At 61.6% G+C, this 56,974-nt stretch carries 55 protein-coding genes (2 of these 55 only partly in view); 43 read left to right on the top strand and 12 right to left on the bottom strand.

Features of this window, described 5'->3' with window-relative positions; genetic code table 11:
* Positions 1-1,015, bottom strand: the 5' portion of a protein-coding gene (locus tag LBW87_RS03775; protein ID WP_225200085.1) for an FAD-binding oxidoreductase. Its footprint begins 404 nt before the window's first position; only the first 1,015 of its 1,419 coding nucleotides appear in the window; it begins with the start codon at positions 1,013-1,015; its stop codon lies off the left edge, out of view.
* Position 1,016: 1 nt separating this feature from the next.
* A complete protein-coding gene (locus LBW87_RS03770) occupies positions 1,017-1,709 on the bottom strand; it encodes an aspartate/glutamate racemase family protein (RefSeq protein ID WP_225200084.1) in 693 nt (230 codons plus the stop codon).
* Between the two features lie 113 nt (positions 1,710-1,822).
* On the opposite strand from LBW87_RS03770, the gene LBW87_RS03765 reads away from it, so the two are divergent.
* From LBW87_RS03765 to LBW87_RS03725, 9 genes are all read left to right on the top strand, one after another.
* Positions 1,823-2,755, top strand: a complete 933-nt coding sequence (locus tag LBW87_RS03765) for a LysR family transcriptional regulator (protein ID WP_225200083.1) — start codon at positions 1,823-1,825, stop codon at positions 2,753-2,755.
* 117 nt (positions 2,756-2,872) lie between these two features.
* Positions 2,873-3,805, top strand: coding sequence for a dihydrodipicolinate synthase family protein (locus LBW87_RS03760; protein WP_225200082.1), 933 nt, complete (start codon positions 2,873-2,875; stop codon positions 3,803-3,805).
* 9 nt (positions 3,806-3,814) lie between these two features.
* Entirely contained in the window at positions 3,815-4,594 is a 780-nt protein-coding gene (locus LBW87_RS03755) for an SDR family oxidoreductase (protein WP_225200081.1), read from the top strand.
* 9 nt (positions 4,595-4,603) lie between these two features.
* Positions 4,604-6,076 carry a dihydropyrimidinase gene (gene hydA, locus LBW87_RS03750; protein ID WP_225200080.1) on the top strand — a complete coding sequence of 491 codons (1,473 nt, stop codon included), beginning with the start codon at positions 4,604-4,606 and terminating at the stop codon, positions 6,074-6,076.
* Between the two features lie 2 nt (positions 6,077-6,078).
* The gene (locus LBW87_RS03745) at positions 6,079-7,044 is read left to right on the top strand and encodes an N-carbamoyl-D-amino-acid hydrolase (protein WP_225200079.1); all 966 of its coding nucleotides are present in this window, start codon (positions 6,079-6,081) and stop codon (positions 7,042-7,044) included.
* A gap of 4 nt (positions 7,045-7,048) precedes the next feature.
* Entirely contained in the window at positions 7,049-7,906 is an 858-nt protein-coding gene (locus tag LBW87_RS03740; RefSeq protein ID WP_225200078.1) for a transporter substrate-binding domain-containing protein, read from the top strand.
* A gap of 8 nt (positions 7,907-7,914) precedes the next feature.
* Positions 7,915-8,670: an amino acid ABC transporter ATP-binding protein gene (locus LBW87_RS03735; RefSeq protein WP_265112842.1), complete on the top strand. Its 756-nt coding sequence runs from the start codon at positions 7,915-7,917 to the stop codon at positions 8,668-8,670.
* Positions 8,671-8,684: 14 nt separating this feature from the next.
* Positions 8,685-9,356 (top strand): amino acid ABC transporter permease, encoded by a 672-nt coding sequence (locus tag LBW87_RS03730; RefSeq protein ID WP_225200077.1) that lies wholly within the window; start codon positions 8,685-8,687, stop codon positions 9,354-9,356.
* Positions 9,357-9,359: 3 nt separating this feature from the next.
* The gene (locus tag LBW87_RS03725) at positions 9,360-10,034 is read left to right on the top strand and encodes an amino acid ABC transporter permease (RefSeq protein ID WP_225200076.1); all 675 of its coding nucleotides are present in this window, start codon (positions 9,360-9,362) and stop codon (positions 10,032-10,034) included.
* A gap of 5 nt (positions 10,035-10,039) precedes the next feature.
* Here LBW87_RS03725 and LBW87_RS03720 read toward each other — a convergent pair whose 3' ends face one another.
* The 4 genes from LBW87_RS03720 to LBW87_RS03705 form a co-directional block, all read right to left on the bottom strand.
* Complete coding sequence (locus tag LBW87_RS03720) at positions 10,040-11,074, bottom strand: aldo/keto reductase (RefSeq protein WP_225200075.1); 1,035 nt, start codon at positions 11,072-11,074, stop codon at positions 10,040-10,042.
* 20 nt (positions 11,075-11,094) lie between these two features.
* Positions 11,095-11,508, bottom strand: coding sequence for a MerR family transcriptional regulator (locus LBW87_RS03715; RefSeq protein ID WP_225200074.1), 414 nt, complete (start codon positions 11,506-11,508; stop codon positions 11,095-11,097).
* A 395-nt stretch (positions 11,509-11,903) separates the two neighbouring features.
* A complete protein-coding gene (locus LBW87_RS03710; RefSeq protein WP_225200073.1) occupies positions 11,904-12,662 on the bottom strand; it encodes an IclR family transcriptional regulator in 759 nt (252 codons plus the stop codon).
* 77 nt (positions 12,663-12,739) lie between these two features.
* On the bottom strand, positions 12,740-12,934 hold the full coding sequence (locus tag LBW87_RS03705) for a hypothetical protein (RefSeq protein ID WP_225200072.1): 195 nt from the start codon (positions 12,932-12,934) through the stop codon (positions 12,740-12,742).
* Positions 12,935-13,130: 196 nt separating this feature from the next.
* Here LBW87_RS03705 and LBW87_RS03700 point away from each other — a divergent pair, with 196 nt between their 5' ends.
* A complete protein-coding gene (locus tag LBW87_RS03700; protein ID WP_225200071.1) occupies positions 13,131-13,889 on the top strand; it encodes an IclR family transcriptional regulator in 759 nt (252 codons plus the stop codon).
* A 359-nt stretch (positions 13,890-14,248) separates the two neighbouring features.
* Here the strand turns inward: LBW87_RS03700 and LBW87_RS23845 are convergent, their stop codons facing one another.
* Positions 14,249-14,371 carry a hypothetical protein gene (locus tag LBW87_RS23845; RefSeq protein ID WP_265112841.1) on the bottom strand — a complete coding sequence of 41 codons (123 nt, stop codon included), beginning with the start codon at positions 14,369-14,371 and terminating at the stop codon, positions 14,249-14,251.
* Positions 14,372-14,482: 111 nt separating this feature from the next.
* Between LBW87_RS23845 and LBW87_RS03695 the strand changes: the two genes are divergently transcribed.
* From LBW87_RS03695 to LBW87_RS03665, 7 genes are all read left to right on the top strand, one after another.
* Positions 14,483-16,066, top strand: coding sequence for an ABC transporter substrate-binding protein (locus LBW87_RS03695; protein ID WP_225200070.1), 1,584 nt, complete (start codon positions 14,483-14,485; stop codon positions 16,064-16,066).
* A 201-nt stretch (positions 16,067-16,267) separates the two neighbouring features.
* On the top strand, positions 16,268-18,178 hold the full coding sequence (locus tag LBW87_RS03690; RefSeq protein ID WP_225200069.1) for a CocE/NonD family hydrolase: 1,911 nt from the start codon (positions 16,268-16,270) through the stop codon (positions 18,176-18,178).
* A 110-nt stretch (positions 18,179-18,288) separates the two neighbouring features.
* On the top strand, positions 18,289-19,254 hold the full coding sequence (locus tag LBW87_RS03685; protein ID WP_225200068.1) for an ABC transporter permease: 966 nt from the start codon (positions 18,289-18,291) through the stop codon (positions 19,252-19,254).
* 60 nt (positions 19,255-19,314) lie between these two features.
* Positions 19,315-20,247 (top strand): ABC transporter permease, encoded by a 933-nt coding sequence (locus LBW87_RS03680; RefSeq protein WP_225200067.1) that lies wholly within the window; start codon positions 19,315-19,317, stop codon positions 20,245-20,247.
* Positions 20,248-20,312: 65 nt separating this feature from the next.
* The gene (locus tag LBW87_RS03675; protein ID WP_225200066.1) at positions 20,313-21,275 is read left to right on the top strand and encodes an ABC transporter ATP-binding protein; all 963 of its coding nucleotides are present in this window, start codon (positions 20,313-20,315) and stop codon (positions 21,273-21,275) included.
* Positions 21,272-22,258 carry an ABC transporter ATP-binding protein gene (locus LBW87_RS03670; RefSeq protein WP_225200065.1) on the top strand — a complete coding sequence of 329 codons (987 nt, stop codon included), beginning with the start codon at positions 21,272-21,274 and terminating at the stop codon, positions 22,256-22,258. The genes LBW87_RS03675 and LBW87_RS03670 overlap by 4 nt, the downstream gene beginning before the upstream one ends.
* 84 nt (positions 22,259-22,342) lie before the next feature.
* On the top strand, positions 22,343-23,977 hold the full coding sequence (locus LBW87_RS03665; protein WP_225200064.1) for a methyl-accepting chemotaxis protein: 1,635 nt from the start codon (positions 22,343-22,345) through the stop codon (positions 23,975-23,977).
* Between the two features lie 439 nt (positions 23,978-24,416).
* Here LBW87_RS03665 and LBW87_RS03660 read toward each other — a convergent pair whose 3' ends face one another.
* Positions 24,417-25,628: a porin gene (locus tag LBW87_RS03660; RefSeq protein WP_225200063.1), complete on the bottom strand. Its 1,212-nt coding sequence runs from the start codon at positions 25,626-25,628 to the stop codon at positions 24,417-24,419.
* A 766-nt stretch (positions 25,629-26,394) separates the two neighbouring features.
* Between LBW87_RS03660 and LBW87_RS03655 the strand changes: the two genes are divergently transcribed.
* From LBW87_RS03655 to LBW87_RS03645, 3 genes are all read left to right on the top strand, one after another.
* Positions 26,395-27,273 (top strand): serine hydrolase, encoded by an 879-nt coding sequence (locus tag LBW87_RS03655; protein WP_225200062.1) that lies wholly within the window; start codon positions 26,395-26,397, stop codon positions 27,271-27,273.
* A gap of 202 nt (positions 27,274-27,475) precedes the next feature.
* Positions 27,476-28,228 carry a 2-keto-4-pentenoate hydratase gene (locus LBW87_RS03650; protein WP_225200061.1) on the top strand — a complete coding sequence of 251 codons (753 nt, stop codon included), beginning with the start codon at positions 27,476-27,478 and terminating at the stop codon, positions 28,226-28,228.
* A 278-nt stretch (positions 28,229-28,506) separates the two neighbouring features.
* Complete coding sequence (locus tag LBW87_RS03645) at positions 28,507-28,650, top strand: hypothetical protein (RefSeq protein WP_225200060.1); 144 nt, start codon at positions 28,507-28,509, stop codon at positions 28,648-28,650.
* Positions 28,651-28,779: 129 nt separating this feature from the next.
* Here the strand turns inward: LBW87_RS03645 and LBW87_RS03640 are convergent, their stop codons facing one another.
* Positions 28,780-29,193 (bottom strand): RidA family protein, encoded by a 414-nt coding sequence (locus tag LBW87_RS03640; protein WP_225200059.1) that lies wholly within the window; start codon positions 29,191-29,193, stop codon positions 28,780-28,782.
* A gap of 29 nt (positions 29,194-29,222) precedes the next feature.
* Entirely contained in the window at positions 29,223-30,185 is a 963-nt protein-coding gene (locus LBW87_RS03635) for an agmatinase (RefSeq protein WP_225200058.1), read from the bottom strand.
* 182 nt (positions 30,186-30,367) lie between these two features.
* Between LBW87_RS03635 and LBW87_RS03630 the strand changes: the two genes are divergently transcribed.
* The 4 genes from LBW87_RS03630 to LBW87_RS03615 all read left to right on the top strand — a co-directional run bounded on the left by LBW87_RS03630 (position 30,368) and on the right by LBW87_RS03615 (position 34,777).
* Positions 30,368-31,273 carry a LysR family transcriptional regulator gene (locus LBW87_RS03630; RefSeq protein ID WP_225200057.1) on the top strand — a complete coding sequence of 302 codons (906 nt, stop codon included), beginning with the start codon at positions 30,368-30,370 and terminating at the stop codon, positions 31,271-31,273.
* 279 nt (positions 31,274-31,552) lie between these two features.
* Entirely contained in the window at positions 31,553-32,509 is a 957-nt protein-coding gene (locus tag LBW87_RS03625) for a MurR/RpiR family transcriptional regulator (protein WP_225200056.1), read from the top strand.
* Between the two features lie 112 nt (positions 32,510-32,621).
* The gene (locus tag LBW87_RS03620; protein ID WP_225200055.1) at positions 32,622-33,407 is read left to right on the top strand and encodes a transporter substrate-binding domain-containing protein; all 786 of its coding nucleotides are present in this window, start codon (positions 32,622-32,624) and stop codon (positions 33,405-33,407) included.
* Positions 33,407-34,777, top strand: coding sequence for an MmgE/PrpD family protein (locus tag LBW87_RS03615; protein WP_225200054.1), 1,371 nt, complete (start codon positions 33,407-33,409; stop codon positions 34,775-34,777). Before LBW87_RS03620 ends, LBW87_RS03615 begins: the two co-directional genes overlap by 1 nt.
* Before the next feature lie 7 nt (positions 34,778-34,784).
* Here LBW87_RS03615 and LBW87_RS03610 read toward each other — a convergent pair whose 3' ends face one another.
* On the bottom strand, positions 34,785-35,786 hold the full coding sequence (locus LBW87_RS03610; RefSeq protein WP_225200053.1) for a M48 family metallopeptidase: 1,002 nt from the start codon (positions 35,784-35,786) through the stop codon (positions 34,785-34,787).
* Positions 35,783-36,874, bottom strand: a complete 1,092-nt coding sequence (locus LBW87_RS03605) for a YjgN family protein (protein ID WP_225200052.1) — start codon at positions 36,872-36,874, stop codon at positions 35,783-35,785. The genes LBW87_RS03610 and LBW87_RS03605 overlap by 4 nt, the downstream gene beginning before the upstream one ends.
* 316 nt (positions 36,875-37,190) lie before the next feature.
* Here LBW87_RS03605 and LBW87_RS03600 point away from each other — a divergent pair, with 316 nt between their 5' ends.
* The 19 genes from LBW87_RS03600 to LBW87_RS03510 all read left to right on the top strand — a co-directional run.
* A complete protein-coding gene (locus tag LBW87_RS03600) occupies positions 37,191-37,958 on the top strand; it encodes a dienelactone hydrolase family protein (RefSeq protein WP_225200051.1) in 768 nt (255 codons plus the stop codon).
* Positions 37,959-38,240: 282 nt separating this feature from the next.
* Positions 38,241-38,963 carry a gluconate 2-dehydrogenase subunit 3 family protein gene (locus tag LBW87_RS03595; RefSeq protein WP_225200050.1) on the top strand — a complete coding sequence of 241 codons (723 nt, stop codon included), beginning with the start codon at positions 38,241-38,243 and terminating at the stop codon, positions 38,961-38,963.
* A gap of 2 nt (positions 38,964-38,965) precedes the next feature.
* Positions 38,966-40,747, top strand: a complete 1,782-nt coding sequence (locus tag LBW87_RS03590; RefSeq protein ID WP_225200049.1) for a GMC family oxidoreductase — start codon at positions 38,966-38,968, stop codon at positions 40,745-40,747.
* Positions 40,748-40,757: 10 nt separating this feature from the next.
* Positions 40,758-42,065: a c-type cytochrome gene (locus LBW87_RS03585; protein ID WP_225200048.1), complete on the top strand. Its 1,308-nt coding sequence runs from the start codon at positions 40,758-40,760 to the stop codon at positions 42,063-42,065.
* Positions 42,066-42,387: 322 nt separating this feature from the next.
* Positions 42,388-42,654 (top strand): hypothetical protein, encoded by a 267-nt coding sequence (locus LBW87_RS03580; protein ID WP_225200047.1) that lies wholly within the window; start codon positions 42,388-42,390, stop codon positions 42,652-42,654.
* 267 nt (positions 42,655-42,921) lie between these two features.
* Complete coding sequence (locus LBW87_RS03575) at positions 42,922-44,118, top strand: calcium-binding protein (protein WP_225200046.1); 1,197 nt, start codon at positions 42,922-42,924, stop codon at positions 44,116-44,118.
* 125 nt (positions 44,119-44,243) lie between these two features.
* Positions 44,244-44,972 (top strand): calcium-binding protein, encoded by a 729-nt coding sequence (locus LBW87_RS03570; RefSeq protein ID WP_225200045.1) that lies wholly within the window; start codon positions 44,244-44,246, stop codon positions 44,970-44,972.
* Between the two features lie 67 nt (positions 44,973-45,039).
* Positions 45,040-45,954: a calcium-binding protein gene (locus LBW87_RS03565; protein ID WP_225200044.1), complete on the top strand. Its 915-nt coding sequence runs from the start codon at positions 45,040-45,042 to the stop codon at positions 45,952-45,954.
* A gap of 144 nt (positions 45,955-46,098) precedes the next feature.
* Positions 46,099-46,899, top strand: a complete 801-nt coding sequence (locus LBW87_RS03560; RefSeq protein ID WP_225200043.1) for a calcium-binding protein — start codon at positions 46,099-46,101, stop codon at positions 46,897-46,899.
* A gap of 74 nt (positions 46,900-46,973) precedes the next feature.
* The gene (locus LBW87_RS03555; protein ID WP_225200042.1) at positions 46,974-47,906 is read left to right on the top strand and encodes a calcium-binding protein; all 933 of its coding nucleotides are present in this window, start codon (positions 46,974-46,976) and stop codon (positions 47,904-47,906) included.
* 88 nt (positions 47,907-47,994) lie between these two features.
* On the top strand, positions 47,995-49,293 hold the full coding sequence (locus tag LBW87_RS03550) for a calcium-binding protein (protein WP_225200041.1): 1,299 nt from the start codon (positions 47,995-47,997) through the stop codon (positions 49,291-49,293).
* A 246-nt stretch (positions 49,294-49,539) separates the two neighbouring features.
* Complete coding sequence (locus LBW87_RS03545) at positions 49,540-50,481, top strand: calcium-binding protein (protein ID WP_225200040.1); 942 nt, start codon at positions 49,540-49,542, stop codon at positions 50,479-50,481.
* 412 nt (positions 50,482-50,893) lie between these two features.
* A complete protein-coding gene (locus LBW87_RS03540; protein ID WP_225200039.1) occupies positions 50,894-51,073 on the top strand; it encodes a hypothetical protein in 180 nt (59 codons plus the stop codon).
* A 77-nt stretch (positions 51,074-51,150) separates the two neighbouring features.
* Positions 51,151-51,354: a hypothetical protein gene (locus LBW87_RS03535; protein ID WP_225200038.1), complete on the top strand. Its 204-nt coding sequence runs from the start codon at positions 51,151-51,153 to the stop codon at positions 51,352-51,354.
* Between the two features lie 47 nt (positions 51,355-51,401).
* Positions 51,402-52,316 carry a calcium-binding protein gene (locus tag LBW87_RS03530; protein WP_225200037.1) on the top strand — a complete coding sequence of 305 codons (915 nt, stop codon included), beginning with the start codon at positions 51,402-51,404 and terminating at the stop codon, positions 52,314-52,316.
* A gap of 224 nt (positions 52,317-52,540) precedes the next feature.
* Entirely contained in the window at positions 52,541-53,842 is a 1,302-nt protein-coding gene (locus LBW87_RS03525) for a calcium-binding protein (protein ID WP_225200036.1), read from the top strand.
* 90 nt (positions 53,843-53,932) lie between these two features.
* On the top strand, positions 53,933-55,264 hold the full coding sequence (locus tag LBW87_RS03520; protein ID WP_225200035.1) for a calcium-binding protein: 1,332 nt from the start codon (positions 53,933-53,935) through the stop codon (positions 55,262-55,264).
* 90 nt (positions 55,265-55,354) lie between these two features.
* Entirely contained in the window at positions 55,355-56,680 is a 1,326-nt protein-coding gene (locus tag LBW87_RS03515; protein WP_225200034.1) for a calcium-binding protein, read from the top strand.
* Positions 56,681-56,761: 81 nt separating this feature from the next.
* Positions 56,762-56,974 carry the 5' portion of a calcium-binding protein gene (locus tag LBW87_RS03510; protein WP_225200033.1) on the top strand. It continues 723 nt past the right edge of the window, so only the first 213 of its 936 coding nucleotides appear in the window; the start codon lies at positions 56,762-56,764; its stop codon lies off the right edge, out of view.

The following is a 56,974-nucleotide window of genomic DNA, read 5'->3' as shown; positions in this document are numbered from 1 at the left end:
CCTGCGAAATGCCTTCGCGCAGTTTCCATAGCGCCGCGCTCTGGGCCTGGCTGGCGCAGAACATGGCGTCGCCGATCAGATCCTCTTCCAGCGCCTGTCCCAGCACATCTTCCAGCATCTGCTGCAGGCCGCTATCTTCGGTGTCGGCCAGTTCGATCAGCGCGTTGAATGCGGCCGCCTGCGCCAGCGGCGCGCGGGTATCTGCCACCTGCGCCAGCACCAGTGCCAGCGATGCGGCCGACATCATCTCGAAGGCCACCAGCCGTTCACCGCAGCGGGCCCGGGTGCGGGCCAGCAGATCGACCAGTTGTTCCAGCGAGTCGGCGCCGACCCAGGCAGTGGCGCGTGCATGCGGTTGCGCAAAGAGTTTCAGCACGGCGCCGGTGATGACGCCCAGCGTGCCTTCGGAGCCGATGAACAGATCGCGCAGGTCGTAACCGGTGTTGTCCTTGCGCAGGCCGCGCAGGCCGCTCCAGATGCGGCCATCGGGCAGCACCACTTCCAGTCCCAGCGCCAGTTCACGCATGTTGCCAAAGCGCAGCACGGCGATGCCGCCGGCATTGGTGGCAAGGTTGCCGCCGACGGTGCAACTGCCTTCGGCGCCCAGGCTCAACGGAAAATAACGGCCGACTTCCTGCGCGGCTTGCTGCGCGTGCGCCAGGATCACGCCGGCATCGACCGTCATGGTGTTGTTGAGCGGGTCCACGTCGCGGATCCGGTTCATGCGGGTGGTCGACAGGATCACCTGCGCGCCGCTGTCGTCGGGCGTGGCGCCGCCGCTCATGCCGGTGTTGCCGCCCTGAGTGACGATCGGCGTATGGGTCACATGGCACAGCCGCACCACCTCGGCGGTTTCGGCGGTGTTGGCCGGACGCACGACGGCGGCCACGCGGCCCTGCCATTTGCCCAGCCAATCCTTGAGGTAGGGCGCTTGTTGGTCGGTGTCGGTGACCAGGCCGGCATCGCCGACGATGGCACGCAGTTGCGTCATCAGTTGCTGGGTGTCGTGGCTCATCTCAGGCTCCATGCCAGTTCATCTTTACGCGGCCGATGGCCATGGCGACCGCTGCCTGGCTGGGCTCGACCACCGGCACCCCCAGCGCCTGCTGCAGGGCGTCGCGATATTGCGCCATGCCGGCGCAGCCCATCACGATCACATCGGCGCCGCGTTCGTCGCGCAGCCGGCGCCCGACCTCGATCATGCGCGCCAGCGTGCGCTCGGCCTGCGACAACTCGGTCACGTTCAATCCGATCGCCAGTTCGCCGGCCAGCCGCGCCTGCACGCCCATGGCGCCATAGGCGCGCAGATGGCGCGCGATGGAGCCATCGAGGATGGCGATCACGCCGAAGCGCTGGCCCAGCGTCAATGCCGTGAGGATGCCGCTTTCCATGATGCCCAGCACCGGCACCTTGACCGCCTCGCGCACCGCATACAGGCCGGGGTCCGAGAAGCAGGCGATGACGAAGGCCGATGCGCGCGCCTCGAGCGAGCGCGCCAGCGTGGCCAGGGGCAGGGCGACCGCGTCGACGTCCTGCTGGCTCTGGATGCCGGGCGGCCCCGACGGCAGCGACAGGCATTCGATGTCGGGACCGCCGGCCATGCGCAGTGGCGCCATGGCGGCATCGATGCCGTCGGTGACGCGCCCGGTGCTGTTGGGATTGATGACGAAGATGGTCTGGCGCGGGTGAGCAGGAACAGGAGTGGGCATGGGCGTTGTGCGGTTGGGCCGGGGGATGCGACAACTCTACCCCAGGCCGCTGGGCATGCTCCTTGCTCATTTGTCGGTTCCCCTTAACATCCTGTTATGCATGGTGGCGACTCATGGCATTGAACCTGCGTCAGATCGAAATCTTCCGTGCGGTGATGATCACCGGCTCCATCAGCGGTGCGTCGCAATTGCTGTTCGTCTCGCAGCCCGCGGTCAGCCGGCTGTTGTCGCATACCGAGCAGCGGGTCGGCTTTGCGCTGTTCGAACGCATCAAGGGGCGGCTGTATGCCACCCCGGAAGCCAAGAAGCTGTTCCATGAGGTCGAGAGCGTCTACCAGGCGGTGCAGCGCGTGAACGAACTGGCCACCGACCTGGCCGACAATCGCAGCGGCATTCTCAACATCGTCTCCAGCCCCAGCATCGGCCAGATGCTCATTCCGCAGGCGCTGACGCTGTTTCGCAGCCATCATCCCGAGGTCAAGCTGAGCTTCCATTGCCTCAGCTACGGCTATCTGAAGGAACGCCTGCTCAATCGCCAGGCCGATCTCGGCATCATCATCCTGCCCATGGAACATCCCAACCTGGATGTCACGCCCCTGTGCAGCAATCGCCTGGTCTGCGTGCTGCCCTATAACCACGAGCTTACCCGGCGCGGCACGCTGACGCTGGCCGACCTGCGGCCGTTTCCGCTGATTGCCTATGATCGCGACTCGCCTTTCGGCGGGATCGTGGGGCGCTTCTACCAGGCCGAGGAAGAACCGTTGCGGCCCTTCATGGAAGTGGGCTCGCCCCAGAACGCCTGCTCGCTGGTGCAGATGGGCGCCGGGGTGGCGCTGGTGGATGAGTTCTCGGTGCGCAGCTGGGCCGGCAGCAGCCAGATGGTGGTGCGGCCGGTGGCGCGCGCGCCCATCCTGCAGGCCAACTTGGTGCACATGCGACTGGAACCTTTGTCGCAGCTGACCCAGGCCTTCATCGGCGAGTTGCGCCAATTGGTGCAGGCGCAGGGCTACGGCTTGCCGTCGACTGAGAAGGCCGTCGGGCATTAACAGCAGGTTAAGGATTGCGCACAAAAAGGAAAGCGACAGGACCCCGGCCCTCCACCACAATGAATTTCAATCTGACCGCTCGCCGGTTCACCTTGTCATCGTCATTACGGAAACTTCATGTCCCATTCCAACGCATCGCTGTCCACCGCGCGTGGCGTCTATACGATCTGCCCCACGCCTTTCTTCGCCGATGGTTCGCTCGACCTCGGCAGCATCGCCACGCTGGTCGATTTCCAGATCGAGGCGGGCGTATCGGGCCTGGCCATCCTGGGCTTCCTGGGCGAGGCGCACAAGTTGTCCAATGCCGAACGGCGCGCCGTGGCCGAGACCTTCGTCAGGTGCGCAGCCGGTCGCGTGCCGGTGTGGGTGGGCGTGCGCGCCCTGGGCCTGGCCGGCGCCATCGAACAGGCGCAGGAAGCGGCCCAGGCGGGCGCGGCAGCGGTATTTGCCGCGCCCCTCGACAACGCCTCCGATGCGGTGCAGTTCGACTATTACAAGTCGCTCGCCGCCGTGCTCGACATTCCGGTGGTGATCCACGACTTCCCGGACTCGTTCGGCACCGAAATCAAGGCCGAGGTGATTGCCCGGCTGGGGCGCGAGGGCGGCGTCAATTTCATCAAGATGGAAGAGCCCCCGGTGGGCCAGAAGATCAGCCGCATCCGCGATCTGGCCGGTGAATCCATGCGCATCTTCGGCGGTCTCGGCGGCGTGTACTTCCTGGAAGAACTGCAACGCGGCGCAGTCGGCACCATGACCGGCTTTGCGTTTCCCGAGATCCTGGTGCGCATCCACCGGAAGTTTGCCGCCGGCGACCTCGCGGGCGCCGCCGCCACGTTCGACAAATATTGCCCGCTGATCCGCTACGAGTTCCAGCCCAAGATCGGCCTGTCGCTGCGCAAGTATGTCTACCGCAAGCGCGGCGTGATCTCGAGCGACGCGATCCGCTCGCCCGGGATGCGCATCGACCCCGAGACCGAACGCGAACTGGAGGGCGTGATCGCCCGCGTCGGCCTGTCGCTGGACCAGCGCGGCGCGCTGGTCATCGAATAAGGGGACGACATGGATCTGGGTATCGCAGGACGCACCGCACTGGTGTGCGCATCGAGCAAGGGGCTGGGCCTGGCCTGCGCCGCGTCGCTGGCGCGCGAAGGCGTGGCCGTGACCATGACCGCGCGCGGCGGCGAAGTGCTGGAGGCGGCCGCGCAACGCATCCGTGAACAGACCGGCGCCACCATCCGCACCGTGGTCGGCGACATCACCACCGCCGAGGGCCGGGCACTGGCGCTGGCGGCGTGCCCCCAGCCCGATATCCTGGTGACCAACGCCGGCGGCCCCAAGCCGGGCGACTTTCGCGAGTGGTCGCGCGAAGACTGGATCGCCGCCATCGACGCCAACATGCTCACGCCCATCGAACTGATCAAGGCCACCGTCGACGGCATGATGGCGCGCGGCTTCGGGCGCATCGTCAACATCACCTCGGGCGCGGTCAAGGCACCGATCGATATCCTGGGATTGTCCAACGGCGCCCGTTCCGGACTGACCGGTTTCGTCGCCGGCCTGGCGCGCACTACGGTGGCACGCAACGTCACCATCAACAACCTGCTGCCAGGGCCGTTCGAGACCGACCGCCTGTTGACCACGGCCGCCGCCAGCGCCCGCGCCAGCGGCAAGAGCGCCGACGAGATACTGGCGGCGCGTCGTGCCGCCAACCCGGCTGGTCGCTTCGGCCATCCGGACGAATTCGGTGATGCCTGCGCCTGGCTGTGCAGCGCCCGGGCCGGCTTCGTCACCGGGCAGAACCTGCTGATGGACGGCGGCGCCTATCCGGGTACCTATTGAGGAGTGCTGATGGACTTTGACCTCACCATTCGCGGCGGTCGCATCTCTACCGATCGCGACACCTTCGTGGCCGACATCGGCGTCAAGGATGGCGTGATCGTGAAGATCGCGCGCGACTTGCCGGCCGGACGCCAAGACATCGATGCCAGCGGTCGCTGGGTGCTGCCCGGCGGCATCGACAGCCACTGCCACATCGAACAGTTGTCCGGCATGGGCATGATGTGCGCCGACGATTTCTACTCGGGCACCGTGTCGGCGGCCTTCGGCGGCACCACCACCATCATCCCGTTCGCGGCCCAGCATCGCGGCAACCGGATTCCCGATGTGATCTCGGATTACGCCCGGCGCGCACGCGAAAAGGCCGTGATCGATTACGGCTTTCACCTGATCCTGGCCGATCCCGATGAGCAGGCGCTGCAACACGACCTGCCGCAGGCGATCCGCGAGGGCATCACCTCGCTCAAGGTCTACATGACCTACAACGCCTTGAAGCTGGACGACTACCAGTTGCTGGACGTGATGGCGCTGGCCGGGCGCGAAGGTGCGCTGGTGATGATCCATGCCGAGAACCACGACATGATCCGCTGGCTGGCTTCGCGCCTGCTGGACCAGGGCCACACCGCACCCAAATTCCATGCCGTCGCGCACGATCCGCTGGCCGAAGCCGAAGCCAGCAACCGCGCTATCGCGCTGTCGCGCCTGATCGGCGTGCCGGTATTGATCGTTCACGTGGCCGGCGCCGAGACGGTGCAGACCATTCGCGCCGCCAAGTTGCTGGGCGCGCAGATCTTTGCCGAGAGCTGTCCGCAATACCTGTTCCTGACCGCCGAGGATATCGACCTGCCCGGGGTGGAAGGCGCCAAGTATTGCTGCAGCCCGCCGCCGCGCGACGCCAATGCCCAGGAAGCGGTATGGGCTGGCCTGAAGGATGGCACGCTGGGCATGTACTCGTCGGATCATGCGCCGTATCGCTTCGACGAAAGCGGCAAGCTGCCGCGTGGCGAGGACACCACCTTCAAGGAAATGGCCAACGGCGTGCCCGGCATCGAGTTGCGTCTGCCGCTGCTGTTTTCGGAAGGCGTGCTGGGCGGGCGCATCAGCATCAACGAATTCGTGCAACTGACGGCCACCAACCATGCCCACATGTATGGCCTGTCGCATTGCAAGGGCAACCTGGCTGAAGGGCTGGATGCCGATATCGTCATCTGGGACCCGCAGCGCCAGCAAACCATCACGGCCGCCATGCTGCATGACAACGTCGGCTACACGCCCTATGAAGGGCGGCAGATCACCGGCTGGCCCGAGACCGTGCTCAGCCGTGGACGGGTGGTCGTCAGCGACGGTGAACTCAGGGTCGAGCGCGGCTCGGGGCGCTACATCGCCCGGCAGTGTCCGGAACCGGCCAGTATCGCGCGCAAGTCGGCGCGCAGTCATTTGCCGGGTTTGCTCGGCCTCAAGGGAAAAGCATGGGACGAGAATTGAACATGAACGCAGACAAGCAGCGCTTCGGCCTGGCGGTGGCGCAGATGGGGCCGGTACACCTGGCCGATGACCGTCGCATCGTAGTGGCGCGGCTGATCGAGATGTTGCGCGAGGCAGCCTCGCGTGGGGCCCGGATGGTGGTGTTTCCGGAACTGGCGCTGACCACGTTCTTCCCGCGCTACTGGATGGAGGACGAGGCCGAGGTCAATGCCCGTTTCTTCGAAGCCGAGATGCCCGGCCCCGAGACGCGTCCCCTGTTCGAACTGGCGGCGCAATTGAAGGTGGGCTTCTACCTCGGCTACGCCGAACTGACCCCAGACGGCCATCGCTATAACAGTTCGATACTGGTCGACGAGCATGCCAGGATCGTGGCCCGCTATCGCAAGATCCATTTGCCCGGCCACAGCGATCACAAGCCAGATGCGCCGTTCCAGCATCTCGAGAAAAAATACTTCGAGGTCGGCAACGATGGCTTTGGCGTGAGCGACATGCTGGGCACCCGCATCGGCCAGTGCCTGTGCAATGACCGCCGCTGGCCCGAGACCTATCGCGTCATGAGCCTGCAGAGCGCGCGGCTGGTGGTGCTGGGCTATAACACGCCATCGTGGAACATCCATTGGAGCGAGCCGCCGCACCTGCGCATGTTCCATCACCTGCTGTCGCTGCAGGCCAACGCCTACCAGAACGGGCTGTGGGTGGCGGCCGCCGCCAAGTGCGGCGCGGAAGATGGCTTCCACATGATCGGCGGCTCGGCCATCGTCGCGCCCACCGGCGAGATCGTAGCGCAGGCGCAGGGCGAAGAGGACGAAGTGATCTTCGCCAACTGCGACCTCGGCCTGGGCGAAACCTTCCTCGAACACGTCTTCAATTTTGCCAAGCATCGCCGTCCCGAGCATTACCGCCTGATCGTCGAGCGCACCGGCGCCGGCGCACCGCTAACCCCGTCCGATCTTTCCACACAGGAGTGAAGAAATGATTTCGTCCAAGTTGTCGCTGAAGTGTTCCCAACTGGCGCTGGCCGCCGTCATGTCGCTGGCCGCCACCTGTGCCCTGGCGCAAACGGGGCCACTCAAGACTGGCGTCGACGCTACCTTTGCGCCGCATGCCATGGTCAAGCTGGGCGGCGGCCTGCAGGGTTTCAATATCGACCTGGGCGAAGAGCTGGCGCGTCGCCTGGGGCGCAAGATCGAGATCGAGGGCACCGAGTTCTCGGGACTGGTGCCGGGGCTGAATGCCAAGAAATATGACTTCGTGCTGGCGCCGGTGACGGCCACGCCCGAGCGCGCCAAGAGCATGTTGTTTACCGAAGGCTATCTCGACACCGACTACACCTTCGTCATCAAGAAGGGCGCCGCGCCGATCCACGCGCTGGAGGATTTGAAGGGCAAGACGATCTCGGTCAACAAGGGGTCGGCCTACGAGATCTGGGCCAAGGATAATGCCGGCAAATACGGTTTCAAGTATGACGTCTATGGCAACAATGCCGACGCCGTGCAGGCGGTGCAATCGGGCCGGGCCGAGGCCAACCTGGCCGGCAGCACCGTCGCCGCCTGGGCCGCCAAGCAGAATCCTGCGGTGCAGACCACGCTCACCATCAAGACCGGCCTGGTGTGGGCGCTGGCTTTCCGGCTCGACGACCGTGCCGGGCGTGACGCCGCCGGCAACGCCCTGAAGTGCATGAAGCAGGATGGCACGCTGGGCAAGATCGCCCAGAAGTGGTTCGGCTATACCCCGGCGGCGGACGCCACCGTGGTCAAGGTCGGCGTGGGCCAGGGCGTGCCGGGACTGGATGGCTACGACCCGACCCCGGTCACGCCTAAATGCAGCTGAGAGCAGCCATGATCGCTTCGCCCATCCTCGAAATCGTCGGGCTGCATAAATCCTATGACGGCAACCAGGTGCTGCGTGGCATCGACCTGCGCGTGCGCGCCGGTCAGCTGGTGTGCGTGATTGGCCCGTCGGGGTCGGGCAAGAGCACCATGCTGCGCTGCTGCAACCGGCTGGAACAGCCCAGCGCCGGGCAGATCGTGGTGGACGGCGTCGATATCATGCATGCGCGCACCGACCTGAACCAGGTGCGCCAGAAGATCGGCATGGTGTTCCAGCAATTCAACCTGTATCCGCACCTGACGGTGCTGGGCAATGTCATGCTGGCATTGAAGAAAGTGCAGCGCCATCCGCACGCCGAGGCGCTGGTGCGTGCACGGCGGGCCTTGCAGCAGGTGGGCATGCTGGACAAGATCGACGCCTATCCCGGCCAGTTGTCGGGCGGGCAGCAGCAGCGGGTGGGCATCGCCCGCGGCATTGCACTGGAACCCAAGGTCATGTTGTTCGATGAACCTACCAGCGCGCTCGATCCGGAACTGGTGGGCAGCGTATTGCAGGTCATGCGTCAATTGCGCGAGGCCGGCATGACCATGCTGGTGGTGACCCACGAGATGGCTTTCGCCCGCGCTGCCGCCGACCGGGTGGTGTTCATGGATGGCGGCGTGATCGTCGAGGAGGGCGCCCCGGAGCAGATCTTCGGCGATCCGCAGCAGGCCCGCACCAAGGCCTTCGTGTCGCGCTATTCGGGCCAGCAGGCCCAGCACTGAGGCGGCGAACCCACATGCAGCAATTCATCTTCACTTTCTTCAACGCCGAGGTCGCCGGCCGCTACTGGCCGGACATCCTGCGCGGCATGGGCGTGACCGTGTTGCTGAGCCTGGCGGTGATCGCCGCCGGCCTGTTGCTCGGCTTGCTGCTGGCGGTGCTGCGCGCGACCGGGCAGCGCGCCGTGGGCCTGGCGGTGGTGGCCTTCGCCGACATCATGCGCTCGCTGCCGCCGCTGATCCTGATCATCGTGCTGTTCTTCGCGTTTCCGTATATCGATCTGTCGATGTCGTCCTTCACCGCCACCTGGCTGGCGCTGTCGCTGGTGCTGGCGGCCTATGCCGAGGAAAGCATCTGGGCCGGTATCCTGGCCTTGCCGCAGGGACAGCGTGAAGCGGCGCGCTCGACCGGCCTGTCGTGGACCCAGACCATGCTGTGGGTGGTGTTGCCGCAGGCGCTGCGCATGGCGGTGCCGCCGCTGACCAATCGCGTTATCTCGATCACCAAGAACACTGCGCTGGGCTCGGTGGTGGCCTTGTCCGAAATCCTCAATACCGCACAGGCGGCCAGCAGCAATGCCGGCAACCCGACGCCGCTGATGCTGGGAGCGGCGGCCTATCTGGTGATCTTCATCCCGGTCGTCCTGTTTGCGCGCTGGCTCGAAACCCGCTGGCGCTGGAAGCGCTGAACCATGGAAGCCTTGCTACAGAATTTCTTCAACCTGCAGGTCTACCGCGAGGTATTGCCTTTCCTGCTGGGGGGATTGTGGACCACCGTGTGGCTGTCGCTGCTGGTGATCCCGATTGGTGTCGTGTCGGGCCTGGCGCTGGCCTTGCTGGCGACCCAGAGCGGCTCGCGCGCGGTGCGCATTGCGGTCGCGGTGTATGTGGATTTCTTTCGCTCGTTCCCGCCGCTGGTGCTGCTGATCCTGATCTACTTCGGCGCGCCTTTCCTGGGGCTGGACCTGCCCAAGCTGGTGGCGGTGGCGATCGGCTTCATGTTCAACAACTCCAGCTACTTTGCCGAAGTGTTTCGCGCCGGTATCGAAAGCATCCCGCGCGGCCAGATGGAAGCGGCGCGCTCCACCGGCCTGTCGCGCCTGCAGGCGCTGGCCTATGTGGTGGTGCCGCAGGCCACCCGCAACGCCTTGCCCGACCTGGTGGGGAATTGCATCGAAGTCATCAAGCTGACCACCATCGCCAGCGTGGTCGCCTTGCCGGAGCTGTTGCGGGTAGCGCGCGATGCCCAGTCGCTGGTGTACAACCCGTCGCCGATCGTGCTGGCGGCGTTGTTGTACCTGATGCTGCTATGGCCGCTGGTGCGCTGGCTGTCGCGGCTGGAGCATCGCAACCGCGCCCAGCATTGAACGGCTCAACCGTTGAGCAGTTTCATGCTGGCCTCGGTATAACGTGCGCCGGCCACCGCGCCCGGCGCAAACACATCGGCCAGCTTCTTGAGATCGTCGGCGTCGAGCTTGACGCTGGCTGCGCCAGCGTTTTCGTCGAGGTAACGACGGCGCTTGGTGCCGGGAATCGGCACGATGTGCGGGTCTTGCGCCAGCACCCAGGCCAGCGCCAGCTGGGCCGGTGTGCATTGCTTGCGCAGCGCCAGTTGCCGGACCTGTTCCACCAGCGCCATGTTGCGATCGAAGTTGTCGGCCGCGAAACGCGGGTTGCTGCGGCGAAAGTCATCGCTCGCCAGATCGTCGGGTTTGCCGATGGCGCCGGTGAGAAAGCCCCGTCCCAGCGGACTATAGGCGACGAAGCCGATGCCCAGGCGGCGGCAGGCGGCCAGCGTGTCCTGCTCGGGATCGCGGGTCCATAGCGAATACTCGCTCTGCAAGGCGGTGATCGGGTGCACCTTGTGGGCGCGCTCGATGGTCTCCACCGAGGCTTCGGACAAGCCGATATGACGGATCTTGCCGGCCTTCACCAGGTCCGACAGTATCCCCACCGTGACTTCGATGGGCGTGTTGGGATCGACCCGATGCTGGTAATACAGGTCGATGGTGTCGATGCCCAGGCGCTTGAGGCTGCCTTCGACCGCTGCGCGGATGTAAGCGGGGCTGCCATCGACGCCGCGCGCGGCGCCATCGCCGGGTGTGCGCACGATGCCGAACTTGGTGGCGATGAAGAACTTGTCGCGGCGTCCCCGGATGGCACGGCCGACCAGCTCTTCATTGGTGTAGGGACCATACATGTCGGCCGTGTCGAGCAGGGTCACGCCCAGCTCCAGCGCGCGGTCGATGGTGGCCAGCGATTCGGTGTCGTCGCGATCGGCATAGAAGTCGCTCATGCCCATGCAACCCAGGCCGATGGCGGAGACCAGCGGGCCGTTGTCGCCCAGGCGGCGCGAGCTGACTTGTGAATCGGGTTGCAATTGATCAGGTGGGATGGGTTGTGGCATTTGGCGTCCTGTAATGATTGTCATGGAGTGGCGGCGACTGCCGTGCACTGGTCGACAGCAGCCTGTCGCTCCAGTTCGCCGTAGAGCGCGATCTTTTGCTGCAAGACCTGCAGGTTGCCCTGCAGTTCGGCCAGCGTGGCTTCGACCGCAAGCGTGTGCGCTTGCAGCAGCGCCTTGCGCTGGCTGACGCTTTCCACGGTGTTGCCCCGGCGTCGCAGTTGGGCGTAGTGCAACATGGCCCGCAACGGTAGTCCGGTCGACTTGAGCTTCTGCAGGAAGGCGATCCAGTTCAGGTCGTCCGGTCCAAAGCGCCGGTGGTGGTTGTCGCCGCGCCCGACCGGATCGAGCAGGCCGATGCGTTCGTAATAGCGCAGCGTATGCACCGTCAGGCCGGTCGCCTCGGCGGCCTGGGCAATGGTCATGGAAGTCGTCATGGGATTGAGTCTATTAGTTGGAGTGCACTCTAGGTCAAGCGGGTTTTGCACAACCTCGACTTGTCTATCGGCATTGCCAAAATGACATTGCCAGGAAGGGCCATAAGTCTGCTGCAGTGGGGGAGGTGGCGACCGACGGCTAGGAAGGGGCGCAGATCGCCGACCTTGCTGCAACGCTGCTGCCAGGAGGGGAGTCGATTATATTGAAATGTTGCGCCGGCAGACGCGCCGGCATCGTTGCGATGGCGACCTGCTGCCTGTGGTGCTTGAACGGCGCTATGCGCCAAGCGGCTAGTGGCTGCTCATCCAGCGATGGCCGGTCCGGATTGCGCGGGGCAATCCAGCCGGCCAAGCTGCCAATATCAAGCTGATTTCCGGAAAAATCGCTGCGTAGCTCAGGGGGCCACGTAACCCAGCGCGATCGAGAACCGTTCGGCCCCACGGCGGATTACCTCGGCATGCTTTTTCAGCAGACTCTTCGATACCCGGCTGGCCGGCGCCGACATCGACAGCGAAGCCACTACCGTACCGCTGGCGTCGCGCACCGGTGCCGCTACCGCAACCATCTCGGCAGTACGTTCGGCTTCGGACGCGCTCAAGCCGTCTTCGGTAATCTTCTTCAGTTCTTTTTTCAGATCGCTGCGCTTGACGATGGTGTGGTCCGTGAATTTCTTCATGTCCTGGGCCAGCACGTCGGTCTGCAGTTCGACCGGCGCATACGCCAGCAGTAGCTTGCCTGAAGCGCCTACGCCGAGCGGACGGCGGGTGCCCAACTGGTTGTGTACGCGCACTGCATGCGGGGCATCCCACCAGGCGATGCACACCGTTTCGTTGCCCTCGCGAATGCGCACCAATACGCTCTCATTGCATTCGGTACCGACCGCTGCCAGCACTTCATTGGCGATCTGGATCAGGTTCAACTGGTTCTGCGCGGCAGCGCCGATGATCAATGCCCGATAGCCGAGGCTATAGCTCGCCCCTGGCATGGTACGGCGCACCAGTCCGCATTCTTCGAGCGTGCTCAACAGGCGAAATGCTCGTGCCTTGGTATTGCCCGAGCGCTTGGCCAGCTCGGTGACGCCCTTGCCGCCTTCTTCGGCAACGACAAACAGAAGCTCCATCGCCTTGAGGACTGCATCGACCGTATATGTCATAAAAATTTTCCTGGAAATCCGGCTATTGGCAGCGCGGCCAACCGCCCCCGCCGAGGTGGGGGCTCAAATTGGGCATACTATACAATATCGCTGAGCGAAACAACATATTCGTTTTCGATGTCGGTCGGAAAGTTTTTTTTCATCCCGCACATCTGATCGCCGCTACGATCATCCCGCCTGCGCCGCCCGCCTTTTTCTTTTGTGCTTGTATTTTCTCTTCTTCTGGAAGCCCCCGAAAAAATAGCTTCCTGTGTCAGCAAGGCGTCAGTCATTCGCTTCTTTGGCTAATGCAAAGTGGCGCTGCCCAAAGCGCAAACTTGCAGCTAGAATACGCACAGTAAAACAGAATATTGATCTGCAAAACAAGCAGTCGAGACAGAATAACGCCGTTTTCGCCGCCGATGAAAAGATGCGGGCAAGTCCTGCTGTCGTATTTTCGGGTGGCTTTCATCTTCCATGTTTCACTCCATGAACTACACCGTTGACGTCGTGCGCAAAGCCGTTGAGCTTCTTTTCCTGATAGGTGAGGAAGGAGGGCTGGGGGTGACCGAACTGGCGCGTCGATCCGGCAATACCAAGGCGCGGGCGTTTCGCCTGCTGACCACGCTGGAGCAATGTGGGCTGCTGAAAAAGCATCAGGACAGCGCTTCCTATTCGCTGGGCTACAGGGCGCTGATCCTGGGCAGCGCGGCCAACGCCCAGATCACGTTGGTCCAATTGGCGCAGCGCTACCTGAGCGAGATCGGCGAGCGCTGCAACGAAAGCGTTCTGATCCGTATTCCCGATCGGCATGAATCGTATTGCATTGCCTGGTGGGATGCACCGCACGTGGTGCGGGTACATGCCGAGCTCGGTGCGCGGCGCCCGCTTGGCGTGGGTGCGTCCGGAAAATTGCTGCTGGCACATGCCACACCGGACTTGCGCGAGGCGATTCTGGGTGGTCATTTCCAGCAAATCCCTGCACTTGCTCCTACCCGCCGGCGTCAGCTGGAAAGGGAAATGGCCGCCATCCTTGAGCGTGGCTACAGCGTATCGTTTTCGGAGAAGCGCAAGGATACGGTCGCGCTGTCAGCACCTATCCATGATGTGCAGGGCCAGGTCATCGCAGCGCTGTCGCTGACGGCGCCGACCAATCGCGTGGCGCCCGAAGATCTGGCGCGCTATATCGAACCGATCACCGAGAGCGCTCTCATGCTGTCACGAGCCCTGGGCTATCAGGACAATTGAGGGGTTCCCCTCTGTCGCATCTGCGCCGCAGCGCGCAACGATCTCCTTGCACCGTCACGCACCTGGGCGCCTCTTCAAGGGGCGATATGCGCTCGTTCTGCGCGCATCTCCCCCAGATTGTGCACCATCTTTGCACCACCTCCTGCTTTTGTTTCGATCAATAAAACGCCGTAATATTTTTTGCGTAAACAATATTGACGCCGTGTTCAACACGCCTATATCATGTTGTTCAGTGTTACAGCGTATTCTTAGATGAAACAATGTTTGGTGTATCACGATTGATTCGATGCCATTCGGGATCGAGGATGCGGTAGCCGTATTGTTTCTGGTCGTGCAGGTGCGGGGGGAGTGGCCATGCACTATATCTTCGGGCGTTGCGGTTTCACCTGCGCTACGTTGGTGAAGCGGGCCGGTATCCGCCAGGCCATCGCCAGGATCCAGGGCGCCAGTTTCGGCGTGTCGTACGGGAAGTGGGCTCTCATGCAATCGCAGTGGCGCAGCGGTTGTCGGACGCCCCTGTTTTTCTTGGCCGCCATTGCAGCCGCCAGTCGCACCAATGAATTTTGCAAGAACATATATAACAGGAGAGGTCTATGTGGAACGCTATGTCGCAGTTGCTGGGTCGGGGTCTGTTGCTGGGGTGTCTGGCAGTATCAACGGTCAATATCGCGTTCGCCGATGAGCTCAGGATCGGCTTCAAGTCCGAACTGACCTCGGCCGACCCGCACGTGCTCAATGGCGCCAACCGCAACATCTGGAATCACGTCTACGAATCACTGGTGGCGACCGATGCCAACCTGCGCCCGCGTCCAGGCCTGGCGTTGTCATGGCGTCTGCTCAATCCGACCACCTGGGAATTCAAGCTGCGCCCCAACGTCAAGTTCCAGAATGGCGCGGTGATGACTGCCGACGACGTCAAGTATTCGATCGATCGCGCCATGAAGCTGAGCGGTCCGCGTACCTATCGTTCCTATCTGCGTGATGTCGAGACGGTATCGGTAAGCGGTCCCCTGACGCTGCAGGTCAAGGCCAAGGCAGTCAGTCCGACGCTGCCGGAAAACCTGGGCCTGGTGGCCATCATTCCGAAGTCGCTGGGTGACAACGTCAGCGAGGAATCGTTTGCCAGCGGAAAATCGGCGATCGGTACCGGGCCCTACAAGTTCGTGGCATGGAAGCACGGCGAAAACGTGGTCCTGGCGAAAAATCCCGATTACTGGGGCGACAAGGAGCCGTGGGACAAGGTCACCCTGCAGTTCATCCCGCGGGAGCCGGCGCGTGCAGCAGCGCTGATCTCCGGCGGCGTCGACATCATCAACGATGTGCCGTCCAACCAGGAGGCTTCGCTCAAGGCGTTCAAGCTGGCGTCGGTCACGTCCTACATGTTGAACTACCTGATGCTGGACCAGTTCCGTGACAACTCACCGTACATCAAGGCGGTCGATGGCAGTGCGCTGGCCAGGAACCCGTTGAAAGACCTGAAGGTGCGTCAGGCGCTGGCCTCGGCCATCAATCGCGACGGCATCATCAAGTTCCTGATGAAAGGCGACGCTACTGCCTCCGAACAACTGGTGCCCAAGGGCTTCTTTGGTTACGACCAGACGCTCAAGGGCTTGCCCTACGACCTCAACAAGGCCAAGGCATTGCTGGCAGAAGCTGGTTACGCGAACGGCTTCAAGTTGACCATGCACTGCCCCAACAACCGCTATATCAACGACGCCAAGCTGTGCGAGGCGATTGCCCAGGTGCTGAACCAGATCGGCATCAAGGCCGACGTCTCGACCATGCCGTTCTCGGTATTCCAGACCCGATTGAGTACCGGTGGCGCCAATGGCGATCCCGAGTTCAGTGTGGCCTTGCTGGGCACCGGTGCAGTCACCGGTGACTCATCGACCCTGTTGGCATCGATGGTGCGCAGCCATGGCAAGAACGGTGGCGGTGCCAACAACTACGGTCGTTACAGCAACAAGGAAGTTGACGCGCTGATCGAGAAGGCCGGCGCCACCAACGACGAAAAGGAACGCCTGGAGTTACAGAAGAAGGCAACCAGGTTGGCGCTGGGTGACGAAGCTGTCATCCCGTTGCAGCACCTCAACGTGGCATGGGCGATGAAGAAGGAGCTGAGTATCGTACCGCGTGCCGATGGCTTCACCATGGCTACCGATATCCGCAAGAAGTAAAACCAAAAGAGACACGATGCCCGGCCACGCGCAGCGCCTGGCCGAGCGCATCGCCCCGGCCGCCTGAAGGCGGCCCCGATTACCGATCTGGAAATTTGCATTCGCCGTGCCGGCGAGGGCGGCGTGCAGCCTGCTTGCGGCGGAACGGTACAGCAATTTCCCTGTTTCACCTCATTTCTGGGCAAGTAGCAGGTAACACATATGAAAAAGACCATCCGGGCGGCGCTGGACGCGCAACCACAGGCGCAACTCGTTGAAGTGTCGGACAGCTGCAGCATGCTGCGCAATCTGATGGTGCCGCTGCGCGACGGTGTGGCATTGGCCACTGATGTTTATTTTCCGCTGGACCCGGCGCTGGAAGACGCACTGCCGGTGGTGTTCGAACGTACACCGTACGGCAAGCACCTGCCCAGTCGCAGCGAACTGAGCGCGGACGATCCACACGTCAAGAGTCGCGCCGAGGTGGCCCTGCATTTCGTGCAGCAGGGTTACATCGTGATCTTTCAGGATTGCCGCGGTTGCTATGCATCGCAAGGCGTGTTCTCCAAATACATCAACGAGGCCGAAGATGGTTTTGATACCTGCACCTGGATCGTTGCGCAGCCCTGGAGCAACGGCCGCATCGGCACCATGGGCTTGTCTTATGCCGCCCACAACCAGGCCGCGCTGGCCAGCCTGAATGCGCCCGGCGTGGTGGCCATGTTCCTCGATTCGGGTGGTTTTTCGAGCGCTTTCCAGGGCGGTATCCGCCAGGGCGGCGCCTTCGAGATGAAGCAGGCCACCTGGGCGCTCAACCGGGCGCTCGAGCTGGCACTGGCCCGTGGCGACGATGACACGGCGGCACGCCTGCGCCAGGTCGACATGCAGGACTGGATGTCGCGTTCCACCGAATGGTCCATCGGACATTCGCCATTGTCGGCCGCCCCCGAATACGAAGCCTACTTCTTCGAGCAATGGGCGCAAGGCAATTTTGACGACTACTGGCGTCAGGCCGGGCTTTATGCCGCCGGTTATTACGATAACTTTCCGCCGGCGGCGATGGTCCACATGTCATCCTGGTATGACCCCTATTCGCGGTCTGCCAGCGAAAACTATGCTGGCCTGCGTGCGGTCAAGCAAGCGCCGGTACACCTGATCCTGGGGCCGTGGATTCACGGCAACCGTTCGTTCACGTACTCGGGAGATGCCGATTTCGGCCCCTCGTCGACGCTCGACGCTTACCTCGGCGCCAGTTTCCTGGACGTACGGCGTCAGTGGTTCGACCGGCATCTGAAGCAAGTCCAGGGCGCCACGCTGTCGTTGCCGCCGGTCAGTATCTTTGTCATGGGGGGCGGTAGCGGCAGGCGCAATGCAGCGGGGCGCATCGATCACGGTGGCACCTGGCGTACCGAGCAGGACTGGCCGATCCCCGGTACCCAGTCGGGCATGTTCTTCCTGCACGGTGACGGTACGCTGCAGCGCCAGCCCTCTGCCGAGGAAGACTTCGCGCTGCAGTACCGCTACGATCCGCACCAGCCGGTGCCGACCATCGGCGGCGCAGTGACTTCCGGTGAGCCCTACATGTTCGGCGGCGCATTCGACCAGCAAGAGTCGGCCCAGGTGTTCGGCGCCACCGAACCCTACCGGGCGCTGGCCGAGCGCGACGACGTACTGGTCTTCGAAAGCCCCATCCTGGAACATGACGTCGAGGTCAGCGGGGTGGTGCGGGCACGGTTCTGGGTTGCCTCGGATTGCGTCGACACCGATTTCACCTTCAAGCTCATCGACCTCTATCCGCCCAGCGAAGACTATCCGCAAGGCTATGCGCTGAACCTGACCGACGGCATCCTGCGCGCCCGCTACCGCGATTCTTGGGAAAATCCGTCGTTGATGGAACCAGGCAAGTGCTACGAGCTGTCGATCGAGGCTTTCCCGATCAGCAACCTGTTCCTGCGCGGGCACAGAATTCGCATCGACATTTCGAGCAGCAATTATCCGCGCTTCGATTGCAACCCCAATACCGGTGAGCCGGATGGTGCATCGACCCGCACCGAGGTGGCGACCAACCGTATTTTCATGGATCGCCAGCGGCCGTCGCACGTGGTGTTGCCGCTGGCGCCTGCGCGCCGGTAAAAGTCTTTGACGGGCACCAAAACGCAATATAGTATTGATTAGCGATACAGTGTTTTATTTATGGTGATTCCTGCTCCGTTTTTTGAAACAGTACCCAGTGGAGTTCTGTGATGTTCGAAATGCTGCTCAAGCGCGCCCTGCAAAGTGTGCTGGTCATCTTCATCATGTCGATCCTGGCGTTCGTCGGCATCAACCTGGTGGGCAATCCGATCTACCTGCTGGTTGCTCCCGATGCTACCCAGGACGAAATCGCCCGTGCCTCCGAGGCGCTCGGCCTGAATCTCCCGATTCCGACCCAGTACTGGCGCTTCCTGGTCAACGCCCTGCATGGCGACCTGGGTAACTCGTTCGTGTTCAACCAGCCGGCGGTGGGCCTGATCTTCGAGCGCATGCCGGCCACCTTCGAACTGGCGCTGCTGGCCTTGCTGCTGTCGGCAGTGATCGGCATTCCGATGGGCCTGTGGTCGGGTCTCAAGCCGGGTAGCCGGTTTCACAAATTCGCGATGGCGTTTTCGATCTTCGGGGTGACGGTGCCGGTGTTCTGGATGGGGCTGCTGCTGATCCTGGTGTTTTCGGTCAACCTCGGCTGGCTGCCCTCGGGCGGTCGCGGACCGACCAGTTCGTTGCTGGGGATCCAGGTCAGCTTTCTCAGCTGGGACGGCATCAAGTTCATGATTCTGCCGGCGGCCACGCTGGCCTTGCATAACATCGCGCTGGTGATGCGGATGACCGAAGCCGGTACCCGCGACGTCGCGCTGCAGGAATACATCAAGTTTGCCCGCGCCAAGGGGGTAGGGCCGTGGCGCCTGATCGCCCGCCATATCGGCCCCAACGTGATGATTCCTATCGTGACTGTGCTGGGTATCGAATTCGGCCACCTGATTGCCTTCTCGCTGATTACCGAAACCATCTTCGCCTGGCCCGGCATGGGCAAGCTGATCATCGACTCGGTGCTGCAGCTGGATCGCCCGGTGGTCGTGGCTTACCTGATGGTGGTGTTGTTGATGTACGTGGTGATCAACTTCGTGGTCGATATGCTTTATCTGGTCCTCGATCCACGCCTGCGTACCCGCTAGTTCTGGCGCACTGCGCCCGGCACGCTCATTTACTTACCGTTTCGACCCCTTTGGATAATGATGAACGAGATCAAGACGCCCGCCGCCCAGCCAGCCACGGAAGTGTTACTGGCGCCGCCGGAGACCCCGGGCCGGCTGCTGCTCAAGCGCTTCCTGCGCAACCGCACCGGCACCGTCGCGCTGGCATTGCTGCTGGTGCTGATCGTGATGGCGCTGAGCGCGCCGCTGATTTCACCCCAGAATCCCTATGACCTGGCGCAGGTCTCGATCATGGAAGCCGAGCGTGCGCCCGGCGCCCACAGCGACGATCACAGGCTGCTGTACCTGCTGGGCACCGACGGCGCCGGTCGCGACATGTTCAGCGCCATCCTGTATGGCTTGCGTATCAGCCTGGGCATCGGCGTGGTCAGTGCGCTGGCGGCGCTGGCGGTGGGCACCACGGTGGGTCTGATTGCGGCCTACTTCGGTGGCCGGGTCGATGCGTTCCTGATGCGGGTGGTGGACGTGCAACTGAGTATTCCGACCATCCTGGTGGCGCTGGTGTTGCTGGCGGTGCTGGGGCAGGGGCTCGACAAGACCCTGATGGCGCTGGTGCTGGTGCAATGGGCCATCTTTGCCCGCAATGTGCGCGGCGCGGCCATCGTCGAGCGCGGCAAGGACTATATCGAAGCCGCCATGGGCCAGGGCCTGTCGCCGCTGCGCATCATGTTTCGCCACGTCTTGCCCAACTGCATGGCGCCGTTGATCGTCACCGCGACCAACCAGATGGCCAATGCCATCTCGCTGGAAGCCACCATCAGTTTCCTGGGGATCGGCCTGCCGCAGACCGAACCGTCGCTGGGCCTGCTGATTTCCAATGGCTTCGACTACATCCTGTCCAACGAATACTGGATCAGCATGTTTCCCGGCGTGGCGCTGGTGCTGCTGGTGATCTCGATCAGCGTGGTCGGCGACCAACTGCGGGTGGTGCTCAACCCCAAGCTGGACGGCTGAGCCGCCGCGACAGGCATCGCAAGCTGGACCAGGTCAGGACAAAGAACAAGACATAGGAAGACATCATGGCGCTTTTGGAAGTATCAGAACTGGTTACCGAGTTTCACACCCGCGCCGGCGTGGCGCGGGCGCTGGACAAGGTTTCCTTCACGCTGGAGCGCGGCCGCGTGCTGGGCATCGTGGGCGAGTCCGGGTCAGGCAAGTCGGTCACCGCGTTCTCGCTGATCAACCTGTTGGAGCACCCGGGGCGGGTGGCGTCGGGAAAGATCATGTTCCAGGGCGAAGACCTGTGCCAGGTGTCACAGAAGCGCTGGTCGCAATTGCGTGGTGACCGCATCGCCATGGTGTTCCAGGATCCGATGATGTCGCTCAATCCGGTGATCCGGGTGGGCGAGCAACTGGCCGAGACGGTGCAGATCCACAAGAAAGTCAGCCGCGCCGAACGCCAGGAACTGGTGATCAATGCGTTGAAACGGGTCGGCATCCCGGCCCCAAGGGAACGCATGCGTGCTTATCCGCACGAGCTGTCGGGCGGCATGCGCCAACGGATATCGATTGCCAATGCGTTGATCAACAATCCCGACCTGATCATCGCCGACGAACCGACCACCGCGCTGGACGTCACGATACAGGCCCAGATCCTGTACGAGATGAAAGAGCTGGCGCGCGATAGCGGCACCGCCCTGATCTGGATCACGCACGACATCAGCGTGGTCAAGGATCTGGCCGACGAGCTGTGCGTGATGTATGCCGGGCGGGTGATCGAACGCGGACCGGTGGACCAGATCATCGGCCAGCCGCTGCATCCCTATACCCGTGGCCTGATCGATTCGCTGCCGCATGCCGAAAACCATGGCAAGCGCCTGTACTCGATCCCCGGCGGCGCGCCGCCATTGCTGTCGCTGCCCGAAGGCTGCACCTTCCGGCCACGCTGTACCCGCGCTACCGAGCGCTGTACCCAGGTCCCCCCTGTCTTCATGCTGGACGGCCGCGAACATCGTTGTTTTCACCCGCTGAATCAATCATGACATCATTGTTGGAAACCAAGGAACTGAGCAAGAGCTTCGGCCGCAAGCGCTCCAGCTTGCAGCGCGTCGGCGCAGCGCTGGGATTGCCCCAGGCGAAGCAGCAACGGGTCTATGCCGTGAACCAGGTTTCGCTGTCCGTGGCGTCCGGCGAAGTCGTGGGACTTGTGGGCGAATCCGGTTGCGGAAAATCGACTGTCGGTCGCCTTATCGCGGGCCTGCTGCCGCCCAGCGAGGGCCAGATCAGCTTTGACGGCCAGGCGCTGGTGCCGTCGGCGGTCGACACCCATCTCAACATCCAGATGGTGTTCCAGAACCCCTACGCCTCGCTCAACCCGCGCCAGCGGATCGACCAGGTGGTCAGCGAAGCGGCACTGCAGCATGGCCTGGTCGGCAAGAAGGATGCCAACGATTTCGTGGCGGCGCTGATGAAACAGGTCGGGCTCGATCCCAGCTATGCGCTGCGTTATCCGCACCAGTTTTCGGGTGGGCAGCGCCAGCGTATTGCGATTGCGCGCGCGCTGGCCCTGAATCCAAGATTCGTGGTGTGCGATGAAGCGGTGTCGGCGCTGGACGTATCGGTGCAGGCACAGATCCTGAACCTGTTCATGGACCTGCGTGAATCGAAGGGGCTGACCTATCTGTTCATCAGTCACAACCTGGCGGTGGTCGAATACATCGCCGACCGGGTGGCGATCATGTATCTGGGCCGGATCGTGGAGCTGGCAGACACCCGTTCGGTGTTCGCCCGTCCCAATCATCCCTACACCCAGGCCCTGATCGCCGATGCCCCCCGGCTCGACCGCAAGGTGACCGAGCATCGGCCGATTGCCGGCGAGTTGCCCAGTCCGCTCAATCCGCCCGCCGGCTGTTCGTTTCACCCGCGCTGCCCGCATGCAATGCCGCGCTGCAGCCAGGAACGCCCGTTGCTGGCGCAGATCGCGCCGGGTCACTGGTCGGCCTGCCACCTCAACGATCAATTGTAGATCGCGCCATGTCCCCGCGAGGGTGGACCAGTGATTTCCGCGAGGGCGGGTACCGGTATTTCTTTGTTTCTGTGGGGGGGAGCCGTGAAGTTAACCAGATTTTCCATCGGTGCGCGACTGATTGTCGGGTTCGGCGTAGTGCTTGTGACGCTGGTGGCGGTGGTGGGCACCGTCAACCTGCTCAACGCACGCAACAAGGCGCAACTGATCACCGACCTCGATCGATCATCGGGCAAGAGCGAGCTGGCCGGGCGCATGAACAGCGCCCTGCTGGAAGCCGGCATCGCCATGCGCAATATCGGCCTGCAAACCGACGTCGGCGACATGCAGCGCGAAGCCGAGCACGTCAGCGCCGCCAATCGCAAATACATGGAGGCGCTGGCCAGTCTGCGCAAATCCGGGCTGGACAGCAAGGAAAGTGCGATTGTCACCGAAGTCACGCGCCTGCAGCAGGTAATCGAAGGCAACTTGAAGGAAACGCTGACCAGCGCGCTGTCGTTCAATATGGAACAGGCCATCGCACTGATCTCGACCAAGATCGATCCTTTGCATCGGCAGGCGATTGCCCAGACCGAAAAACTGGTGGCGCTCGAGCAGCAGGCCACCCGTACGGTGTTGGTGGATTCGGTCGAGCAGGACCGGCACATGGTGTTCGTCATCAATCTGGTGGCGCTGTTTGCGGTGCTGGCCGGTGGTGCCTTCGCCTGGTCTATCCGGGCCGGTATCGTGCGCCCGCTCAACGCGGCGGTGCAGGTGGCCACCCGTGTCGCCCAGGGCGACCTGACCTCGCAGATCGACAGCGAAGCGCATGATGAGATCGGCCGTCTGCTGGGTGCGCTGCGCGACATGAACATCCACCTGTGCGAGATCGTCGGCAATGTGCGCACTGGCACCGAAGCCATCACCGGTGCCGCCACCGAGATTGCCCATGGCAACGTCGAGCTGTCCGCGCGCACCGAGGCGCAGGCCGGATCGCTGCGCGAGGTGGCCGATTCGGTGGCACGCCTGACCGACGCCGTGCGGCTCAATGCCGACAACGCCGATCAGGCCAGCCGGCTGGCAGTGGCGGCTTCGGCCGCGGCGATCAAGGGCGGTGATGCGGTATCCCGGATGGTGGCCACGATGAACGAGATCAAGAGCAGTTCGCGCTCGATTCATGAAATCATCGGGGTGATCGACAGCATTGCATTTCAAACCAATATCCTGGCCCTGAATGCGGCCGTCGAAGCCGCCAGGGCCGGCGAACAGGGCCGTGGTTTTGCGGTGGTGGCGGGCGAAGTTCGCAGCCTTGCCCGCCGTTCTGCCGATGCCGCCAAGGAAATATCGAGCCTGATTTCAACGTCGGTGCAGACCGTCAACGCCGGGGGCGACATCGCGCACAACGCCGGCAATGCCATCAATGCGCTGGTGCAAGAGGTCAAGAGCATCTCGGTGATCGTCAACGAGATAGCCGAAGCCACCAACGCACAGCGCGCCGGGATTGAAGAAATCAATACTCGCCTGGTGCAGATGGACGCCATGACGCGCCAGAACGCCGAAATGGTCGGCCAGGCAGCGCAGGCGTCTGCTTCCATGAGCCAGCAGGCGGGCACGCTGGCCGATACGGTGTCGGTATTCAAGATCGGTCCTGGCACGGTCACGGCGGGTGAGGCGGTGCCGGATACTGCCATCCCGATACTGATGGGGCGACCACACTACTTGACTAACGAAGGCAGGTGAGGCGGGCCCGAGACCGACTTCGCCGCCGCCCCGGAACAACGTTCCATTGCAGCTCCTGGATGCCGCCTCGTGCGGCATTTTTTTTGCCGCTTTTGCCGAGGACTACTGAAGCAGCGCATTGCCGAACGCTTGTCCGACGAAGCCGGTATCGTCGATGCCCGTGCCGGTGAGCCCGAGGGGAGAGGGCGCATCGACCGACGACTGCCGATGCCGACCTTGTTGGGCTGGGGACGTTGGCCCGTACTGCGAGGAAGATTCGCACATCTGTCGATGCGCGGGATGACATGCTCCGGCGCCCGGATAGCTGTCTGTTGACCAGCTCTGCGGGGATAGGATGGGATGGAAAAATCTGGTAATGCAATAAAAAAACCGGCCCGCAAGCGGGCCGGAAAATAGAGGATGTCAATTCCCAGAGACTACACTTGCAACGGCTACTTCATTAAAACGTATGACGAACACCGGTTGCCAGGAAACTGCTGCGGGCATCCGCGCCAGGTGCACCGGCACCGGTACCCGGGTTGTACATCGACGAAGCACTCTGGGTGCCGATGGTCGAGTACAACGTGGTGCGCTTGGACAGCGAATATTGCAGGCCAGCCAGGAACGCGGTCAGCTTGCCTTTGGTCGATGCACCGATGAAGTCGTAACGCGACTGGATCGCGCTGGTCGTCAGCAACAGCGCAGGCGTCAGCTGGATATCGGCACCGATATCCAGGATCTGCGCCTTCTTGTTGTTGACACCGCCGGCAGTGAACGCCGAAGTGCCGGCAGTTGCCGTGAACGCGGTGTTGAAATTCGGCGCTGCGCCCGAGCCGGTGTTGAGCAGCGGCTGCTTTACCTCGGAATAGGTGCCGCGCACAGTCACCATGCCGAAGTCGTAGTGCGAGCCGAGAATCCAGGTCTTGATGCAGGTCGATCCTGCCTTGCCTGCATTCGAGGCGAGTGTGGTGCTGCAACCTGCGCCGCTGCCGGCACCCTGGTCGCTGGAGGCAGTAGTGGCGCTACCCAGCTTGGACTGCCAGTAACCAAAGCCGATACCGAACGCGCCCTGGTCATAGTTGGCGCCAAAGCCGAATGACTGGCCGGTTGAAATGGAATCTGCCGCTTCGCCGAAACCATAGCTGACGTTGGCCCGGAAACCGGACCAGGTCGGGGTGCTGTAGTAGATCATATTGTTGGCGCGATTGCCGCCGATACGGTCCAGGTTGTTGGCGTGGACTGCAGTGATGAAGCCGCTGTACGGTGTGATGCTGGAGTAAGCCCCGGCGATCTCGTCGGTGAAGTCCTTGCGGCGGCCCAGGTGCAGTACGCCGAAGCTCTTGCCGGACAAGCCTACGATGGAACGACGCCCGAACAAGGCACCACTTTGTAGCGCTGCACCGTTGTCGGTGGAGAAGCCGTTTTCCAGGCCGAATTCTGCGAACAGACCGCCACCCAGGTCTTCCTTGCCGCGAAAGCCTATCCGCGAGGCTTGCAGGCCGCCGGAATTGAGCGCCGCCAGGCTGCCGGTATTGCGGGCTGTGCCGGTGGCGACCTTGGTGTTATAGACCACCGCCGAATCGATAATGCCGTAGATGACGACGCTGCTTTGGGCTTGTGCCAATCCTGCAAACGCGGACAACACCGCAAATGCCATTACACCCTTCTTCATGCTCCACTCCCTTTAGAAATGCTTAGTAACGATAAACACTCACCCCGAGGTCAAGTTCTTTGCCTTGCTTGTATCATCTAAAGATACATATGGTTAATAGGCGAGACAATAATAGTCAGCCCGAACTCGGCATGTCAAATGAAGTTTTGCTAAATAATTCCGCGTATTACTGAGTGATACAATTTTAGAGGGGCGATTTTTTGACTTTTGAATGTCCTGGCGCCGCGCTCACCAAAACAGGACCCGGGTTGAAGAAGCGCAATGCTCGTTGTTATCTGGCTTTGAGGCGGTAGGGGCGGCGACGCTCACATTGATAGTGCAAAAAGACTGCGCCAATCTGGCGCAAAAAAACCGCCTCATAAAAACCACAAAATCTTTTAGATTTTTTTTGCATGTCGTCGCAGCTGACGGCCAGTGCAATGCTTTGTACATAGTTGGCGCCTTGCAGTGAAGAGCCGATTTCATATGGGCTTCAAGCGCACGGGACATGCCGGCCTATGCAGCATTGGCATGAAAGCCCGGTCAAATCAGTCGGCCGCCCCGTAATCTGGTCCGTTGCGCGCAACGCTGCCTTGACAAGGAAAAGGCTTTTCATAAGAATGTGTTGTTAATAAATACGTTGTTTCATTAGTAAATACGATGGGGCGATGATGGCGGCCGTGCATCCGGCGGTAACGCGGCAGCCGGATGCGGGCGGGTATCTGCCGCAAGCGTGACATCCCTGACTTAGGCGCCCTGGCGCCGTTCGCATACGAAAGAGAAGAACATGGACAAGTTGTGGCAAGACCTCAATAGCATCTGCGACGAGCAGAGCTATGTGACTGGCTGGTATGTCAAGAACCTGCTCGACGGCAGTCACGCCAACCGGCTTGGTGACTATGTGTTTCCTACGGCCAGTACCCGCAAGGTATCGATCCTGATGGCGGTGTTGCGCGAGGTCAATCGCGCTCGCCTGCGCCTGGACGAGCCGATCGTCTATGAAGAACGATTGCGCCAGGGCGTGGTATCGGGGACCTTCAAGTTCCTGCAACCGGGCTTTACCATCACGCTGCAGGATGCGCTGGTGCAGATGATGGTCATCAGCGACAACGTCTGTACGGCGATGATCATGGAACGTATCAGCCTGGACCAGCTTAACGACTTCTGTCGTACGGTCGGGATGCACGGCACGGTCCATCGCACGTCGGTGCCGCGCCCTGATATGCCGGCGAATCATCCGCTGTCCGAAGTGACCACCACTACCCCGATCGATCAGGGCCATCTGTTCGATTTGATCCTGCGCGCCATCGATGACCCGCGGGCGGCCGAACTGCTGGGATGTACGGCGCAGCAATGCAAGTGGGCCATCGAAGTGATGAGCTGGCAGAAGCTGCGCACCAAGATCGCATCGCGCCTGCCCGAGGATACCTTTGTCGCGCACAAGGGCGGTACCGGTAAGCGTGGCCGCATGGACTGCGGCATCGTCTATCGCAAGTCCCGGCCACTGTTCATCATGGCGGCCTACACCGATGAAGTGCCGAAGGTGATGCCCGATGGCTTGCCGGGTTATTTTTCGGTGTTCAATACCATCGGCCGCATGGCGCGTGCGTGCTGGGACGAACTGGGTGCGCGGCAGGATGCGGCGACAACAGGAATGCCCACTTAGCAATTGCAGCGGATATTGCGTGCGGGGAAGAGTCGCTTGCTCCTGCGGACGATGCCATCGAGATCTATAAGTTGGCGTGCACGGCACGGGTAAGCGGTTTGCGCCAGCGAAGGCCTTATTGCGGGTTGTTTAAAAGGCATTTTTTTGCCACTGCCGGTTGCGCCATTACAATGCTCGTCATCTTCCTAATGAGCATAACGCTATGTCCGTGCATATCGCCTCTGCCGCGCGCCTGTTGAGCGACGCCCGTATCACTAACAGCACCGTCGACTGGCGCCATTTCTCGCTGCCCGACAGTACCGCCGCCTATGCGGTGCAGGACGCCGGCCTGCGCCAGTGGGGCCCCGTGGGCGGCTGGAAGGTCGGCCGTGGCGCCGATGGCCAGCCCTGCTGTGCGCCGTTGCCGCAAGCCGGCGTGCTGCCTTCGGGCGTGGTGCTGGACGGCCCGCAGTGGCGCATGCGCGGACTCGAGGCCGAACTGGCGCTGCGCGTCGCAGACGACTTCGATCCCGGCGCCGCGCTGCCCACCAGGCAAACCATGCTGAGGGTGTTCGACGCCATGTTGCCGGTGATCGAAGTGGTCGAGACCCGGCTGGCCAATCCACCCTGCACCAATCCGCTGGTGGGGCTGGCCGACCTGCTCAGTCATGGCGCCCTGGTGCTGGGGCCGGCGATTGCCTTCGAGGAAGCCGCCACCGACGTGCGCCGGATCACGGCCAGTGTCGCGCTCGATGGCCAGGAGGTGGCGCACATGACCGGCGCCAACCCGGCCGGCGACATCTGGCCGCTGCTGTCATGGCTGGCGCATCACTGCGCGCAGCGTGGCCTGCCATGGAAGAAAGGGCAGATCATCACCACCGGTTCGTGTACCGGCGTGCAGCACGCCCGCCCGGGCGCCCGGGTGCATGCGCAGTTGACGGGGCTGGGCGATGTGTACCTGAATTTTTCGGACTGATATGCCGGAAACTGGATCGATGTGCGCATTGTTTCATTCATGGTGAACATCTGTTCTGGCAAGGCGTGCCTGGCGTTGCGCAGGGGCGACGAATTGAGGTAAAGGTGCATAAAGTAAGGAACATGAAGTCGTTTATCAGAAAAAACCCGATAGACGTGTTGGCAGTCCTCCCCTAGAATTAATTGTATAAACAATTTCATCGGTGGCTCTCGGCGCCTGTGAACAACGGCACTGCTCAAGCAGCTGCCACATTCAATCGCAACAAATGGGGGTAGGTCATGCAATATTTCGCCATGCTTTATCGCAAGTTGGTCGATTACCTGAACGAGGGTGACCTCTCCACCGGTTCGCACCAGGGCCAGCCGCATAGCTGCAGTTGGTATTCTGGCCTGTCGCAGAGCACCGACCAGCATCGATCCTGATTTTTGCTGCAGCACACATTGAAACCGGCGCCTTTGAGGCGCCGGTTTCGTTTTGGACGAAAAAAAGGCCGCACAAGCTGTGCGGCCAAAGATACTACGACTTACCAGAGAGAGTAGGGCCGAAGCGCGTCAGTCGGGAATGACTGCCGTCGCGTCGACTTCGACCAGATATTCGGGACGGGCAAAGGCGGTCACGACGATGCCGGTCGACACCGGAAAGACGCCCTTGAGCCATTTGCCGACGACCTGATACACGTCTTCGCGGAAACGCGGGTCCGAGATGTAGATGGTGACCTTGCAGATATGCTCCAGCTTGCTGCCGGCTTCCTTGAGCAGCATGTCGATGTTCTGCATCGCCTGCTCGGTCTGGCCGCGCACGTCGCCGATGCAGACGCTTTCCGAAGTGTCCAGGTTCTGGCCGATCTGGCCGCGCAGGAACACCATGGTGCCGCGCGCCACCACAGCCTGGCACAGGTCGTTGTCGATGGTCTGCTCGGGGTAGGTTGCGCGCGTGTTGAATTTACGGATTCGGGTGTGGGCCATGTTTTTTCCGATGAGTGAGGGAGTCAGGTTTACTTCTTGTCGAAATAGCCGGCACGGATACTGGCGCCGATGAGATTGACGATCAGGCGGCCAGCGGTGACGCAGCTGATCATGCTGGCGTTGTCCTTGGCCGGCTGGATCTCGACGATATCCATGCCCACCACGCGGCCCTTCCTGACCAGACCATGGATCAGCTTGCGCGCCTGCAGGAAGGTGACGCCGCCGGGGGCCGGGCCATCGACGGCCGGCATCATGGCGCAATCGAGACCGTCGGCGTCGATCGTCAGGTAATAGTTGCCGCCATCGGGAATGCGCGCCAGTACCGCATCCATGCCGATGTCATGCAGTTCATAGGCGGTGACCAGGTCGGCGCCCCATTCCTTGGCGGCGCGGTAGTCGGCGGGACGGCCGCTGCCCTGGGCGCGCAGGCCGATCTGCACGATGTGCTTGATGAAGGGCAGCTCGGAGGCGCGACGGATCACGCTCGACAAGCCATCGCGCACGCCGTTGACTTCGTCGCGCCAGTCCAGGTGGGCGTCGATATGCACCAGCGTGACCGGGCCGACCTCGTCGAAACCGCGCAGCACGGGGTTGGTGATGCCGTGGTCGCCGCCCAGCACGATGGGCATGCCGCCGCCGCGCACGATCTGGCGCACCGCGATTTCGGCGCGCCGCTTGTGGTCGTCCGGACGGCTGAGGTCGGGCATGATGTCGCCGCAATCGACGAAGCGGATATCGTCCCGCTCCTGCAGCAACGGGCCATCGATATCGAAGTCGTAGTGGCTCGGATGGCGCACCATGCGATCCGACAGATCGCGCAGCGCCTGTGGCGCATTGGTCTGGTCGTTGCTGTACTGACGCGCGCTGTAGGCCGCACCGAAAGGCATGCCGAGCACGGCGATGTCGGCCTTGAGGTCGGTCATGTCGGTGACCAGCTCCGAATAGAGCAGGGTCTTGTGGCCGGTACGTGGCGGGATGGTGAGGGCTTCCATGACGGGCATCCTTTGAGGGCGATTCGAAGACTGGGACTGAGACTAAGTCGATGGCGGCGAGCACTGATGTCGCCGCTGTTGCAATGCACTGTAGCCAGTCGCCACCCGAATAAAAAATGATTCTTTTGGAGGTATAGTCTTGTTTTTCAAGACTTTTCCCACCGTCAATCAAAAGGACCATCATGGTGCGACTCGACCTGGATGAACGTGACCTGCGCTCGCTGCGGGTGTTCTGCAATGTGGCCGAGGCCGGCGGCTTTGCCGCCGCCGAGCGTTTGTTGCACATGTCCAAGGCATCGATCAGCCGTCACGTCAGGGAAGTCGAAGAACGCCTGGGCGTGCGCCTGTGCGAGCGCGGGCCGGCCGGGTTCCGCCTGACGCCGGAAGGCGAGGTGGCGGTCAAGCTGGCGACGGCGGCGCTGCGCTCGCTGGAGCGTATCCGGCCCGAGATCGATGCCGTGCACGGGGTGTTGTCGGGGCCGCTGGCGGTGGGGGTGGTCGAACATGCGCTGGGACACCCCGACTGCAAGTTGCCGCAGGCCATTGCCATGCTCAAGCGTCGCGCGCCCAATGTAGAGCCGCGCATCGAAGTGCTGGCATTTCCCGAATTGAACCAGGCGCTGCGCGAGCACCGGGTCGATATCGCCATCCGCGGCCGCTACCCGGGCGACGACGAATTCGACTATCTGCCGCTGTTTGCAGAAACGCATCGCATCTACGGGGCGGTGCGACGGGAACCCGGCAATAACGCCGAGCCCCGCAGCCGACGCGGCTTGCCGCTGGTCTACCGAGCTCACCCGTATGTCGATAGCGTGCTGGCCGATGGCGCCTACGAACGCGGGCCCGAGGCCGGCGGGCTGGAAGCCATCGCCTTGCTGGTCGCCACCGGCGACTACGTGGGCCTGCTGCCCAGCCATTATGTGCAACTGATCGGCAAGCGCTACGAGCTGCGCGTGCGGCGCGGCAGCCCCAGCTTTTCCCACCCCATCTGCGCCGTCACCGATCCGTCGCGGCCCTCGACCCATCGGGCCGATCTTTTTCTCAGCCTGTTGGACGAATTTCATCTGCGCAGCGCAATCGGGGCATAGCACGCCCAAATTGGGGCGCGCTCGTGCCTGAACGTACGTTATGGGGGCATGGCGTTGCCCGAGGGGTTGGTCCGGCCTCGGTTCGTTAGCCACGCGGTTGCATCGATAACCGCCATTTTTGTATCGTTTGTTTCAACCGGATCGCCAGGGTATTGCTGGGACGGCAGAACATCGCGGTGCGTCGTCGCGCCGTCGAAATGATTCATTTGTATCGTTTGCTGTTTCGATTGGCACATATGTTGCTGGGGAGGGGATGTCATCCCAGCCAGTGAAGCCACCGTGAACCAGCCCCAGTTGACCGACCTGATCAAGCAACGCTTCGACAGCCTGCCACGCCAGGTGCGTCTGGCGGCGGCCTTCGTGCTCGATAATCCGCACGAGGTGGCGGTGTTGTCGATGCGGGAACAGGCGCGCCTGATCGAAGTGCCGGCCTCGACCCTGACGCGCCTGGCCAAGGCGCTCGACCTGCCTGGCTATGACAGCATCCGCGACATCTTCAAGAGCAGCCTGCGCGAACGCGGCAACGGCTTCGGCTCGCGCGCGCAAGACCTGGTGGAATTGAACCAGCGCATCGGCGAAGAGGCGCTGGCGATGGAACTGGCCAGCAATGCCAGCGCCCAGATCCAGTCACTCTGCAGCGTCGACACCATGACGCCGGTGGTGCGTGCGGCGCGGCTGTTGTCGGGGGCGCGTGAAATCTTTTGCCTGGGCTTGCGCGGCTCGTTTCCGGTGGCGTTCCAGTTCGCCCACGTCAGCGAATACTTCGCCCGCAACGTCACGCTCATCGATGGCGCCGGCGAGAGCGGCATCATGAAGATCATGCACCAGCCGTCGTCGCGCGACGTGCTGCTGATCTGCAGCATGTCGCCGCACTCGCGCCGGGCCATGTCGATCGCCACCCATCTGCAGCAGGCGGGGGTGCGGCTGGTGGTCATTACCGACAGCGCCAGTTCGCCCCTGGCGCGGATTGCCGCCGAGACCATCCTGGTGCCCAACAAGGGCGCCTCGTTCTTCGACACCATGGTGCCGGCGTTCCTGATCGCCGAGATCCTGCTGGCGCTCACCGCCGCGACCTCGAAGGTCAACATCAGGTCGCACATCGCCGACACCGAAAAGAAGATGTGGGGCGTGGGCGAATGGTGGGGCATGCAGAGCGAACAGGCGCCGGCGCTGGAGCCGCGCGCCGGTGCGCCGGCCACATCCACGCAGTCGGCCACCCGGCGCAGCAGGCGCTGAATCGAATTCGCATCACACATTACCGGAGCGGCGCATGCCCGAGACATGCGACTGACAAAGCGCAAAGCGCACCTTATCTCGATCTTTGTCATCTCTCATAAAGGAACCTCCCATGAAACGCCGCCCGTTCATCGCATTGATCAGCTTCGCTGCCGCCCTGGCCTGTATTTCATCGGCCCACGCTGACGACCTGTATGGCACGATCATGGCGCGCAAGTCGATCCGCGTGGCGGTGCCCACCGACTACCCGCCTTACGGCTCGGTCAGCACCGACATGCAGCCACGCGGCCTGGACATCGACATGGCGACGCTGATCGGCAAGAAGCTGGGCGTCAAGGTCGAGCTGATCCCGGTCACCGCGCCCAACCGTATCGCCTACCTGCAGACCAACAAGGCCGACATCACCATCTCGTCGCTGGGCAAGACTGCCGAACGCGCCAAGGTGGTCGATTTCAGCATTGCCTATGCGCCGTTCTTCGATGCCGTGTTCGGCACCAAGAAAGTCAAGATCACCGGCTTTGAAGACCTGAAAGGCAAGACCATCTCGGTCACCCGCGGTTCGATGCAGGACCAGGAACTGGAGCAGATGGCCCCAGGCGCCAACGTCAAGCGCTTCGAAGACAACAATGCGACCCTGTCGGCGTTCCTGGCCGGCCAGACCCAGATGTTCGCCACCGGCACCACCGTGGCCGCTGCGCTGCAGAAGATGAATCCGGCGCTGGATATGGAGTTGAAGGTGATCCTGGCCAACGCGCCGTGCTATATCGCCATGCCCAAGGGCGAGTCGACGCTGCTGGCGAAGATCAACATGATCGTGCGCGAGGCGCGTACCGACGGCACCATCGACAAGCTGTCGCAGACCTGGCTGGGCGCGCCGGCCGGCACGCTGCCGGAGTGATGTTGGAGCACCCATCGAACGGCGCCATCGAACAGATGGCGCGCTGGGTGGCCGGCCTGACTGCCGGCGCGGTGCCGCAGATGGTCAATGACATCGCGCGCAATTGCCTCATCGACACGGTCGGCGTGATGGCCGCAGGCTCGGTCACCCCGGTGGCCGAGCGGGCGTTCGTGCTGGCGCAACTGTCGGGCGCCACCGGCGTATGCCGGGTGATCGGGCGGGCCGCTTCGCTCGACGTGCGCCAGGCGTGTTTCGTCAATGGCGTGGCAGCCCATGCGCTGGACTTCGATGACAACTGCTACGCCGGTTTCGTGCACGGCTCGGCTGTGATCGCGCCGGCCGCCGTAGCCATGGCGCAGCATCTCGACGCCAGCGGGCAGGACCTGTTGACGGCCTTCGTCGCCGGCGCCGAATGCGAATATGCGCTGGGCGCGGCCAGTCACAACGTGCTCTACGATCTGGGCTGGTGGACCACCGGCGTGCTGGGGCCGGTGGGCAGCTGTGCGGCAGCGGCCTGGCTGCTGCGCATGGATTGGCAGCGCACCGCCAGCGCGCTGGGCCTGGCGGTCGCCGGTGCGGCCGGCATCAAGGCCTGTTTCGGCACGGATGCCAAGCCGTTTCTGGCGGGACGGGCCAGCGAGGCCGGCGTCACGGCAGCCTTGATGGCCAGTATCGGCGCCAGTGGCCCGCATGACGCCTTCGAGCATCGCAACGGTTTTGCACGCTTGTTCAACGGCGGCGAGTTCGATGCGACGGGCTTCGATGCATTGGGGCAGCGCTGGTCGTTGCAGCAGCCCGGCATCGACGTCAAGCGGATTCCGGTCTGCCTGTCATCGCATGCTGCCGTCGATGCAGTGGCGCAGTTGCTGCAACAGCATGACATTGCTATCGACGATATCGCGCGCATCGTGTGCGATGTGCCGCCGATCGTCATCGCCAACCTGGTGCACGACGATCCGGTGTCACCGCAGCAGGCCCAGTTCAGCATGCCGTTTGCGATTGCGGCATCGCTGTTATATGGCACGCTGGAATTACGCCACCTGAATGTGGCGACGCTGGACGACCAGCGCCTGCGCACCCTGATGCGAAAAATCGGCATGACCAGCAGCAGCGCCTGGGATGATCCGCAGGTCCGGGCCGATGCGCCCGAAGGCGCGCGGGTCACGCTGACGCTGGTCGATGGGACCACGCTGGACGGCATGCGCGCCCATGCGCGTGGCGCCGCACGCGAGCCGCTCGGCGATGGCGAGATCGATCGCAAGTTCATGGCTTGCCTGGCCAACGCCGGCCTGGCGGCGTCTTCTGCCACCTGGCTGGCGCAGTGGCGTGCGCTCGAACACCAAGCTTCGGCGCGGGCGCTGCTGGCGTAATACTTTCTTAACGGCTGCCCAGTATGTGCGCGATGCGTTCCTCGTTGGAGGGATGACTCGACAGGTAGGGCGCTGGCTGCTGCCTGCCGGCGCTCATGCCGTCGAGCTTTTCGAACACGCTGGCCAGTTTCTGGCGCGGCAAGCCATTGGCGCTGAACATGGCGATGGCATAGTCGTCGGCCTCGCGTTCGAAGTCGCGCGAATACTTCATGTCCACCAGCACCGCCGGCACGCTCGCCAGCACCGCCGATACGTCGCCGAACAGCACGGTGGCCACCGCCCCCACGGCCGAACTCTGCAGCAGGCGCCGCATCAGGTGGCGCTGGTGCACATGACCCAGTTCATGCGCCATCACTCCCATCAGGGCGTCATCATCGTCGAGAAGATTGACCAGTTCGTCGGTGACCACGATGGTGCCGGAGGGCAGGGCAAAGGCATTGGGGCCGATGCGGCTCTTGCGAAACACGACCTCGTAGGCCGGGGCGTCGGGCACCGGCGTGGTGAGCGCGGTGAAGCGCGAGACGATGGCTTTTTGCCGGGATGGCGGCAGGGCGCTCGGCGCCAGCAGGTGCTGGTCAAGAAAATCCAGTGTGCCGCGTCCTACCTGGCGGTCAACGGACACCGGCAACGCCTGCGCCACCACCCCGGCGGCCAGCGGCAACAGGTAGAGGTAGCTCAGCGCCACCAGCATCACCAGCGCTGCCGTCGCCGCCAGCGTGGCGCGCCAGTTCTGCTGGATGCGCACCACCGTGGTGTCGCGATGGCCGGTGGCCTGCAACAGGGCGGAAAAATTCTCCGCATCGCGCACTTCGAGGTAGGCGCCGTCGGCAAAGCTGACCTTGCGCGCTGCCCGGTTGAAGCGCTCGGAGACCCGCAATTGATTGATCGGGCAACTGCGCTCGACTTCGCCGCTGACGACTGCCACGCCGTCATGCACGGCGAGTGTCACGGCGTGGCGACGTGAACTGCGACCGTCGAAATACCAGGCGGCAATGGGCGGCTGGCTCATAGGGAAAGGTCGAAGTCGAACAGGTCGGTGACGCCTTCGCCGGTGGCCGAGCCGGGCGGTTCGGTGCTGGCGACGAATTCATCCAGGTCGCTGGCCGGCAGCAGGCTCATCGATTCGATCCGGTAGCGCATCGCGCGGATCTTGGCGAAGGGCGTATACAGGCCCAGGGTGCAGGCGATGCCGATCACGTTGGTCAGCGCGATGAAGCACATGCGGCCCCAGTTCATATTGCTGGTGAAACGGTGCGGGCCCAGGCGGGTATTGTTCCAGATCAGGTTCTGCAGCAGCGTGAAAAACAGGGGAAGGATCAGGAACGACCAGGTGTAGAGGGCCAGGATCGTCAATACCAGCGATGCGCTCAACGCGCCCTGGGCCAGCGCCATCATGCTGCCGCTGAACGCCACCATGATGGCCACCATGCCGGCCAGCCAGATGCCGATGCCCAGCAGATAGGTCTTGTAGAAACCGCCGACGGTGGCGTGAAACGAGAAGTGGGTGGCGCCGAAGCGCGATTCGTTGTGCTGGAAGCGCTTGATGCGCTGGTGCACCATCGGCCACAACAGGCCCGACGTAAAGAACACCGTGACCGGCAAGAGCAGATAGTTGAAATAGGCGCCGCCGGCGCTGCCGCGCAGGCCGAAGCGGATGCCCCGATAGCTGGAGTTATAGAGCTTGAATTGCAGGCTGCGCCAGATCAGCCAGGGCGCCACCAGCCCCACGACCAGCATGCCGGCCAGGCCGATCACCGGGCTGATCTGGAATGCGCCATGGTATAGCACCAGCAACACCAGCGCGATGGCGCGTCCCTTGAGGATGGCCAGCGGCTTGCCGTGATAGTCGAAGCTGGTGCCGGCCACGGTGGTGTTGTCATAAAAATAACGCAGGCGCCGCACTTTGGCCCAGGCCGAGTAGATGCCCAGCGTGAGCACGGACAGCAGCAGGTTGACGATCCAGATACGGAAGTATTCAGAGCCGCGGCCACTGAAGACGAAGCGTTCTGCGGGCGGCGCATCTGGCGCGGGCATGGTGGTCGGGAAAGTGGGCGGCGCAGCATCGGGCTGGCGGTTCGAATCGAGGTGTTCGTTCATGACATCCGTTCAGGGAAATGGTGTTGGTCGAAGCTTCTTGCCGGCTAGGTGAGCGCAAGAATCGATTGCTCGCAGTAAAAAGTCAAGTCAAGCTCAGGCGTGGCCCGGCTTGTACGGGTGATGTATGGAACCGGGTCGTGTTTGTGTGCGGCGCAGCGCAGGACGCTCCTGCAGAGATGCACGCTTTGTGCGAACATGCTGCCCCAAGTGCAGTAGCTTTGCGTTGCATGCACCTGCCGCGCCAATCAAGAATTCCAATAATTCCCGACGTGATAACGGCTTCACCGCCGCTGTCACCGTCACTCAAGGAGCCTTAATGTCTCATCCATGGAACGCCGCCGCGATCGCCGAGAAGTTGGGCATCCCCGCCGCCGATCTGGCCGTTGAAACCATCAGCCACACCCTTGACGGCATCGAGTACGAAAACGTGCTGCTGTTCGATCGCACCAAGCCACCGGTGTCGGGCGTGCTGTCGGTGCCCAACTATTTCGGTATTCGCCAGCAGGCGCTCGAGATCGCTGCCACCACCATCGGTGGCGAGCATGCCATCTTCGTGGCCGATGTCTTCGGCAAGACCGTGCGTCCCACCACGGGCGACGATGCGTTGGCGGTGATCATCCCGCTGAAGCAGGATCGTGCCGAATTGCGCCGCCGCATGCATGCGGCGCTGGCGGCGTTTCGCCAGCAGCAGGCATTGCAGATCGATGCAGCCCAGGTCGGCGTCTGCGGCTTCTGCTTCGGCGGCACCGCCGCGCTCGAACTGGCGCGTGATGGCGCCGATGTTCGTGGCGCCGTCTCGTTGCACGGCGCACTCGATACGCCGTCGCCCGCCGCCAGCGCTTTCAAGGGCGCGGTGCTGGTGCTGCACGGTGTGCAGGACCCATCGGTGCCACGCGAGCAGGTCAATGGCTTCATCGATGAAGTCAGCGCCGCCGGCATCGACTGGCAACTGATCAATTATGGTCAGGCGGGCCATTCGTTCACGGACCCCGATGCCAACAACCCCGGCTTCTTCTATCACCGCCAGACCGCCGAGCGCGCTGCGCTGGCGCTGCAGGACTTCTTCGGTGAAGTATTGAATTAAAGGTTTCAGGCTGGCACGAGGGATAGCCTCGTGCGGCTGGCTCGTAATAGTTCGATGTAAAACCAGTTGTTCTTCGTTAAAAACGGGTGCGATCCAGGTCGCCCGGTATCTTGCCGCGTTTTGACAAAAAGCATTTCCGGTCTGCACCGATGCCTGATGGTATCGGTGCAGACCGATTGCAACATATAAGAGGCACGCGCTGCGAACGGTGGTCAGCCATGTGACCCCAGGTTCGCCTAGTGCCCACAGCAGTACCCTCAACCACAGCCCAAAGGAAAGTCCATGTCACAAGACAAAGAGCCGAGGCGGCGCTTCTTGCGCCAGGTATTGGCAATCGTCCCAGCAGCCTCAACGCTAGGTGGAGCCAGCGCAGTAGCCGTCAGCCAGGCAGCGCTCGCCGATTCGTCCGAACCCGGCAAGCCACGTGCCTATACCCCCACCTTCTTCACTGCGGCCGAATGGGCATTCATCAATGCCGCAGTCGATCCCCTGATCCCCTCCGACCAGTATGGCGCCGGCGCACTCGAGACCGGTGTGCCCGAATTCATCGATCGCCAGATGGAAACCCCGTACGGCGCGGGCAAGCTCTGGTACATGCAGGGACCGTTCCACACCGACCGCGTGCCTGAACTGGGCTACCAGCTGTCGCTGGTGCCACGCGATATCTATCGCCAGGGCATCGCCGCCGTCAATACATGGTGTCAGAAGACCCACGGCAAGGTGTTCGCCGAACTCGACAAGAAGACCCAGGTCGAGGTGCTCAAGCAACTCGAAGGCGGCAAGATCGAACTCGACGCATTGCCGGCCAAGACCTTCTTCAGCTTCATGCTGGGCAACGTGAAGGAAGGCTACTTCGCCGACCCGATGTACGGCGGCAACCAGAAGATGGGCGGCTGGAAGATGGTTGGCTTCCCCGGCGCGCGCGCCGACTTTGCTGACTGGGTTGACCAGTACAACGTGAAATATCCATACGGCCCTGTGTCGATTCTGGGAGAGAAGGGCTGATCATGGCGATTAAAAAAGACAAAGTGGATGTAGTGATGGTGGGCCTGGGCTGGACCGGCTCGATCATGGGCATGGAACTGACCGAAGCCGGCCTGAACGTGCTGGCGCTGGAACGCGGCGACATGCGCGACACCAACGCCGACACGCCTTACCCCAAGGCCGTCGACGAACTCAAGTATTCGGTGCGCGGCGCGCTGTTCCAGGATCTGTCACGCGAGACCGTGACGATTCGCTATGGCGTGGCCGATGTCGCCGTGCCGTATCGCCAGCATGGATCGTTCCTGCTGGGCGACGGTGTCGGTGGCGCCGGTTTCCACTGGAACGGCATGATGTACCGCAACCTGCCCGAAGAGCTCGAGATGCGTTCGCACCACGAGCGCCGCTACGGCAAGAAGTTCATCCCCGAAGACATGACCATCCAGGATCACGGCGTGACCTATGCCGAACTGGAACCGTTCTACGATTTCTCGGAAAAAGTGATGGCGGTGTCCGGCAAGGCTGGCAACCTCAATGGCAAGATCGTGGCCGGCGGCAATCCGCTGGAAGGCGCCCGCACCAGCGAGTTTCCGACCCCGCCGCTGCAGTACCAGTACAGCGCTTCGCTGGTCGAGAAGGCCATGCGCGATGTCGGCTACCACCCCTATCCGGCGCCTGCGGCCAATGCCTCGGCGCCATTCACCAATCCGTATGGCGTGCGCATCGGCCCCTGTAACTACTGCGGCTTCTGTGAAAACTACGGTTGCTACATGTACTCCAAGGCGTCGCCGCAGACCACCATCCTGCCGGTGCTGCTCAAGCGCAAGAATTTCGAGGTGCGCACCAAGGCGCAGGTGATCAAGGTCAACCTGGACGCTTCCGGCAAGCGCGCCACCGGCGTGACCTACATCGATGCGCAAGGGCGCGAGGTCGAGCAACCGGCCGACCTGGTGCTGCTGACCGCATTCCAGACGCACAACGTGCGCCTGCTGCTGCTGTCGGGCATCGGCAAGCCGTATGACCCGGTCAGCGGCGAAGGCGTGGTGGGCAAGAACTTCGCCTACCAGTACAACGGCGGCATCAACGTGGTCATGCCCAAGGGCACCCAGTTCAACCCGTTCATCGGCACCGGCGCCGGCGGCGTCGGCATGGATGACTTGAACGCCGACCAGTTCGACCACGGTCCGCTGGGCTTCATCGGCGGCGCGTCGATCCGTCACGTGCGCTACGGTGGTCGTCCCATCAAGCAGGCCGGCACCATGCCGGGCGAGAAGGTACCCAACTGGGGTTCGGAGTGGAAGGGCAGCGTGCAGGACGCCTATCAGCGCACCCTGACCATCGGCATGTCGGGTTCGGTCATGGCCTACCGTGACTGCTACCTGTCGCTCGATCCGACCTACAAGGACGCCAACGGCCAGCCGCTGCTGCGCATGACGCTGAACTGGAAGGAAAACGAAGGCAAGATGCTGACCTACATCGGCGACCAGATGGAAAAGGTCGGCCATGCGATGAATCCGGAAAAGGTGGTCAAGGCGGTGCGCAAGACCGGCTCGTCGTGGGACACCCGCGTGTACCAGTCGACCCACCTGACCGGCGGCGCGATCATGGGCACCACGCCCAAGAACAGCGTGGTCAATCGCTACCTGCAAAGCTGGGATGTGCCCAACGTGTTCGTCTACGGCGCCTCGGCGTTCCCGCAGAACATGGGCTACAACCCGACCGGCCTGGTCACGGCACTGGCTTACTTCTCGGCCAAGGCGATCCGTGAGCAGTATCTGAAGAACCCAGGTCCGCTGGTCCAGGCATAAGGATAAGAACATGATCAAGCACTATTTCATCGCCGCCTGCGCGGCAGTCATGACCCTGTCCGCGGCCGTTAGCTCGGCCCAGAATGTCGATGCGCAGCTGGTCAAGCGTGGCGAATACCTGGCCAAGGCCGGCGACTGCGTCGCCTGTCATACCGCCAAGGGTGGCAAGCCCTTCGCGGGTGGCTTGCCGATCGCCACGCCCATCGGCACCGTGTATTCGTCCAACATCACGCCCGACAAGGAACATGGGCTGGGCAACTACAGCGAGGCAGAGTTCGACCAGGCATTGCGTCACGGCATCCGCAAGGATGGCGCTTCGCTGTACCCGGCCATGCCATATCCGTCGTATGCCAAGGTCAAGCCGGCCGATGTGAAGGCGCTGTATGCGTACTTCATGAATGGCGTGAAGGCCGAGCCTGTGCCTAACCGCAATGTCGATATCGTCTGGCCGCTGTCGATGCGCTGGCCGCTGTCGATCTGGCGCAAGGTGTTTGCGCCGGGCGTGGCAGTCGACGGTGCTGACGACAACAGCCCGATCGTGCGGGGCCGTTATCTGGTGGAAGGCCTGGGCCATTGCGGCGCTTGCCACACACCACGCGGCGTGGGCATGCAAGAGAAGGCGCTGAGCGACGACAGCACGCAGTTCCTGTCGGGCGGCGTGATCGATGGCTACCTGGCCAGCAACTTGCGCGCCGATCCACGCGATGGCCTGGGCACCTGGAGCGAGGCGGATATCGTGGCCTTCCTCAAGACCGGTCGCAACAGCCATTCGGCCGCCTTTGGCGGGATGGCCGATGTGGTCGCCAACAGCACCCAGCATCTCAGTGACGAAGACTTGACGGCGATCGCCAAGTACCTGAAGTCGCTGGCGCCGGTCAAGTCTGGCGTGGCGCCGCTGGCCTACGACGACAAGACGCACCAGGCATTGCGAAAGGGCAGCGACCAGAGCAACGGCGCGATGACCTTCCTCAACAACTGCGCGGCGTGCCACCGCTCCAGCGGCAAGGGTTACGAAGAGACCTTCCCGGTGCTGGCGTTGTCGCCGACGGTCAATGCGGAGAACCCGGCATCGTTGATCCGCATCGTGCTCGAAGGGGCCGAGATGCCGTGGACCCAGACCGCACCGACGCAGTTCGCGATGCCGGCTTTCGGTGCACGCCTGTCGGACCAGGAAGTGGCCGACGTGGTGACCTTCATCCGCAGCAGCTGGGGCAATAGCGCCGGCGCCGTGAAGGCGGACGAAGTGGCCAAGGTACGCAAGACCTTGCCGCCGAAGACCAGCGTGGAAATCGGCAGCGCGCCGGTAGCCAAGCAGTAGGCCTGACGCATCAAGGCAGTAGCGCAATGCGGTCACCCGGAAATGGGTGGCCGCATTTTTTATGTGCGTGCACGATCCCCGGACTGGCGCAGGATTGACGAGCTGTCGCAGTCACTGATGCGGCAGTTGGCAAGATACGATGCGGTAGCTAGCGAAGGGGGGGCGTGCCAATTCATTAATCCGTCATAAAACACGATCACCGAACATAAAGATAATTCGATAGTTCGAACATCGACGATGCCTTGATTCTGCAATGTCTCCTAAAGTGGTCGTGCCGTCTGGTGTGATACCGGATCGGTCTACTTCACCTAGGAGAACTCCCATGACTGCTGGCCGGCTCAACTTCAACATGTTGTGCGACTACGCCACGCCCGAGAAGAATTCGGCGCTCGAATTTCACATGGAACTTCCGGTACCGCACCAGGACTTGCGCCAGATCGGCGAGTGGCTGGAGATGCGTGACTGGGCGGAGGTCGAACGTTACCTGGGCGACAAGTACCCGCGTCATCGGGTATTGATCGGTACCTGGCTGCGTGGCAGTCGCTTGCGCAGCGAAGACGTGTCGCCCCGGATCAACCTGTTGCGCTGAGCGTCGATACCTTTCTTCTCACGTCAGCCCGGGCGTTGGCCGGCTGGCGTTTTTTCGACATTGCTTTTCAGATGCACCGGATTTTCCCGGTGCGTGTTCTCCTTTGCCTACGCTGCGTTCTGCAGAACTGAACCGGCGCCTCATCTCTGCGCGGACAACTTGCTGTTGTTCGCGCATTTTCTTTTGGGGTGGCCGTATCGGCCCATGCAAGTCCGCAGGTAGCGCCTGGTGCTGCCGATGTGAACCCAGCCTTCAGAGGAGAACCGCATGATCCAGCCCCCCATCCAGCCTTCCGCTAATGAACCCGACAGTGGCACTGCCGACGATGCCCGGGTGTTGATCGGCACCGACAACAACGATCTGTTGCTGGGTGGTCCGGACGGCGATGTCATTGCGGGCGTAGCTGGCAACGACGCGCTGTACGGCGGCCAGGGCAATGATGATCTGGACGGCGGCGTCGGTAATGACGAGTTGCACGGCCAGGGCGGCAACGATGTCCTCTGCGGTGGTCCTGGCGACGATTTTCTTTCAGGCGATGCCGGCAACAATGTGCTGCGTGGCGGCGCCGGCGCCGATATCTACGTGGTCGGCAACTGGCAAGGTCACGACGTGATCGATAACGCAGCCGGCGGCGCCGTATCGGGCGAGGGCGACATGATCCTGTTTGCCAAGGGCGTCGTCCCCGGCATGGTCTTCGTGCAGCGGGACGACGACGACCTGACGATCGAAGTCCCCGTGATGCATGCCTCGGCGCGGGTGCTGGACTACTTCAGCGGCGACGGCGGCACGCCCCATGCGATCGATCAATTCAGGTTCGATGACGCCACTACCTGGACCGCAGCCACGGTCAAGGAGCGGGTGCTCAATGGTTCGTCGCGTGGCGAGCGCCTGATTGGCTACGCTTCGGCCGACTGGATCGAGGGGCGTGGCGGCGACGATGTCATCGAGGGGCGGGGGGGCAATGACCTGCTGTACGGCGGCGAAGGTAACGATGTGCTGGACGGCGGCGCCGGCCACGACGCGCTGTATGGCGGCGCCGGCAATGACCGCCTCGTGGGGGGCGCGGGTAGCGATTATTATTTTTTCGGGCGTGGTTCGGGGCACGACGTCATCGTCAGTGACGGCAATACTGCCGGCGATGCCGATTGCGTTCACTTTGGCCAGGGCATCGACGAAAACCAGCTCTGGTTCCGGCGCATCGGCGACGACCTCGCGATATCGATCATCGGTGCTACCGATTCGCTCGAGGTGAAGAATTGGTTCGCCGGCGCCGCTGCCGGTTTCACCACCCTGATACTGGCCAGCGAGAAATCGATCGCGCCGGACAAGATCGATGCATTGGTCGCTGCCATGGCGTCCATGCCGTTGCCATCGTCGACGGCTAGCCAGGCGCTCGCGCAAGACCACGGCCAGTTGACCACGTTGATCGCCAGTAGCTGGCTGGGCGGGCAGGCCGCGGCATGATGAACCCCCCGCAAATTCACAGAAAAGGGAGTGGATTCCCGCTGGCCAGGCGTTTGCCTGAACGCGGACCTGCGTCTACGGATCGAGGGAGTCTTGGCATCCCGGTGCTTCGCGCAGGCAAGACCATGACCGCCAGGTCGGGCGGCAGCGTGCTGATCGGTACCCAGGATTGCGATGTGATGCTGGGACGCGGTGGCAACGACCGGATGCTGGGCGATGACGGCGACGACGTGCTCGACGGTAAGCGCGGCAACGACACGCTCTTTGGTGGCCCCGGCAACGACTTTCTCTACGGTGGCGTGGGGCGCGACATCCTGTATGGCGGCGATGGACGCGACCAGATCCTGGGCGGACGGGGCGCCGACTTCCTGCTGGGGGGCGACGGTGGCGACCGTCTGCATGGTGAGAAAGGCAATGACATCCTCGATGGCGGCACCGGCAATGACCTGCTGGACGGTGGCTTGGGCAGCGATATCTACCTGTTCGGCCGAGGCGATGGCCAGGACACCGTGGTCAACGCCGAGCGCACGGCAGGTGACCTCGATTACGTCCGATTGTGCCAGGGCATTCATCGCGAGGAAGTCTGGTTTCGCCGAGAGGGCGTCAATCTGAAGATGATCCTGCTCAATGACATCGACAGCATCGACAGCCTGACGATGCTTGACTGGTACGCCGCTACCCCGCAGCGCGTCGATCACTTCGAACTGGGCAGCGGCAGGCGCCTGACGGCAGACAAGGTCGAGGTACTGGTCGATGCGATGGCCTCGTTCGATCCCCAGGTGACCAGCGTGGCATCGCTGCCTGCCGAGTTGCTCACGACGCTCAGGCCGTTGCTGGCGCAAAGCTGGCAGTGAAGGCGCTGGTGCGATTTTTTATTTGCCGTTTCTATGTGTCGTATCACTACTTGGAAAGGAGTCACAAATGTCGGATGACGAACAATCGCTGGTACAGCATTCTGCGGTCGAGGACGATTCACTTGAGGACGATATGCTCGACGACCCGCAAATGGACCGGCCGCAATCGCAGGCGCAGATAGTGTTGCGGCAGGTGCAGTTGTCGGGCCCCATGGGGACCATGGATGGTCGAAAACACTTGCTCAATGCGGAGCAAGGCAAGTTCAATTACTTGATAGGTTCCGAGCAGGGCGACGAAATCTACGGCGGTGAGCTGGACGACATGATGATGGGACAGGGCGGCAATGACATGCTGTCCGGCCACGGTGGCAACGATATTCTGCTGGGCGAAGAAGGCATGGACGGCCTGCGGGGCGGGGACGGTGACGATACCCTCGATTCCGGTGATGGGGCCGATACGCTGGAAGGGGAACGCGGAAACGACGTCCTCATGGGCGGAGCGGGTGTCGATGTTCTGCTGGGTGGAGAGGGGCATGATGTCCTCATCGGCGGAGCGGGCAACGATAGTCTCTGCGGCCAGGAAGGGGACGATATCTATCGCTTCGACAAAGGCGACGGTCAGGACGTCATCTGGAACGCAGACGAGTCTTCATCAGCTTCACCGGGCGTCAATTACCACGACCGTATCGAATACGGCAGCGGCATCGGCCGCGACCAGCTGTGGTTCCAGTCCAGCGAGCATGATCTGCTGGTGACCAATATCGAGACCGGTGACAGTCAACGCGTGAAGCAGTGGTACGAGGGAGAAGGCTATCGCATCGACGAATTCTGCCTGGACGATGGCAGCACGCTGTCGGGCGATCACGTCGAATCCCTGGTGGCGGCGATGGCTGCTCTGCCCATGCCCGCCATCGGCACCCCTCATTTTTCGACTTCCTATCTGGCGACACTGAACCCGACGCTGGCCCAGAGCTGGAAGTGAGATTGCCCGGCGTACCGCGCCGACGGCAAGCGAACTGCACCACCATTTCAGAGCAGCATCGCAAAGACAAGCACCAATGCCGGTCTTTGTATCGTTGGCCTGCCAGCCAGGCCCGTTGTTAACTTCACATGGAAAGGAATCATCATGGCCAGAAAGAAACGTATCGAGTCCGACGTCGCCGCCAAGGACGTCACCGACACAGCCGCTATCGAACCTGCCACGCAGGTGGCAGCGACGGTGCCACGAAAGACCCTCAAAGGCACCAGCCACGCGGATCATCTCAACGGTGGGGCGGGCGATGACACGTTGATCGGCAAGGCGGGCGACGACGTGCTCAAGGGCGGGGCCGGCAACGATACCCTCGATGGCGGCAACGGCGACGACAAGCTCTATGGGGGCAATGGCAACGACATCCTGTCGGGCGGTAACGGCCGGGATCGTTTGCTGGGCAGCGCGGGCGCTGACCAGTTGTTCGGCAACGCCGGTGACGACAAATTGTACGGCGGTGCCGGCGACGACCTTCTTGACGGTGGCGCGGGCAACGACCGCCTGTACGGTGGCGCAGGCAATGATCGCTACCAGTTCGGACGCGGCGACGGCCATGATGTGGTGGTCAGCACCGACAAGAACAACACCGATGAGGATCGCCTGGTCCTGGGCAGCGGCATTGCACAGGACCAGCTCTGGCTGGAGCGGGCCGGCAAGCATCTCAAGCTCACGCTGATGGAGACCGGGGATACGCTCACCGTGCGTGGATGGTACAGCGATCCGACGCATCGCCTCGATTACATCGAACTGGCCAGCGGCAAACAGCTCGCCGACAGCCAGGTAGAACAACTGGTACAGGCCATGTCGGCCTTTGAAGCGCCCGCGCCCGGTGCCGGCAAGTTGCCACCCGATGTGCAGGCTGCCCTGAAACCGGTGCTGGCTGCCAGCTGGGAATAGTGCTGTTGCGGGCGCGACGTCGGTCTGCGGCGTGCTCCCATTGATCTTGTCTTCAATTATCCAAAGGAACCATGATGTCCAATGAAGCTCTTGCTCCTCTTGCCGTACCGACGGTCGATCAGAATGGCCAAGATATCGTCGTGACCAGCGCCGACGGTCAGCGCAGATGGCAGTTACAAAATTACCTTTCCGAGTTTAAGGGCGATGCGCGCGCGAGCAAGCTGGCGGGCCTGAATTTTCCCGTGACTCTGGAGCGTCATCCCGCCGTAGGTGGTGATGTCTGGGCCTTGGGGACCGCCGGCGATGACGTGATGGTCGGCGGCGACTTCGATGTCAGTGTCACGGCCGGTGATGGCGATGACGGCATCCTGCTGGGCGCGGGCAACGACTATCTCGACGGTGGCAACGGAAACGACTGGTTATATGCGGGTGCTGGAAATGACAGCCTGGTCGGAGGCGACGGCGAGGATCGCCTCTATGGCAAAGCTGGTGACGACATGCTCCAGGGCGGTGAAGGCGATGACCTGCTGAATGGAGGCAGCGGCGATGACCGCCTGTACGGAGGCCTGGGTAACGACCGTCTCCGTGGCGGGCCAGGCAACGACAGGTATGTGTTCGAATTGGGCGACGGGCAGGACCGGATATTGAACGGGCGCAGCACTGACGATCTTGACGTCGTGCAATTTGCCGGTGGTATCACGGCCGAGCAACTCTGGTTTCGCAAGACCGGGAAGAACCTGGAAGTGAGCGTGATCGGCACCGATGATAGCGTCACCATCGTCGACTGGTATGCGGACGATGCGCGGCGCGTGGACCGGTTCGATCTGATTCCGGATGCTAGCTATTATGAATCCGGTACCCGATCTCTGGACATGGAAAAGGTCGAGGCGCTGGTGCAGGCGATGTCCGCCTTTTCGCCACCGCCTGAGGGAACCACCTCTTTGCCACAAGATTACCTCGCTGTCCTGGCGCCGCCGCTGGCCGCTGGCTGGCACTACGCAACATGACACGGTGCCGGTGCTAGCCGGATTTGTTTCTTTGGTGGTTGATGCGAATCGCGTCAACCGCAATGTTCAATCATCCAATGGAATTATCATGACTTATACATCGACGAATACGCCCGCGAATAGATCCGGGAGCAGTTCTAATACTTCGTTTCGCAGAGTGCCGTCACCCGACCCGATTGATCCAGCACCGGTGCGTACCGTGTTTCGCCCATATCCCAATGTCGAGCAGGTTGGTGATGATCTCGTGTTCACCTTTGCTGATGGTCAATCTAAAAAAACGATAAAAAATTATTTTACCGGCCTTGATAGCAATGCGAAAACAAGCAAGCTGGCCTTGCTGAGTAGTAGTGTCTCGGTCGAGCCTGCTTCCACATTCGGTGGCAATCTCGTGGTGAAGGGCAATGAAGAGGATAACCTGATCTTCGGCGATGACCTCGGTCTCGATATCGACGGCGAAGCGGGAGACGACGTCATCCAGGCCGGAGAAGGTGCCGACCGTCTCTCGGGAGGGGAAGGCAGTGACTGGCTGTACGGCGGCGCCGGGAATGACAGATTGTCAGGCGGCGTTGGCAACGATGAACTCCATGGCGAAGCAGGGAATGATGAACTCCGCGGCGGCGCTGGAAACGACACGCTTGATGGTGGGACTGGCGACGACTCCATGGACGGCGGACCTGGCGATGACAAACTAAATGGTGGGGTTGGTGATGACCAATTGAGCGGCGGGTCGGGTGACGATGTATTGGAGGGTGGAGAGGGCGATGACTACATGAGGGGGAGGGCGGGTAGTGACATTCTGCACGGCGGAGAGGGCAGCGACTCCCTCTACGGAGACGATGATCACGATTTCCTATTCGGTGGCGTCGGCGATGATCGGCTTTACGGCGAAGCGGGCGCCGACATGCTCTTCGGGGGCGATGGCAATGATCGGCTGAACGGCGGCGACGGCAACGATGAACTGTATGGCGAGGAGGGAAGTGATGTTCTCATTGGTGGATTGGGCAATGACACCTATCACTATACGAAGGGAGACGGGCGGGACTGGATACTCAATCGGGGCGGTGACCAGGACTACGACGTCATGCTGTTCACCGGTAACATCACGGTAGAGCAGTTATGGTTTCGCCGGGTCGACAATGAAATGCGGGTGACGCTGGTGGGGACAGAAGAGGGCGTTACCTTCGTCGATTGGTATCTCAATGATGACCAGCGTGTGGACGAGTTCAGGCTGAGTAACGGTGGACCCGTTCGATATTTGAAGGGAAGTGACATCGAGGCGCTGGTCGGCGCGATGGCCGCATTTTCTCCTCCAGTCGTGGGAAGCAGCTCCTTGCCGAACGATTGCGGCGCTGTCCTGGCGCCGGTGCTGGCTGCGAAGTGGACTTGAGTTCTGACGAGAGCCGTGCAGGTCCCGCAGAGACAGGGTAAGCGGGGCCTGTTCTGATGCGTTTGCCGTTGGCGATCCCGAGACAAAGTCCGGCGGTTCATCAGATCTTCTTGCAAGAAGACCTCGACGCATTTCTCTGGTTTGCAGCGCCCATGCTGCCGATCATGCAGTGGTCGTTGGCATGAGCGCCGTGGCTTTTCTGGCGCAAGGCGGGCGGCATCAATCACTTCTTTCAAAGGAATCATCATGTCAGAAAATATGGAAATGACACGCTCCCAGCTGCCTGTGCCGATGCTCGAGCATCAGGGGCGCGACCTCATCGTTATCCCTGTGACGGGCAAGTCCATGCGTGTGCCGAATTATTTTCCCGACCTCGGGTCGGACGAGATCGAATCAATGCTGCTGGACATCAATCGCAATATCCCGATCGATAGTCATGAATATATCAAGAACATTGCGCATTGCACTAATGGTCCCAATGTCGTGTTGGGAACCGACGAGCAGCTTATTGCGATTGCAGGCGACGGCCGGGATGTATTGATCGGCGGCGCTGACAGTGATGTGCTTGAGGGAGGGGCTGGCGACGACTATCTGTACGGTGGCCTTGGCGAAGGCAACGATACGCTCGACGGCGGTGAAGGCTCGGACTTCCTGGTTGCCGAATCGGGGAAAAACATCCTGTTTGGCCGTGGCGGCAATGACATGATGATTGGCGGCACCGGCATCGACTGGATCTACGGCGGGCCGGGCGACGACTATCTTGTCGGGAACGGCGGCGACGACGAGTATCTCTTCAGGAAAGGGGACGGCCATGATGTGGTCGACAACCGGGACGAAAACGGCAACGACACGTTGCATCTGGTCGATGTCAACATCGACCAGGTCTGGTTTCGGCGCGTCGGTGATGACCTCGAAGTGAGCCTGTTCGAGACCGGAGACAGCGTAAGGCTGAACGCCTGGTATAGCACCCCCGCCATGCGGGTCGATGCGATTGCCACCATGCCCGTTGACGGCGAGCAGGCAGGCAAGCGCCTGAGTAAGGATCGCGTCGAGAATCTGGTGCAGGCGATGGCCGCTTTCACGCCACCGCCGCTGGGTTCGACTGCGCTACCGGCCAGCTATCAGGCCATCCTGGCGCCGGTGCTAGCGGAGAGCTGGCATGATGGCAGCGCCGGCGGCGGGCATTGATCCTGGATAGGCCCGGCCAAGGTGATATCGATGCATCCCGCGTGCCCGTGCAGTGCACGCGGGCTTGCTTGTGCAGGCGGCGAGCGTCGCCTGCCAGACAAACGTTGATTCCCTTTACTGCAGAACTACTTATATTGTTCAAGCCGCTGCGGGTAATGATGGCGCCGTGCAACGCGGAGTTACAACGACGGCGTAGGCATTGGCCGTGATGAATCGTGGTTCCGGCATGCAGGATCCGAGAGTGATCCCCTTCGAGAAGGGTGACAGCCAATGCGTGAAACAGTGACCCGAGAGCGCTGCGCACCGCATCGATATCTTCCCCTTTGACGATGAAACGCGCCTGCTAGGCGGGTGCCGATTCATTGGTCGATGCCGGCCATCGGCATCCGTCACTCTTCGCCCGACTAACAGAATGCACTCAATCCGATACTGGCCAAGAACTGGCAATGACCTGCCCGACGGCGGCCTGGGCAGCGATGTCTATCTGTTTGGCCGAGGTGATGACCTGGACACCGTGTTCAATGTCAAGCAGGCGGCTGGTGACCTCGATTACGTACGATTGTGCTACGGCATTCGTCCCGAACAGGTCTGATTTCGCCGAGAAGGCCTTACCTTCCACACGATCCTGCTCGTTGACATCGACGGCATCTAATCTAAGGCATCGATAGCATGACGATGCCTGACGGGTACGCCGATACGCCGCAGCACGTCGATTACTTCGAACAGGGGAGCGGCACGCGCCTGACGGCAGACAGGGGCGGGATGCTGGTCGATGCAATGGCCACGTCCGCTCCACAGGCGAGCAGCATGGCATTGCTGCCTGCTGAATTGCTCTCGGCTTTCAGGCCCTTGCTGGCGCGAAGCTCGCAGTGAAGGCGCTGACGCATTTTTTTTCGTATCACTAATGAAAGGAGTTACAAATGTCGGATGACGAACAATCGATGTTGCAACATTTTGCGCTCGAGGACGATTCAGCGGAGGGCGATAGGGGCGATGACCCGCAAGTGGATCGGCCGCAATCGCAGACGCAGACAGTAACGCGCCAGGTGCGGCTGTCGGGGCCGATGGGGGGCATCTATGTTAATCATCACCTGCTCATGGGGGCGCAAGACAAGCCCAACTTCTTGACGGGATCCGACCAGGACGACGAGATCCATGGTGGCGAACGGGACGACATCGTTCTGGGACAGTCCGGCAATGACATGCTTTTCGGTGAAGGTGGTGACGATATTATCGAGGGCGACGAAGGCATTGACTGCCTGCGGGGGGGCGACGGTAACGATAACCTCGATGGCGGTGATGATCATGATTCGCTGCAGGGAGAACGCGGAAACGACGTCCTCACGGGCGGTCAGGGTGCCGATAATCTACTGGGTGGCGAGGGACACGATGTCCTCATCGGCGGAACGGGCAACGATAGTCTGTCCGGCGAGGAAGGCGACGATATCTATCGCTTCGAAAAAGGTGATGGCAAGGACGCCATCTGGAATGCCGGCGACTCTTCATTTTCTTCAGCGGGCGTCAACTATAACGATCGTATCGAATACGGCAGCGGCATTACCCGCGACCAGTTGTGGTTCCAGCGTAGTGGACAGACTCTGCTGGTCACCAACATCGAGACCGGTGACAGTCAACGCGTGAAGCTGTGGTACGAGGGGGAGAATAATCGCATTGACGAATTCTGCCTGGACGATGGCAGTCGCCTTCCCGAAGCGCGTGTCGAGGCACTGGTGACTGCGATGGCGTCGCTGCCCATGCCTGCCATCGGCAGCCACCAGCTTGCGCCTGCCTATCAGAAGATCCTTGATCCGGTACTGGCGCAGAGCTGGCAGTGAGATCGTCACCATTTTCTGCAGAGCCGTCATCGACGCCGGTTGATGACATCCGCACACGCCCGCGACCCCGCTGCCTAACGGCCAGCGGCGGCATCATCGGCCTGCCAGACAGGTCACTCTAGTTCTTCACATCGGCACTCGTCCGTTACTGGCCGGGGTTGAGTCTTTTGTGGTTGATGCGAATTTCCTCAACCGTAATTGTTCATTCATCGAATGGAGTTTTCATGTCTTATACATCTTTAAATACATCTATTCCTTCGTTTAACACAACGCGGACCGCGCCGGAGCGCACCCCGTTTCTCCCCTATACAAATGCTGAGCAGGTTGGCGATGATCTCTTTATCAGCTTCGGTGATGATCAACCTGGCAGAACGATAAAAGCTTTTTTTGCCGGCCTTGATAGCAATGCGCAAACAAGAAAGCTGGACATGCTGCGTAGTAGCGCTTTTGTCAGGTGGCCTTCCACAGCCGGTGGCAATATCCTGATCAAGGGCACGGAGGAGGATAACCCGATCCTCGGCGATGACCTCGGTGTCGATATTGACGGTGAAGGGGGCGACGACATTCTCCAGACCGGAGCAGGTGCCGACCGTCTCTCGGGAGGGGCTGGGCGTGACTGGCTGTACGGTGGCGCCGGTAATGACGAATTGTCAGGCGGTATCGGCAACGATGAACTTCATGGCGAAGCAGGTAACGACAAGCTTGATGGTGGGGCTGGTGATGACCTTCTGGATGGTGGCCCTGGTGATGACCGTCTGGATGGTGGTCCTGGTGCCGACGTTCTGAAAGGAGGAGCTGGCAATGACCGCTTGGAAGGTGGCTTGGGGAGTGACCATTTATACGGCGGAGATGGAGATGACGAGGTGATAGGGGGGGCAGGTGATGACATTCTGCTAGGGGACAGGGGTAACGATGTTGTCTTCGCTGGCGATGGTGATGACTTGATGAGCGGTGGCACAGGCAATGACTATCTTTCCGGTGGGTCCGGCAACGACACGCTCTTTGGAGATGCCGGCGTTGACCTGCTGAAAGGCGACGACGGCGATGACCTATTGGCAGGAGGTACAGGCAATGACATTCTCTGTGGCGGAGCGGGTAATGATCGCTATTTGTTTATGCGTGGCGATGGAACGGACGCGATATACAACCTTGGGCATGTCGGCGACCGCGACATCATCCGATGGACGGGCGACATCAGCCCCGATCAGCTATGGTTTCGCAAGGTCGGCAATAACCTGAAGGTGAGCCTGATAGGAACAAATGATGAGGTAACCATAATGAAGTGGTTTGTCGATGACGCGCAGCGTGTGGAGCGGTTCGAGCTAAGCACCAATAACATCGACATTTTACCCAGCGTGTTTCAATTTGAAGGCCCCAAACCTGAAATTCACTCTCTGGAAAATGCGAAGGTGGATGCACTGGTGGAGGCGATGTCCGCTCTTCCACCGCCGCCGCTGGGAACCACATCCTTGCCTGAAAATTATCACGCCGCGCTGGACCCGGTGCTAGCCGCCAGCTGGGTTTAGTGCGAGCGGCGCAATGTCCGGTGGCAAGGCCGCTGCGGCGCCGACATGATCTTTCACTTATTCCGTGTTCACTCATAGAGAGAAATTCTGATGTCCTATACACCGACGAATACACCGACAGATATACCTGAGGATGGCGCTACATTTTTGCCTGGTACAAATCCGCAGACCACTCTGCTTCGGACTAATAAAACTGTTGAGCAACGTGGCAATGACCTCGTGATCAACTTTGGTGACGGCCGACCTGCCAGAACGATAAAAAATTATCTTGCAGGCCGGGATAGCGAGGCGCAAGCAAGCAAACTGGCAGGCCTGAATAGTTCCGTTTCGGTCGAGTCTCCTCCTACAGACGATGGCAAGCCCGTGGTAAAGGGGACGGCGGCGGATGACCTGATCCACGGCGGTGACACCGCTGTGCGTATTGACGGCGAAGCGGGAGACGACATCATCGAGGCCGAAACAGGTGCCGACGAGCTCTGGGGAGGGAGAGGGCGTGACTGGCTGTACGGTGGCGCCGGTAATGACGAATTATCAGGCGGCATCGGCGACGATGAGCTCCATGGCGAAGCAGGTAATGATGAATTGTCAGGCGGCGTCGGCAACGATGAACTTCATGGCGAAGCGGGTAACGACGAACTCTACGGCGGATTTGGAGACGACAAGCTTTTTGGTGAGGCTGGCGACGACCTCCTGAGCGGCGGGGTTGGCGATGACAAACTAAATGGTGGGGTTGGTGATGACCGCCTGGAAGGCGGACCGGGTAGCGACGTATTGCACGGTGGTGAGGGTGCTGACGACATGAAGGGGGCGACGGGTAACGACACGCTGCACGGCGGGGAGGGCAGCGACACGCTCTCCGGCGACGATGGTAAAGATTACCTATACGGTGACGCAGGCAATGACCGGATTTACGGCGGGGCCGGCAATGACCTGCTCTTTGGGGGGGCTGGCAATGACCTGCTGGTAGGAGGGACCGGCATCGATACACTGTATGGAGAAGAAGGAAATGATTTTCTCAGTGGGGGAGCCGGCAATGATACTTATTATTATAGGAGGGGAGACGGGCACGACTGGATATCCAATCGAGGTGATGACAACGACCAAGACGTCATGCTGTTCGCCGATGGCGTCGATATCGAGCAGTTATGGTTTCGCCGGGTCGACAATGACTTGCAGGTGACCCTGGTTGGGACAGAGGACGGCGTGACCTTCGGCGATTGGTATGTCGATGCTCGTCAGCGAGTGCATGAGTTGAGGTTGAATAACGGTGGACCCGTCGTTCATTATCTGGATCATAGTGGCATCCAGACGTTAGTCGATGCGATGGCCCGATTTTCTCCTCCCCCAGTCGGAAGCACCGACTTACCAGCCAATTACCAAACGGAGCTGAGTGCGCCGCTCGCCGCCGCCTGGAAATTCTGAATTTAAGGCGGCGCCAGGCGCTGGCTGGCCTGGCGCCGCTTCGCTGCGCCCCTTCACTGATGCCATTTTCATTTTTCTAGAGGAATTGTCATGTCCAATACATCGACAGATACACTACTAGGTGACCCGGAATATATATCGACAGATACACTGACATTTGCCCCGGAACACACATCGACAGAATCTCTTGATGAACTGACGTTTCTTAGGCCGCAACCCAACTATTTTCGCGCATATAAATCTATTGAACTGAGTGGCAATAATCTGGTGATTATCTTTGGTGATGATCGGCCTGCCATAACGATAGAAGATTTTTTTACCGACCTAGATGGCGATCCGAACAAAGAAAAGTTGATATTTCTGAATCGTTACTCTTCGTCTGGTGTTATCTCCTTCAGCACTGGCAGTCGTTGGATGAAGGGGGCGGAGTGGAGTGACATAATGCTCGGCCCCGATATTAGTGTCCATCTTTACGGCGAGGCGGGAGAAGATGTTCTCGTCGGCGGAGCAAGTGCCGACAATCTGTTCGGAGGGGAAGGGCGTGATTGGCTCTACGGTGGCGCAGGTAATGACGATTTGCGGGGCGGCATCGGCAACGACACACTCCATGGCGAAGCAGGTAAGGACAGACTCTACGGCGATTCTGGAAACGACAAGCTTGATGGCGGGGCTGGCGACGATTTCCTTGACGGCGGGTCTGACGATGACAAACTAAATGGTGGGGATGGCGATGACCGGCTGGAAGGCGGGTCAGGGAAAGACGCGTTATCCGGTGACGGGGGCGATGATTACATGTCGGGGGGAGCGGGTAAGGACACGCTGGATGGCGGGGAGGGCAGCGACACGCTCTACGGTGGCGACGGTGGTGATTCGCTGCTCGGTGGCGCAGGCAATGACCGGCTGTACGGCCAGGCCGGCTCCGACAATCTCCGTGGAGGGGCAGGCAATGACCTGCTGGACGGCGGGATCGGCAAAGATGACCTGCGTGGAGACGAGGGAAATGATTTTCTCATTGGGGGAGCCGGCAACGATACTTATTATTATGCGAGGGGAGACGGGCAGGACAGGATATTCAATCGAGGCGGTGCCAAAGACTTCGACAACATGCAGTTTACGGGTGACATCACCGCCGACCAGTTATGGTTTAGCCGGGTCGACGATGACTTGCGGGTGACCCTGGTGGGGACAAAAGATGGTGTTACCTTCGTCAACTGGTACGGCGATGCTGCCCAGCAGGTGCAGCTTTTGCAGCTAGGTAAAGCTGGTCGCTTCAAATATCTGCGACAAAGTAACATCGAGGCGCTGGTCGACGCGATGTCTGTATTTTCTGCGCCGACGGCAGGAAGCACCTCCTTGCCTGAAGACTACAGCGTGACCTTGGCGCCGATACTGGCGGCCCAATGGAAGCGTGCCTGAAGAGCCCGGCTCTGCCATGGCAGAGCCGGTGTCGCGATGTCTCTCCATCTATGAGATTTGCATTCATTGAAAGGTGTTGTCATGTCGAACGCCGGTTTTTCATCGCTCTTGTTCAATCCGAGCCCCCCATCCCGCAAGCCCTTCGATGTCCGGCAGGATGGCGCAGACCTGATGATCACAAGTCGCGACGGCCAGCGCGAGTGGGAAATAAGGAATTACTTTCTTGATATGACGGCGGATGCGCAGGCCGGCAAGCTGGCGGGCCTGGTTCTGTCCGTGTGGGGTGAACATCAT

The sequence above is a fragment of the Herbaspirillum sp. alder98 genome (assembly GCF_020179755.1).
Lineage (GTDB): Bacteria > Pseudomonadota > Gammaproteobacteria > Burkholderiales > Burkholderiaceae_D > Herbaspirillum.
This window is presented reverse-complemented; position numbering and strand designations above follow the sequence as displayed.

Bases quoted from the DNA above. Each gene is read 5' to 3' on its own strand.
- LBW87_RS03770 (WP_225200084.1), bottom strand. From the start codon at position 1,709: ATGCCCACTCCTGTTCCTGCTCACCCGCGCCAGACCATCTTCGTCATC.
- LBW87_RS03765 (WP_225200083.1), top strand. From the start codon at position 1,823: ATGGCATTGAACCTGCGTCAGATCGAAATCTTCCGTGCGGTGATGATC.
- LBW87_RS03760 (WP_225200082.1), top strand. From the start codon at position 2,873: ATGTCCCATTCCAACGCATCGCTGTCCACCGCGCGTGGCGTCTATACG.
- LBW87_RS03755 (WP_225200081.1), top strand. From the start codon at position 3,815: ATGGATCTGGGTATCGCAGGACGCACCGCACTGGTGTGCGCATCGAGC.
- hydA (WP_225200080.1), top strand. From the start codon at position 4,604: ATGGACTTTGACCTCACCATTCGCGGCGGTCGCATCTCTACCGATCGC.
- LBW87_RS03745 (WP_225200079.1), top strand. From the start codon at position 6,079: ATGAACGCAGACAAGCAGCGCTTCGGCCTGGCGGTGGCGCAGATGGGG.
- LBW87_RS03740 (WP_225200078.1), top strand. From the start codon at position 7,049: ATGATTTCGTCCAAGTTGTCGCTGAAGTGTTCCCAACTGGCGCTGGCC.
- LBW87_RS03735 (WP_265112842.1), top strand. From the start codon at position 7,915: ATGATCGCTTCGCCCATCCTCGAAATCGTCGGGCTGCATAAATCCTAT.
- LBW87_RS03730 (WP_225200077.1), top strand. From the start codon at position 8,685: ATGCAGCAATTCATCTTCACTTTCTTCAACGCCGAGGTCGCCGGCCGC.
- LBW87_RS03725 (WP_225200076.1), top strand. From the start codon at position 9,360: ATGGAAGCCTTGCTACAGAATTTCTTCAACCTGCAGGTCTACCGCGAG.
- LBW87_RS03720 (WP_225200075.1), bottom strand. From the start codon at position 11,074: ATGCCACAACCCATCCCACCTGATCAATTGCAACCCGATTCACAAGTC.
- LBW87_RS03715 (WP_225200074.1), bottom strand. From the start codon at position 11,508: ATGACGACTTCCATGACCATTGCCCAGGCCGCCGAGGCGACCGGCCTG.
- LBW87_RS03710 (WP_225200073.1), bottom strand. From the start codon at position 12,662: ATGACATATACGGTCGATGCAGTCCTCAAGGCGATGGAGCTTCTGTTT.
- LBW87_RS03705 (WP_225200072.1), bottom strand. From the start codon at position 12,934: ATGACTGACGCCTTGCTGACACAGGAAGCTATTTTTTCGGGGGCTTCC.
- LBW87_RS03700 (WP_225200071.1), top strand. From the start codon at position 13,131: ATGAACTACACCGTTGACGTCGTGCGCAAAGCCGTTGAGCTTCTTTTC.
- LBW87_RS23845 (WP_265112841.1), bottom strand. From the start codon at position 14,371: ATGAGAGCCCACTTCCCGTACGACACGCCGAAACTGGCGCCCTGGATC.
- LBW87_RS03695 (WP_225200070.1), top strand. From the start codon at position 14,483: ATGTGGAACGCTATGTCGCAGTTGCTGGGTCGGGGTCTGTTGCTGGGG.
- LBW87_RS03690 (WP_225200069.1), top strand. From the start codon at position 16,268: ATGAAAAAGACCATCCGGGCGGCGCTGGACGCGCAACCACAGGCGCAA.
- LBW87_RS03685 (WP_225200068.1), top strand. From the start codon at position 18,289: ATGTTCGAAATGCTGCTCAAGCGCGCCCTGCAAAGTGTGCTGGTCATC.
- LBW87_RS03680 (WP_225200067.1), top strand. From the start codon at position 19,315: ATGAACGAGATCAAGACGCCCGCCGCCCAGCCAGCCACGGAAGTGTTA.
- LBW87_RS03675 (WP_225200066.1), top strand. From the start codon at position 20,313: ATGGCGCTTTTGGAAGTATCAGAACTGGTTACCGAGTTTCACACCCGC.
- LBW87_RS03670 (WP_225200065.1), top strand. From the start codon at position 21,272: ATGACATCATTGTTGGAAACCAAGGAACTGAGCAAGAGCTTCGGCCGC.
- LBW87_RS03660 (WP_225200063.1), bottom strand. From the start codon at position 25,628: ATGAAGAAGGGTGTAATGGCATTTGCGGTGTTGTCCGCGTTTGCAGGA.
- LBW87_RS03655 (WP_225200062.1), top strand. From the start codon at position 26,395: ATGGACAAGTTGTGGCAAGACCTCAATAGCATCTGCGACGAGCAGAGC.
- LBW87_RS03650 (WP_225200061.1), top strand. From the start codon at position 27,476: ATGTCCGTGCATATCGCCTCTGCCGCGCGCCTGTTGAGCGACGCCCGT.
- LBW87_RS03645 (WP_225200060.1), top strand. From the start codon at position 28,507: ATGCAATATTTCGCCATGCTTTATCGCAAGTTGGTCGATTACCTGAAC.
- LBW87_RS03640 (WP_225200059.1), bottom strand. From the start codon at position 29,193: ATGGCCCACACCCGAATCCGTAAATTCAACACGCGCGCAACCTACCCC.
- LBW87_RS03635 (WP_225200058.1), bottom strand. From the start codon at position 30,185: ATGGAAGCCCTCACCATCCCGCCACGTACCGGCCACAAGACCCTGCTC.
- LBW87_RS03630 (WP_225200057.1), top strand. From the start codon at position 30,368: ATGGTGCGACTCGACCTGGATGAACGTGACCTGCGCTCGCTGCGGGTG.
- LBW87_RS03620 (WP_225200055.1), top strand. From the start codon at position 32,622: ATGAAACGCCGCCCGTTCATCGCATTGATCAGCTTCGCTGCCGCCCTG.
- LBW87_RS03615 (WP_225200054.1), top strand. From the start codon at position 33,407: ATGTTGGAGCACCCATCGAACGGCGCCATCGAACAGATGGCGCGCTGG.
- LBW87_RS03610 (WP_225200053.1), bottom strand. From the start codon at position 35,786: ATGAGCCAGCCGCCCATTGCCGCCTGGTATTTCGACGGTCGCAGTTCA.
- LBW87_RS03605 (WP_225200052.1), bottom strand. From the start codon at position 36,874: ATGAACGAACACCTCGATTCGAACCGCCAGCCCGATGCTGCGCCGCCC.
- LBW87_RS03600 (WP_225200051.1), top strand. From the start codon at position 37,191: ATGTCTCATCCATGGAACGCCGCCGCGATCGCCGAGAAGTTGGGCATC.
- LBW87_RS03595 (WP_225200050.1), top strand. From the start codon at position 38,241: ATGTCACAAGACAAAGAGCCGAGGCGGCGCTTCTTGCGCCAGGTATTG.
- LBW87_RS03590 (WP_225200049.1), top strand. From the start codon at position 38,966: ATGGCGATTAAAAAAGACAAAGTGGATGTAGTGATGGTGGGCCTGGGC.
- LBW87_RS03585 (WP_225200048.1), top strand. From the start codon at position 40,758: ATGATCAAGCACTATTTCATCGCCGCCTGCGCGGCAGTCATGACCCTG.
- LBW87_RS03580 (WP_225200047.1), top strand. From the start codon at position 42,388: ATGACTGCTGGCCGGCTCAACTTCAACATGTTGTGCGACTACGCCACG.
- LBW87_RS03575 (WP_225200046.1), top strand. From the start codon at position 42,922: ATGATCCAGCCCCCCATCCAGCCTTCCGCTAATGAACCCGACAGTGGC.
- LBW87_RS03570 (WP_225200045.1), top strand. From the start codon at position 44,244: ATGACCGCCAGGTCGGGCGGCAGCGTGCTGATCGGTACCCAGGATTGC.
- LBW87_RS03565 (WP_225200044.1), top strand. From the start codon at position 45,040: ATGTCGGATGACGAACAATCGCTGGTACAGCATTCTGCGGTCGAGGAC.
- LBW87_RS03560 (WP_225200043.1), top strand. From the start codon at position 46,099: ATGGCCAGAAAGAAACGTATCGAGTCCGACGTCGCCGCCAAGGACGTC.
- LBW87_RS03555 (WP_225200042.1), top strand. From the start codon at position 46,974: ATGTCCAATGAAGCTCTTGCTCCTCTTGCCGTACCGACGGTCGATCAG.
- LBW87_RS03550 (WP_225200041.1), top strand. From the start codon at position 47,995: ATGACTTATACATCGACGAATACGCCCGCGAATAGATCCGGGAGCAGT.
- LBW87_RS03545 (WP_225200040.1), top strand. From the start codon at position 49,540: ATGTCAGAAAATATGGAAATGACACGCTCCCAGCTGCCTGTGCCGATG.
- LBW87_RS03540 (WP_225200039.1), top strand. From the start codon at position 50,894: ATGCACTCAATCCGATACTGGCCAAGAACTGGCAATGACCTGCCCGAC.
- LBW87_RS03535 (WP_225200038.1), top strand. From the start codon at position 51,151: ATGACGATGCCTGACGGGTACGCCGATACGCCGCAGCACGTCGATTAC.
- LBW87_RS03530 (WP_225200037.1), top strand. From the start codon at position 51,402: ATGTCGGATGACGAACAATCGATGTTGCAACATTTTGCGCTCGAGGAC.
- LBW87_RS03525 (WP_225200036.1), top strand. From the start codon at position 52,541: ATGTCTTATACATCTTTAAATACATCTATTCCTTCGTTTAACACAACG.
- LBW87_RS03520 (WP_225200035.1), top strand. From the start codon at position 53,933: ATGTCCTATACACCGACGAATACACCGACAGATATACCTGAGGATGGC.
- LBW87_RS03515 (WP_225200034.1), top strand. From the start codon at position 55,355: ATGTCCAATACATCGACAGATACACTACTAGGTGACCCGGAATATATA.